Raw genomic sequence first — 54,992 nt, 5'->3', positions numbered from 1 at the left:
CGGCATACAAGCTCCTCGGCCCGAAGTTCGCATCCGACACGGGCAATACGCTCGACACCGCGCTGGGCCCGTCGATGGGCAAATCGCCTGAAGCGATCCCCAACCGGCTCGCGCGCGGCGAACCTGCGGACGCCGTCATCATGGTGGGTTATGCACTCGACGAACTGATCAAGGAAGGCAAGGTCATCCCCGGCTCGCGGGTCGAACTGGCCGATTCGCGCATCGGCATGGTGGTGCGTGAAGGCGCGACGAAACCCGATATCAGCTCGGCCGACGGCCTGCGGCAGACCCTGCTGCATGCGAAGTCGATCGCCTACTCGGACAGCGCGAGCGGTGTCTATATCGAGCGGGAGTTGTTCAAGAAACTGGGCATCGAGGATCAGGTCAAGTCGAAGGCGAAGATGGTCCCGCGCATTCCGGTGGCCTCGGTGGTCGCGAACGGCGACTACGAGATCGGCTTCCAGCAGGTGAGCGAGTTGTTGCCCGTCAAGGGGGCGAGCTTCGTCGGGAAAATCCCCGATTCTCTGCAGTCCGTCACCCGCTTCGCCGCCGGCATTCCCGTCAACGCCCAGCATCCGAAGGAAGCTAAAGCCCTACTCGACTATCTCGCTTCCCCTGACGTACAGGCAGAAGTGAAATCGACCGGGCTCGATTCCGTCCCGGCTCATTGACGCAAGCCCTGCGAGAGGTCCGCGCCAGTTAAAGATGCCCTCATTTCCCGGGCGTGTTTTCCAGCCGGTCCTCCACATTGTCCGCGCCGCCCGGCTCTTCTCGCCCGAGCATCCGGGCGAGGAGCGTACGATCGCAAGCGTTTTCCCACATCGACACCAGGATCACTGCGCAAGCGTTGCTGATCACGCTCGTCAAGGCGCGCGCCTCGGACATGAAGCGGTCGATGCCAACCAATAGCGCCACGCCAGCGACGGGCAGATCGGGAATCACCGTCAGCGTGGCGACCAGCGCCACCAATCCGCTACCTGACACCCCAGCCGCGCCCTTCGACGTGAGCAGCATGACCGCGAGCATTGTCGCGATCTGCGACGCGGAGAGCGGCACGTCGCACGCCTGAGCAATGAACATCGAGGCGAGCGTCAGATAGATCGCGGTGCCGTCGAGATTGAACGAATAGCCCGCAGGCAGCACGAGCCCCACTACGCCCTTGTCGCAGCCGAGCGCCTCCAGCTTCGCGATCAGGCGCGGCAGCACCGGCTCCGTCGACGAAGTCGCCAGAACGATGAGCAACTCTTCGCGCAAGTAGCGCAAGAGCCGCCAAAGCGCGAAGCCGTGCAGCCGCGCAAGCGCGGCCAGCACCAGCGCAACGAACAACAGGCATGCCACGTACAGGGACACCATCAACATGCCAAGCGAGCCAACCGAGCGCAGGCCGAAGCGACCCACCGTGAACGCCATCGCGCCGAATGCGCCGAGCGGCGCAAGACGCATGATCATCGCGAGAATGCGAAAGAGGATCTGGGCAACACCGTCGATGAGCGCGAGCACCGGCCTGCCCGCGCCTGGATACGCGTTGAGCGCGAAGCCGAAGAGCAGCGAGATCAGCAGCACCGGCAGCACGTCGCCCTTGTCGAACGCGCCGGCCAAGGTCTCGGGGATGATGCTCAGCGCGAAAGCGACCAGGCCGTGTGGATGCGCGTGCGTCGCATATTGCGCGAGGACGGTGGCATCCAGATGGCGCGCGTCGATGTGCATGCCCTCGCCCGGCCGCAGCACGAAGGCGGTGCCAAGTCCCAGCGCAAGCGCCACGGCAGTCAGCAAATAAAAGAGCGCCAACGCCCGCAGGATCGTGCGCCCGATCGCCTTCCCACTGGCAAGCGAAGTGATCCCTGAGACGATGGTGCAAAAGACGATCGGCGCAATCATCATCTTCACGAGGCCAACGAAGCCGTCGCTCAAGGGCTTGAGCAGCGTGCCTGCTTGCGGCCAGAAATGACCGGTTGCCATGCCCAGCACCATGCCCAGCAGGACCTGCACATACAGCGAATGAAGCGGTCTCGGTATCACAATGCGGCGTCCCTACCTGTCGACTTTCTCAGCGACGCCTTTGTCGGAGGTGTCGGCGCTTGCGACGCCGCCGCGCTTCATTTCGACAATCGTTCTGTGAAACTCCTGCGCGGCCGGCGTAAGCGGGCGTCCTCTGCGTCTTACGATTCCAACGCGCCGCTTTACCACGGGTTCGACGAGCGGCACGCTCGTGAGGATGGGGTGGTTGTGCCCGGGCATGGCCATCGACGGCACCGCCGCGACGCCGAGGCCCGCTTCGACCAAACCCAGCATGGTGGTGACATGGCGCGTCTCGCAGACACTCGGCAAGCGCGGCGCCACGGCCGAGAGCGCCTGATCGAGCAATAGCCGGTTGCCGGAAGTCTTGTCCACCGAGACATACTCATGCTCGTAAAGCTCGTTCCAGGTCACGCGCTTCTTGCTGGCGAGCGGGTGATCGCGACGGCAGGCGGCCACGAAGCGCTCCTGCAGCAGCACTTTGAACTCGATCTCGGACTCCTGGCTGCCCACAAAGCTCACCCCGAAATCAGCCTCTCCACTGATGACGGCGGACAGCACCTCGTTGGCGCTCACGTCCAGCAACTTGACCCGGATGCGCGGAAAGCGGCGATGATAGCTCGCGATAGCGCCCGGCAGGAAGTAGTAGGCCACCGAAGGCACGCAGGCGACGGTGACGTGCCCCAGTCGGCTCGAAGAAACATCGCGGATGCCGAGCAACGCGACATCCAGATCATCGAGCAGCTGTTCGGCGCTCCGCGCGAACACACGGCCGACCGTGGTGAGGGTGACGCTGCGCGTGGTGCGCTCGAACAGGCGCACGCCGAGCGCTTCCTCGAGCTTGTCGATCCGGCGGCTCAGGGCCGGCTGCGAGATGCTCACCGCCTCGGCGGCCTTGCGGAAGCTTCCGAGCTCAACCACGGCTCTAAACGCCTGCAAGTCATTCAAGTCGAAATTGACGCCCACCGGCCATTCTCCGCGTTCTGGATACGGATATTTTGCACGATGCCGCTCGCAGCGCCCATTGGGGATCGTGCGCGTTTGCGGGCGCACCCGGCCTAAGGCGCTCCAGGCTTCGTGTCTACAACTCCATGGCTGGCGGTCTCGTGCTGACCGGCGTGCTTGCTTACGGCGGCGAAGCAAGCGGAATCTATGAGTCGGCAGCGGCAACGCCCCTGTTTTGCTTTCGAATCATTGCCGCAGCCGGTGCGCATCGTCGAAAAACGTGTTGGTGCACCGTGATCGGTTACGAGCGAAAACGTTGCTCTTCGACTCTTTGCAGTTTGCTGACTTCGGCGATGCCGCTGAGCAATGAGGCGAGGTATTCCACGACATCGTCGAGTGCGACGATGCCGGTCAGGCGTCCCGAATCGTCGACGACCGGCAGGCGGCGCACACCCGAACGGCGCATTTCGTCGAGCGCCACGCTGATCTCGTCTGTCTCCGACACCACAATCAAGCCGCGCGACATGATCTGGCCTGCAGTGAACCGGTCGGCATCCTCGCCGCTGGCCATCACTGCGACCACGAGGTCGCGGTCTGTCACCAGCCCAACCGGCACCGCCTCGCCATTGCGATATTCAACCACCACGATGTCGCCCACGTGCGCGTGGCGCATGCGCTCGGCCAAAGTTAGTGCGCTGCAATCGCCCGTGCAGGTTTCGACGGGCTGGGTGCTGATTCTTCCGATATGCATGATTGTCCTCCTGTTCGTGGGGCGGGCTTGACGCGTTGCATCGGCCCCTTCGTTGAATGAGGTTAGGTTTGGCGGGCTCGCCCGGCTTGATACACGTCAATAGATCCAGCGGACCCTGCGCGCTGCGATGGCGTGTGAAGGTGACGCGTGCTCACGGACAGCCGTGCGTGCGGCCGCCCCGCTCGTGTGAAGAGGCTTCGGCACTGGCCGACGACGTATGGCGCAGGCACCGAACGAGCCCTTTTATCGCCAAGGCGCCAATCGCAACGATGCATAGCACGACGAACCACAGCACGAGGACGTATCCGAACAGTTGCCAGAACTCGCCCACGCGCTGTTGCAGGACCCAGGTCTGGTACGACGCCACATCGTCAGCCGCATTCGGATACGAGGTGCGGTACATGAAAAAAGCGAAGCAGTGGTCGCTGTCGGGCAGCGCCACGTCGAGACGCGAGCCAGCGGGCAGTGCGCGTACAGGTGCGCATTCGGGTGCGTTCATGCCCGACACAACGCCGGCATCCACCGGGAAGTCGTAAATCGCGCCGAGCCAGGTCGTGCCGACTGCAAGAATCAGACATATGCACGCGACTTGAATACACCGCCTTGGCCAGCGGCGCCGATGCGGGCGATCAGCTCTGTCCATCTGAAGTCTCCCAGGAGGTCCACAAAACGAGATGGAACAGATCAAATCCTCATCCGTCTGCAACCTGTCGAATTGACATCGATCAAGCGCCCCCAGCATCCGCGCCCGGTTGCATTTAGACGAGCGTTCCGGCTCGCGCGGTCAGCGACCGCCTGCAGCGTTTCAGGTGCAACCGGGCCAGCAGCAGATAGCAGTGCGTGCGCTCGATCCAGCGCGGCGAGCCGCGATATGCCTTCTCGCGCAGATGCAGCGCCGCAAGCCGCGCGCGCACAGCAGCACGAAGGCTTTGATAGAAATGCACGAGGGCTGCCTCCGGGCGATCGCCGCTTGCCCGACGCCACTCGCGCAAGAGAATGCGGCCTGCCTGTCCTGCACCGACCCGCTCGCATTCCAGCGCCAGAAAGGCGATTTCGTCCACGCAATCGACCGTGCGGAGGACCTTTGATTGCGTCAGACAATCGATGATTTGTATGGGTTTTACGAGGCACACATGTTCGGGCCGCAAATCGCCGTGGCCCTCCACGATGCGTCCGTCGCGCACGCGCCGTTCGAGGCACGGCTGCAATTGCGCCAGCGCGTCGCGCTGGCTGTCGCAAAGCGCCGCGACCGCGCGGGCATCCTGCTGCAGCGCCGGGTCGCACAGATCGCGTTCGTTAGCATCGATCAGGTCGCCGAGGTTGCGCCGATACTGCGCGGCGTCGATTGCCAGCCGGGGCCGCGCGTCATAGAACGCGGCAAGCGTGGCCGCTACAGCGTGCCAATCTTCCGGGCCCAGCGTATGCGCGGCCAGCGCGCAATCGAGCATGCGCGACGCCGGCAGACGGCGCATCTGCACGAGCCAGTCGACCACGCGGCCGCTGCCATTCACCGCGAGCGCGCCCGCCCGGTCGAGCGTGAGCGGCACCACCGCCAGATACACCCTGGGCGCGAGCCGGCGATTGAGCGCGAACTCTCTGCGGCAATCGCGCTCTCGCGCGCCGAGTGCGCGCAGATCCGAACCGGCATGCCGAACGGGTTTCTTCATTTTCCAGGCGAAGCGCGAGGTGAGAAAAACCCATGACAGGTGCGTCTCGATTACGCGCACGCTGCGCGTCTTGTCCGGCCAGATACCTGGCGAGCGCAGACGCTCGACCCTCTCGCAGGCCGTAAGCCGCGACATGCGGCGCGGGTGCGATATTCGCCGGCAGCGAAAGCGCCTGCGCACGGGCGTTTTCGCTGCGGTATGAGCAACAGGCATGAGCAGGCTCCTCCCGCCGGATAGCTGCCGCGCCGCGTTCCGCCGGCCACGGCTCGCCGACGGCGGGCTGACGATCACTGTCGGGCGCACCGCGTCCTGGCGGCTTGATTCAGATCAGTGGGCGTCTACAGCGTGTGCCGTGTCGTCTCGGTTGACTTGCATCAAGCGCGGCACCACTGATTCACCCACGATGAAAGTTCGGCGCAGGCAAGCGGCCCGGGGCCAGCCATGACGCCTGCGCACCAGGAGCCCTCATGATGAACATCGCGCCGATGCTCTTTTCCCCGCCGACTTCCCATGCGTTCGCGCAGCGCGTGGCCTCTGCGCTCGGCATCGCGCTGGGCGAACACGAATGGCGCCCCTTCGAGGACGGCGAGCACAAGATGCGCCCGCTCGAAAGCGTGCGAGGTCGCGACGTCTATGTGATCCATTCGCTGTACGCCGAACCGGGCCACTCCGTCAACGACAAGCTGTGCGAACTGCTCTTCTTCGTGGGAGCGCTGGCGGACGCCTCGGCCGCGCGCGTGAGTGTCGTCGCGCCCTACCTCTGCTATGCGCGCAAGGACCGGCGCTCACAGGCACGCGACCCGATAACCACGCGGTACGTGGCCCAACTGTTCGAGGCGGTCGGCACGGCGCGCTTCGCCACGCTCGACGTCCACAACGTAGCGGCTTACCAGAACGCGTTTCGTGTGACCACCGAGCATCTCGAAGCGAACGAATTGCTCGCGCAGTGGTTTGCGACTCATCTGCGCGATACGGCGCTCGTGGTTGTTTCGCCCGACGCCGGCGGCGTGCGGCGCTCGGAAGATTTTCGCAGTCGGCTCGCGAAGCTGATCGGCCATCCGGTTGAAGCGGCATTCGCCGGAAAGCTGCGCGCGGGTGGCATCGTCACGGGCAAGCCGATCGTCGGCGATCTGGAGGGGCGCTGCGCAATCATCGTCGATGACCTGATCGGCACAGGAACGACCCTCGCGCAAGTCGCGGGGCACTGTCGCGCACTCGGCGCCACCGAGGTGCACGCTGCCGCCACGCACGGTCTTTTCCTTGAGGACGCCTGCGTGAAACTCGGCGGCGGCGCCCTGGCGAGCATCGTCGTGACCGACAGCGTGGCGCCGTGGCGGGTGCCGGACGGACCGCTGCTCGATCGCCTCACCGTGCTCGACAGCGCGCCGCTATTTGCGGAGGCGATCGCGCGCATGCATGCGGACGCCTTGTAGCAGCGCTGGGTCGCGCGCTTCACTCGCGCAACGGCGTGCGCCAGTTTTTCATCGCGCTCCGATGAGAACCTGCCGCCATGGCGCCGAGCGGTTCGATGCGCTCGGCCTCGCATATATCCATATCATCGAAGATCGTTTTTTGGCCCCGAACCCACGCGCTCAAATAAGTCTGCTCGAAATGATGATCGACATAGGTCAGCCAGCACGGCGCGCCGTGATCCATTCTGTCTTCAGGCGCCACGTTTCTGCGCTTCAGGCGGTCGCGGCTGCAGTCATTTTTCTCCTCGCGGCTTGCGCCACCCGCACATCGGGCAATACCGCGGATGCAGTCCCGAGGGAAACGCCACCGCCCGCATTACAGTCCGTGCCGGTGGACCTGACGCGCTACATGGGCCGTTGGTACACGATCGCCACCGTGCCGTACCTGGGCGAACGTGAATACGTTGGCAGCTACGCGGACTGGGAACTACGCAAGGACGGCAGGATCAACGACAACTACTTCGGAAGACGCCACGGCTTCGATCAGCCGGTGACGGGAGGCACGCTGGTCGCGAGCGTGGTGCCTGGCAGCGGCGGCGGAAAGTGGCGGGTGACGATCTTGTGGCCGTTCGACATGGTGGTCCTCACGGTCTACGTGGACCCCGATTACCGCTACACCGTGCGCTGCGAGGAGAATGGCAGCCCCATCTGGATCTTGTCCCGCACACCGGACATGGATGAAGATGTGTACGCTGACCTGGTGCGCCGGCTCGCGGCAATGGGTATCCGCACCGACAGGCTGCGGCGAGTTCCGCAGCACCCCGAACAGATCGGCCAGCCGGGTTTCATGGCGCCCCGCTGAGGCAACGTTTCACTGCATCTCTGCATGCGCGAACCGTTTGCGCGACGAGCGCCCCGGGCGGCATGGGTGCGAAGTTCGTCAAGCGCGGGAAGCACGCCGCATTCGGCCGACTTCGCAAGTCATCGGCGAGTAACGGCAAGAGGCGTGACCGGAGCGGGTCGTGCCCCTGCGCCGGGTTTGTTTTCTCCTGCGGCCTCGCCACTGGCGTTACTGCGCCCTACTTCGGAGCGGCAAGGTCGCAGGAGCGTCGCGCGTTCGCGATCTCAGGCCAGGTCATATTCGCGCATCATTTCGGCAATCACGGCTTTCAGAGGCGCAACGCACTCCTGCGCCCCCCCTCGAAGCTCATCGATGACCCAATTGCAACCGCCGTTCTCCGCTGGATCGACCTTGCGCGGAACCGTGATGTCGCAATCCCGGCAGGTCTCGCCTAGATCGGCGTTTTCCTGGACTCTGCGAAGAATCTCCACGCGAATGTTTTCAGCAGTACCAACGTTCTTGATCATGTTCATCTCCATGACACCACCGGAATCGCTTCCTCGATCATTCACCGATGTAAGGACTGCGCCAATGCCGAGCCGTCCCTCTATCCGCCGCTCCATTCTTTCCTCGCGGCGTCCCGCAGCGTTGACGCACATCAATTGAGGCCGCCCTCGCCGGCGTAGTGTCGTTTCAGACACAAACTTCGGAGGTCAGCGCACATGAAATCGAAAGCTCAGCCATTCAAGGCCGGGAGTCACGAAAACGTGTTCCCGGATCTGGGTCATGACGCATACAGGCTGCAACACAAGCTGCACGAGCCTTCTGTATGTCCGACATGCGGCGCGGTATATCACGAGGGCCGCTGGCAATGGGTGACGCGCATGCCCGGCGCGGTCGAGGTCGTTTGCCCTGCCTGCCATCGCATTGCCGACAATGAGCCAGCAGGTTACCTCTACATCGAAGGCGACTTTGCGAAGCAGCATCGCGAAGAACTGATTCATCTTCTGCGCCATCACGAGGAGCAAGCGCGAGCCGAACACGCGCTGGAGCGGATCATCAGCATCGAGGATGATTCCGGCAAAACCGTCGTTACCACGACGGGCATTCACCTCGCCCGCAACCTGGCTTCGGCGCTCAGGGCGGCGTTCCACGGAACGCTGGAGCAGAAATACAGCAAGGATGAAAACTTGCTCCGAGCCTACTGGCGGCGCTAGACGACGTAACGCAGGCATCCTGCCTGCATCAGATGGAAATCGAGGTACCGATATGGAAGATGCCTTCGAACGACGCGCCCTGCTGCTTCACCTTGGGCGCACGCTGCAACTGCTGGCCCGCATTCTCGAAATGCGTCCGATAGCGGAGACCGTAGGGGAACTGATCTCGCTGCATCCGATACTGGAAAATGAAATCCTGCTCGGGCAGGTTTCCGCTTCCATGAGCGTGGAGGAATTCGTTGTACGCACGCAGCAGGCGTTCTGTGGCTGGCCGCAGGCGTTGCTTGATGAAAGGCTCGACCACGACGCATTCGCCGCATCGGTGCGCGACCGTCTGTTCGCATTGAATCTGCGCGGCTGGCATGCCTATGCCGCTCGCCTGCGCTCCGAGGTCGCGTGGTTCGGCCTGGAACCCGCCTTGGCCAACCGGCCACGCGTGCGTCATCGCAAGAATGACCGCGCAATTACGCGATCGCCAGTACGTGCGGATGTGGCTGACGCGGGGACTACGGCGCCAGTGTGGGACATCGAGCGCGACATCGAGCAGGTCAAAGATGATACGGGGCGGGTTGCGCAGGCGGTCGAAGGCATTGCGCCTCCGGACCGCACCGGGCGTGCAAACGAGCAATATCTCCCCGAGTTCGAGTGAGGAGCGGAGATATCGGGTGCTCTCGATCGGCGTGCATCTGCGCATCACCCGCTTTCGATGGCAGGCTTGGCGCTTTTCGTCGTGCTCGGAGCCGCTGTCTTTTCGAGCTTCACGCTCATGCCAGACGATTGAGCGAGGCCCGAGTTAGCTCGACTCATGCGGACATTTCGTATGCCTGACGAAATGCGGCAACGAACGCATCGAACGCCGCGCGTGGCAGATGGCCGATGCCTGCGGCGCCGGCCCGCCCCGCTCCGCCGAAAAGACGGCAAAAACGGTCCGCACCAAATGGCGCCGCGAGCGGTGCGCGTATGCTCGCGGTCCAGAAGCCCCCGGCAGTGGGCGTGAGCACCGCATGCGCGCGTTCGGGCGCCTCCCGTGAGAGCCGGTTCGCGAAGGCGCCGCGCACACGGCGCGCCCAGCGCTCGTCCGGCAGCATATAGACCTCGGTACTCGCCGATGTCGCCGCCGGGCGCTGCTCGCATGCGAGTTCGAGGTCCTCGCGCCGCACTCGCCCGAGCGTCGCGAGAAGCGGACAAGCCCCGACGAAATCGAGCGGGTCCGCATATGGCTCGAGCAGCGCGTAGAGCGCCGCAGGATCAATCAGCAGATCGTCCGTCGAGTCTCCATAGCCCGCATAGTTCACGTTCTCACCGAGTTCGCGCAGGCTCGCCTCGTCGCCGGAATCGATGCCCGCGAGCCGTGCGAGCCGGTGAGCCGCGTCCGGCAGATTGTCGCCGAACGCCGCCGCGACCGCCCATGCGCGATAGCGCCCTCCCAGCCGCCGGTCCACGAGCATGCTCGTGCAGACATCGGGCGCCGTATCGATATCCGCATGCAGCAGCGGGTGCCGCGGCAATCCGGTCGCGACGTGATGGTCGATATAGTCAATCGTGACGCCGCGCGCGAGCAGCGCGAGTACGGCGGCGCGGTTGACGTCGAACGAGAGGTCGAGGGCGGTCACATGGTCGCCGGGGCTCGCGATGACCCGCGCAAGCAGTGCGTTGTCCCGCTTCGGCCCCGTGATCAGCACCGCGTTGCGCGGCGTCGCGAGGCGCAGTTGATGCAGCGCGAACAGGCCGTCCGCGTCGCCGTTGCACACGTCGAAATATTGCATCGCGCTCCCCCATGCCTGTGCGTGCCGGCGTGCGCTATTTGCACACCTCGTCTTCGTAGTCCGAGGCCGCAAGACCCGCGCGCAATCTCACTTCGTCCAGGTCGAGCACCGCCAGCGCCGCTGCCCGGCCAAGCGCCTGCAGCGACGCGATCGACTCCGAGGAAAAATCGAAGTCGCGCGCAAACGACACGCCGTCCATGGACGTGCCATCGAGCGCAATACGGTGGATCTGCACCGGCACGTGGTTGCCCATCAACCGGATGTACTCGGGCGACTGCCGCACGCGCGCGGCGGCCGCTGCGTCGAGCTGGCCGGTGATGCGCTCGACAAGATCGCGGAAGTCGTTGGCGTTCTCCTCGAAGCGCAGATCGTTGCGCACGCGGTCCGCATAGACGATCTCGTCGCGGCGCAGCATCACCTCGAAGAGATTCGACGGCAACGGCCGCGCCCCGGAAAACAGATCGACGACGAATACGCGTCCCGCGACTTGCCCGCAGCGCTCGATCACGAGATCGAGCGGCGAGTTGCTGACAACGCCGCCATCCCAGTACGCGCGGCCCTCCACCGTCGTCCATGGCATCGCAGGCGGCAGGCTGCCGCTCGCGAGCAGATGCTCGGGTGTCAGCCGGTCGACGTAGCTGTCGAAAATGCGCCGCTCGCCGCTAGCGACATCCACGGCACCGAGCAGCAGGCGCGTGGGACTTGCCGCCAGCGCGTCGAAGTCGACGTAGCGGCGCAGGAGCGCGAGCATGGGTTCGGTATCGTAGTAGCTCGTCCACCACGGCGCAAAGCTGCCGGTTCCCGGTGCACCCATCCACCAGCGCGGGCGCATGAAGTTCGGCACGCCGAAGAGCGCGAGATGCCAGGCCAGCTCTGTCTGCCGCAGTTGCGCACAGGTCCGCGGCGCGGAGAGCCCCTCGATCGAAAGGTCGCGCCAGAAGGCGTTGAGCGCCGCGACCGCCTGGCCGGGATGGCTCGCGACAATCGCGCCGTTGAACGCGCCGATCGACACGGCCGAAACGATGTCGGGGCAAACGCCGTGCGACTCCAGCGCCTCGATCGCTCCGCTCTCGAATGCGCCGAGCGCGCCGCCGCCCTGCAGGATGAGCACGGTCTGCGAAGGCAGTGCGCCGAGGCGCGAGCCCGGTTGCGCGAGCGCGGCACTGCCGCTCGCGAGATTGCGCCGGTGCCGGATCATCTCTTCCGCGGCGACCGTTTCATCGGCTGGCACGCCGAATGAGAACATCGCCCGCAGCACGTTGTGCCTCATGAACAGCAGCGAGTAAGGCGGCTGCGCAAACTCGCCGCGCTCGACAACCTCCAGCGCATCGGACGGATCGCCCAGAAAGTTGTAGGGCGCGTCGAAGACATCGCCATAAAAGATCGAGACGTCGCGGTACGGCATGCGCGCGCCGCGCATGTTGCGGGCGGCGAGGCGTCCCTGGCGCACGGCGTTGTCCCAGTGCTCGACGCGGCGGCGCGCGCCCAGCACAGGGTCATGGAAGTTCGCGGCATCGCCTGCGGCGTAGATGTCCGGGTCTGACGTTTGCAGACACTCGTCGACGAGCACGCCATCGGCCAGCCCGATGCCGCTGCCCGCAAGCCATGCGCAGTTCGGCTCCACGCCCGTCGCGACGACGGCGAGTTCGCATGCGAGCGAGCGGCCATCGCTGAGCACCGCGCCCGTCAGCGTGCCATGCCCCGTGAAACGCTCGACCGTGAGCCCGGTCAGCACCTCGACGCCGTGCTCCGCGCAGAGCGTCCTGAAATGCGCCGAGAGCAAGGCGGAATGCAACTGCGGCAGCACCTGCTCACCGCGCTCGACAAGCGTCACTTCGAGACCCAGCTCGCGCAACGCCGCGGCGGCCTCGACACCCACGAAGCCCGCGCCGATCACGAGCGCCCGGCGCGCGGCCGCCGTATCGGTTCGCAACGCAACGGCGTCGCCGATATCGTGCAGGCAGTGGACGCCCGCAAGCGCGGCGCCGGGAACGCTCAGCATGTGCGGGCGGGCGCCCGTGGCGATCAGCAGCTTGCCGTAGCCCACCGCGCTGCCGTCTTCGAGCTGCACGCGGTGCGCGGCACAATCGAGCGCCGCAGCCCGGGTGTGCAGCAGCAGCGCGATGTTCTGCTTCTCGTAGAAGTCTGCCGGGTGGATCGTGACGCGCGCGGCGCCGACCTTTCCTGTGAGGAAACCTTTCGTGAGCGGCGGCCGCCGGTACGGTAGAACAGGCTCCGCGCACAGGATCGCGATGCTCGCGCCCGGCTCTTCGTGGCGCAGCGAGCGCGCAGCGGTCACGCTCGCAATGCCGCCGCCTACCAGCACGTAATCGAAACGCTGCTCGCGCATACCTTGCTCCTACGAACGGTTCAACTGACCGCCGCCTGTTCGCGCGCGGCATGTGCATCCTTGATCGCCAGCACGAAGGCGTCGACAGGGAGAAGATCGAGGCGACCTGCCAGACGACGGGACCTTGTTTCTGCACCTCCTGAACGTCCGCCGTGATCGGATCGACCCGTTGCTGACACGCTGCGTCATCTGGAATGCGCGGACGGCGCCGGCGAGTGCCTCTTCAACGTCGAAGCGGATGCTCGTGCTGCGCGCCGCTGCGGCGCAAATCCATACTGAATTGCGCCTTCGCCGTGTCCTTGATTCAGGTCAAGCGCGAACGGGGCAGACCCGTTCGAATAGACAAGGAAATACACGTCGACCGCATGGAGGGCATGGAGGGCATTGACGGCCTGGATGGTCACATACTCCGGGTCGCCAGCATTAAAAGAAGGAACGACCGCGTAACGATCAGCCCGGCGCGTACAACGATGAATCGGCAAATCCTTCGGCGGCCAGCACACGCCCGACCAGAATCAGGGCAGTACGCGCGATGTCGGTCTGCTGCACCTTGCCGACGATATCGGCCAGGGTTCCCGTCACCCGTTCCTCGTCCGGCCAACTCGCGCGGTAAACAACTGCAATCGGGCAATCACTGCCATAGTGCGGCAGCAATTCCGTGACAATCTTCGCGATGTGCCGGACACCCAGATGGATCGCCATGGTCGACCCATGCCGGGCCAGATCGGCCAGACCCTCGCCCTCGGGCATCGCGGTCTTCGTCGCGTAGCGGGTCAGAATCAGCGTCTGCGATACGCCCGGCAGCGTCAGTTCGCAGCCAAGCGTCGCCGCGCAGGCCGCCGTTGCAGTGACCCCCGGAACGATCTCATACGGGATGCCCAGCGCCCGGATACGGCGCATCTGCTCGCCGATAGCGCCATAAAGCGATGGGTCGCCGGAATGCACGCGCGCGACGTCTTGCCCTTTCGCGTGCGCGTCGGCGAGCAACTGAACGATCGCATCGAGATCGAGATCGGCGGTGTTTACGACCAGCCCGGCTCGATGGCCGTCCAGCACCGCGTCCGGAACCAGCGAGCCCGCATAGAGGATCACCGGACAGCTACGGATCAGGCGCTGGCCCTTGACCGTGACAAGTTCAGGATCGCCGGGTCCTGCGCCGATAAAGTAAACCGTCATGCCTCACTCCGTCATAAGCCGGGGCGGATGGTACGGACAGTTGCGACGGTCCGCAACGTCTCTATTTCGGCAAGCAGGACTTCGATCGTGTCGAACGCGCGATCGACCTCGGGCAAAAGCGGGCGCGCCAGCATCACGACCGGCAGTCCGCGCTCGCGTGCCACCTCCAGTTTCGCCTCGGTCGCTGCACCGCCGCTGTTTTTGCTGACCACGACATCGAATCCGCTGGCATCGAACAGCGCCCGCTCGCCCTCATGCGTGAACGGACCGCGCACGCCGATCACCCGCGCCCGAGCGTTACCAGGGTGATCGTCGAGGCAGCGAATCGTCCAGTGTTGATGCGCGGGGATCTCGTCGAGATGCAACAGCGGCTCCCGTCCCAGCGTGAACAGCGGGCGCGAAAATCCGGCAAGCGCTCTGCACAGCTCGCCCCATCCGTTCACGAAACGCCAGTCATCGCCGGATTGCGGCTGCCAGGCCGGACGACGCAGTGCCCAGCACGGCACACCCGCAAGCCGGCCCGCACTCGCCCCATTCGCGCTGATACGCGCCGCGTACGGATGCGTGGCATCGACGATCAGGCCGATACGCTGATCGTCGACATACCGGGCCAGCCCTTCGACTCCGCCAAAGCCGCCGACGCGAACCTCGCACGCGAGATCCTGCGGCACCCGGCCTAATCCGGCCAGGCTGTAGACGTCGCCTGGCCCGAGGCGCCGTGCGATCTTCAGCGCATCACCGGTGCCGCCCAGCAGCAGAACCCGGGTCATTGCGCGACTCCGACGAAATTCCCCACGCGGTCGATAGCAAACACTTCGACGCTAACGTCGGGCGGCACGACCCCCTGTGCGACGCGCAGAGCATGCCGGCACACGACATCGCCGAGCGCAATGCCGCGCCGGGTTGCCATCACAAGTGCCTGCTGGCTCGTGTTGGCCGCGCGGATGTCGTTCTGCAAGGTCTCATCGGCGCCCGATTCCGCCGCCCATTGCGCGAGCAGCGGCAAGTCGATGCTCGAGCTGCGGCTATGCAGGTCGAGATGACCCGCCGCCAGCTTGCTCAGCTTGCCGAAACCGCCGCACAGGCTCAGCTTCTCGACCGGCGCGCGGCGCAGGTGCTTGAGCACGGCACCGACGAAATCCCCCATCTCGATCAGCGCGATGTCGGGCAGGCCATAGTGCGCGCGCATGGCGTCCTCGCTCGCGTTGCCGGTGCAGGCGGCAATATGCTGGTAGCCATTGGCCCTTGCAACGTCGATGCCCTGATGGATCGACGCGATATAGGCCGAGCACGAAAACGGCCGCACGATGCCGGTCGTACCGAGGATCGACAACCCGCCGATGATGCCGAGCCGCGGATTCATCGTCTTGAGCGCCAGCGCCTCACCGCCCTCGACGCCAATCGTGACCTCGAAGCCGCCCGCGTATCCATACTCCGCCGCGAGTTCTGCAAGGTGCTCGCACATCATCCGGCGCGGCACCGGATTGATGGCCGGCTCACCGACCGGCAAGGTCAAACCGGCGCGCGTGACGGTGCCCACGCCGGGGCCGGCATGAAACCGCACCCCCGGCTCCGTGCTCAATTGCACTCGGGCGAACACGACCGCGCCATGCGTGACATCGGGATCGTCGCCGGCATCCTTGACCGTTCCGGCTTCCGCCCCATCCGCCGCATCGCGCCCATTGATGAAGCGGCAGAACGCGAGCGGCATCGGCACATGCTGGCCTTTCGGCAGGACGATTCGGGCGACATCGGTGCAAAGGCCGCCCAGCAACAGACGCGCAGCCGCCAGCGACGTAGCCGTCGCGCAACTGCCCGTCGTATAGCCGCTGCGCAGCGGACGCGGCGCTTCCGTCGTTTCGTCGCGCATCGTCACGGCTGTGCCTCCGCCCCGGCCCGGGTCGTGGCGGATTTCGTCACGTCCAGCAACGTAATCGGCAAGGTGGCACGCCACGTATCGAAACCGCCGAGCGGCTGGGCCTCGCTCAACGCAATGCGCGTCAGGGTGCCGCCATGGCGGTTACGCCAGTCGATCAGCACCGCCTCGCCCTGGAACGTGACCGCATTGGCCACCAGCCGGCCGCCATCGCGCAGCGCCGCCCAGCACGCATCGATCACTCCCGGCACGGTCACGCCACCGCCGATGAACACCGCATCTGGAGCAGGCAGTCCTGCCAGCGCATCGGGCGCCCGGCCCGCCACCAGTTGCAGATCCGGCACACCGAGCGCGTCGCGGTTGTGCGAAATGAAAGCCTGCCTGCGCGCATCCGACTCGATCGCGACGGCACGGCACGCCGGATGCGCGCGCATCCATTCGATGCCGATCGAGCCGCACCCTGCCCCAACATCCCACAGCAACGCACCGGGAAGCGGAGCAAGCCGCGCAAGCGTGATCGCGCGCACATCGCGCTTGGTCAACTGGCCGTCGTGCCGGAAAGCATCGTCCGGCAGGCCATGCGTCAGCGGCAACGACCGGCCCCCGTGCCCAACGTGCCCCCCTGGCGTATGGCAAGCGTGACAGGTCAGCGCCACGATGTTCAGCGCACCGATCGACGTGTCCTGCCAGGCGTCGGCGCGCAGATGCAGGCGCTTCTCACGCGGTCCACCGAGATTTTCGAAGACCGCCATCTCGGTCGCGCCGAATCCGCGTTCGTTCAGCAGTCCGGCGATCGCAGACGGCGTTGCGCCGTCCCGGCTCAGCACCAGCACGCGTGCGCCCTCACGCAAATGCGCGTTCAGCACAGCGATGGGCCGGTTCACAAGAGACACCGTCTCGACATCCTGCAACGGCCAGCCAAGGCGCGCCGCCGCGAGCGATAACGAAGACGGGCCGGAAATCACGCGCATCTGATCAGGCGGGACCACACGCGCGAGCGTGGCCCCCACGCCGAACATCATCGGATCGCCGCTTGCCAGCACGCAGACCGGCGTACCGCGATGCGACTCGATGCTGCCGATATCGAACGGTTTCGGCCACGCCTGCCGACGCGCGCGAATCCGCGCGGGCAGCATGGCCAGATGCCGTTCACCGCCGATGACAACGCCAGCATCCAGCAACGCTCGCCGGGCCGCACGCCCCAACCCCGCGAAACCGTCCTCGCCGATACCCACAATCGTCAGCCAGCAACCCATCACACTCCCGTTCGTCATCCGCTACCCGTGACTGGCCAACCGCCTGTACGCTTCGAGGCCTTCCTGAAAAAAGGCATAATACCCGCTTTGCCGGTGCCCTTCGGGGCTTCAAGGGAACACAGTTGAAGCTGTGGCTGCCCCCGCAACTGTAAGCAGCGAGTCCACACCCCCAGGGTGCCACTGGAGAACCGGGAAGGCCGGTGTGGACAACGACCTGCGAGCCAGGAGACCTGCCGGCCCATCGATCGTGCAAGCCATCACCGGGCGGGGTGTACCGGTGCGCGTTCTCTCCCTGTCGAGACAACGTGGCAGTCGTACGACGCCAACTTCGTTGAACCTTGAGCCACGTTTCACAGCCTTCGTTACGGCCATCGGCCTGCCCTGCGTTGTCGCGCATCGTCGCTGCGCGCGACGGCGGGCTGTGTCGCGTCAAGCTGCCCGGCGGCGTGCTGCACGCGGCGCAGGCGCTCGCCATCGCCGATGCAGCCGGGGCGCATGCATCGGGAATCGTCGAGCTGACGAATCGCGCCAATCTGCAATTGCGCGGCGTGAAATCGGGTCACGAAGCCGAACTTAGCCGGCGACTGCGCGATGCGGGCCTCGGGCCGCATGTTCCGTCCGCGCTGACCTTGCCCCCATTGCAGGCCGCATCGCAGGCAACGGCAGCCGACGACGTGCGCAATCTGCTGCTGAGCCCAAGCGCCGGCATCGACGAATACGCCTTGTGCGACACGCAACCGCTCGCCCGGGAGATCCTTCTCCTGCTGCAAAGCGAGCCACGTCTTGCTGCGCTGTCCCCCAAATTTTGCGTGCTGCTCGACGGCGGCGAGCGTCTCGCCGCGCTCGATCATCCCCATGATCTCTGGTTCGCTGCAATGGAAGCGAAAGCCGATGACGACCCGTGGTTCGCCATCGGTCTTGCGGGGCAGCCGCCTGCGTGGCAAGACAGTGCGGCAAACCCCGCACTGGCCGCGGTTCGCGCGCGCGATCTCCCCACCATGATCATGGCGCTGCTGCACACGTTTCTCGACGTCGCCGCGCCCGACGAGAACCGCATGCGCGACCTTCTCCGCCGACTGTCTGGCGCAGATATCGTGACACGCGCCGCCGCCCGCGCCGCCATCGAACTGCGATGCGATTCCACGGTTTGCGCATGGCGTCGCGCCCCCGCCGATCCTGGCCGCCGATTCGGCGCCTGGCGGCAACGCGATGCCCGCCTGTCGCATGTCGGCGGCCAGCCGCCGCTGGGCCGTATCGATACGCAGGGTCTGCGCGCACTCTCGCGGCTTGCCCAGGACCACGGCAACGGCACGTTCAGGTTGACGCCATGGCAAAGCGTGCTGATACCCGATGTGCCAGCCCCGGCGATCGAGGATGCCAAACAGCGCCTCGCGTCGCCCGGATTCCTGCTCGATGCTCGGGCGCCGCTCGCGCGGCTCATCGCATGCGCCGGCTCGACAGGCTGCGCGAAAGGGCTCGCCGATACCAAGCGCGACGCGCTCGATCTCGCGCAACGGCTACCCGATGGCGTCGCAGCCCATCTGAGCGGCTGCCCGCGTTCGTGTGCGGCGGCGCACTGTGCGCCGTACACGCTGCTGGCCGTCGAACCGGGTCGTTACGACCTCTATCGCCAGGAGCCGTCGCCGGCCTGCGTGCCCCTGGCCACGTCCGATGCCGCCGGACGCTTTGGCGTGCGCATCGGCACAAATCTGACCATCGAAGCGGCAGCCCGACTGCTAGGCGCTGCCGCCCGGAGCACACTTGATGACTGACTACGTTCGCGACGGACAAGCCATCTACCGCCAGTCGTTCGCCACGATACGCGCCGAAGCCGACCTGTCCCGCATCCCGCCCGACCTCGAAAAACTCGCCGTTCGCGTGATTCACGCGTGCGGGATGGTCGATATCGTCGATGCATTGCGTTTCTCCGATGGCGCGGGCGCAGCCGGCCGCGACGCGCTTGCCGGCGGCGCGCCGATCCTCTGCGATGCACGCATGGTTGCGCAAGGCGTCACGCGCGCGCGTCTGCCCGCTTCCAATGAGGTGTTGTGCACGCTCGGCGACCCGGCCGTGCCGGAACTCGCGCGCACGATCGGCAACACGCGCTCGGCGGCGGCGCTCGAGCTCTGGAGCTCAAAGCTCGAAGGCAGCGTCGTCGCAATCGGCAACGCACCCACCGCGCTGTTCCACCTGCTCGACATGCTCGACGCCGGCGCACCGCGCCCTGCACTGATCCTCGGCTTTCCGGTGGGATTCGTCGGTGCGGCGGAATCGAAGGCCGCGCTCGCCGCCGACAGCCGCGGCGTCCCTTACGTGATCGTCGAAGGCCGGCGCGGCGGCAGCGCCATGGCCGCCGCCGCCGTCAACGCACTGGCATCGGAAATCGAATGATGAATCACCGTGGGCAACTCTTTGGCATCGGCGTCGGGCCCGGCGATCCGGAACTGCTGACGCTCAAGGCACTCCGTCTGCTCAAGGCGGCGCCGGTCGTCGCCTACTTCGTGGCCAAGGGCAAGAAAGGCAACGCGTTCAGCATCGTCGAATCGCACCTCGACGGCGTGCAAATCCGGCTGCCGCTCGTCTACCCGGTCACAACCGAGGCACTCGAGCCGCCGTTGTCGTACGAGACGATCATCGCCGACTTCTACGATACGGCGGCAGCCGTGATCGGCGAGCACCTGGATGCGGGCCGCGACGTAGCCGTCGTATGCGAAGGCGATCCGTTCTTCTACGGCTCTTATATGTACCTGCACGACCGGCTGGCCGGCCAGTTTCGCGTCGAAGTCGTGCCGGGCGTCTGCTCGATGCTGGGCGGAACCGCGGTGCTCGGCACGCCGCTCGTCTATCGCAACCAGAGCCTCGCCATCCTCTCAGGCGTCATGTCCGAGGACGAACTGCGCAGCAAGCTCGCGCAAACCGACGCCGCCGTGATCATGAAGCTCGGCCGCAACTTCGCCAAAGTCCGCGGCGTGCTCGATGAGCTGGGGCTCGCGAACCGCGCGCTGTACGTCGAACGCGCCACGATGCCGAACCAGCGTATCGTGCCGCTGGCACTTGTCGACCCGATGGCTTCGCCGTACTTCTCGCTACTCGTTGTGCCGGGGCAGAAATGGCAGGGATGAACACCACGCCGCCCGTGCTCGTCGTGCTCGGGCACAGCGCATTGCCTGTGGCACGACGCATCAAGGAGGCGTGCCCCGGCGCATCGATCCACGGGCTGCTGGCGCGAGTCGAAGGCGAAGCCGATGTCGCCTTCCCCCAACTCGGCGCACATCTACAGACGCTCTACGCACAAGGCGTGCCGATCATCGCGCTCTGTGCGGCCGGCATCGTCATCCGCTGCCTCGCGCCGATGCTCGACAACAAGGGCACCGAGCCGCCCGTGCTGGCCGTGGCCGAGGACGGCAGTGCGGTCGTACCCCTGCTCGGCGGACTGGCGGGTGTCAACACGCTGGCCCGCAAGATCGCGCAGGCGCTGGACGTCGCACCTGCCATCACGACGAGCGGCGAATTGCGATTCGGCACCTGTCTGCTCAATCCGCCGGATGGCTATGTGCTCGCCGATCTCGATCAGGGCAAGCATTTCGTGTCCGATCTGCTTGCTGGCGAATGCGTGCGTATCGAGGGGGTTGCGCCGTGGCTGGACGACGCGCCGATTCCCAAGGACGAGCGCGCCCCGCTCACCATCCGGGTCACGCCACGCGCGACAGAAAGCAGGCGCGGCGAACTCGTCATCCATCCGCGCAGCGTGGCGGCTTGCGTGCCGGAAACGGAAGCGGCCGCAGACGCGGAAGCGGGCAGCGCGGCAGCCATTGCCGCAGCCATGTCGGCGCACGGGCTTGCGCCGGATGCGCTCGCGGTCCTGCTGGCGCCTGCTTCACGGATGGGAGACCCGTCGCTGGAAGCGGCAGCATCATCGCTCTGCATTCCTCTGCGATTCGCCGATGGCGGTCCGAACGTTGCACAAATGCTGGCGGACTCGACGAGCCCGCGATACGAGATCCGTGCTCATGCCAGCGGCGTGACGCTCGCAGTCGCGCCAATGCCTGTCACTCCTTCGCAGATCGGTCGTCGCCGGGGGCGTCTGAGCGTCGTCGGGCTTGGGCCCGGCAGCGCAGGGCTCATGGCCCCCGACGCGCGCGCGGCGCTGGATGCTGCGACCGACATCCTCGGCTATGAAACCTACGTGAAGATGGCCGGCCCGTTTCGCGACGCGCAACACCTGCACTGCACCGACAACCGCGAAGAACTGCTGCGCGCCCGCCACGCGTTCGAACTGGCCTGCGAAGGCCGGCAGGTTGTCGTGGTGTCGTCGGGGGACCCGGGCGTGTTCGCGATGGCCGCAGCCGTCTTCGAAGCACTCGACACGAGCAGCGATGCGCGCTGGAAAACCGTCGATCTGCGCATCGTGCCGGGCATCTCCGCCGCGATGGCCACGGCGGCAAAGGCAGGCGCGCCGCTTGGACACGACTTTTGCGTGCTGTCGCTGTCCGACAATTTGAAGCCGTGGAGCATCATCGAAAGCCGCCTGCGCCACGCGGCCGAAGCGGATCTCGTGATGGCGCTCTACAACCCGATATCGCGAGCCAGACCGTGGCAGCTCGACCGGGCCCTCGAGATCGTGCGGGAACAACGCTCGCCCGCCACCCGCGTCGTGCTCGGCCGGGACATTGGCCGTCCCGGCGAAGCGCTGACCACGACGACGCTTGGCGCGCTGCAATCCGCACAGGTGGACATGCGGACGATGGTCATCGTCGGTTCGTCCACGACACGCGGCGTTGCGGGCGGAGCAAACGGGGAATGGATTTACACGCCGCGATGGTATGAAGCGTGAGGATTCACTGGCGCACACTCATGAAATGACCACCAGTTCCTCCGGCAGCAGGTAGTCCGCACCCCATGCGCGGGCGAGTTGCTCACCTCGCCCCGCCGCTTCCCGGGCGCAGTCGATCACTACCACCCGATCCGCAGCCAGCGGTCTGGCGGGCTGTTCCCGGCTGCGTCCGTCGCTTACTACCCACAACACCCGTTGCTGGGATGGCTTGCGCCGCTTCGCACGCGCCAGCAGACCCGCGGCCGTCGCAACGCCGAGCGCAAACGGTGTGCCGCCGCCGCCGCCCAGCGGCTGTATCCAGCGCTCGTTCCACCAGCGCGGGACGGCTGGCCCGAACCGCACATCGGCGCGCCCTCCACCGAATGAAATCAGCGAGACCTCTTCGCGCTCGGCCGCAGCATGATCGAAGCACGCCACGAGCAGACCTTTGGCGCGTGCGAGACGCCCGCCACCGAGCATCGACGCCGAGCAGTCGAGCAGGAAGCAATGCAGCGTGCCATCCGCCGACTCGTGGCGCACGAAGCGCAGATGATCCGCACGCAGCGGCGAGCGCCCCTTGCGGGCGAGCGTCGCTGGCCATGCAATGCGCTGTCCGCGCGCGCCTGGCTCACCTTGCGTTGCGCGGGGCGCGGCCTTGTGCGTGCCGGGTTGGCCTGGTATCCATCGGAACCCGCTGGAATCAGCGGCGGCGCCCTTCCGATGGATCAGCGTTTTTTTGTTGAAAGCGGGATGACGCCCTTGACGCGCGTGATGCCCGCCGGTTCGGGTGGCAGATAGCCCCAGTCCGCGTCGCCATCGCGGCGGGGTTCCGTCGCAGATGCGGCGTCCGTTCCGGCAGACTGCCCGCCTTCGCGGCCATCCCCACGCCGATCATCGGACTGACCATCGGACCGACCACCGGAATCCGCCGAACGCGCATCAGGCGACGGTTCGCGCCGGCGGTGACACAGCACCAGTTCTGCAACGCGCTCGACATGGGCGCCGGTCACGACGGGCGCAGCCTCCAGCGCCGCCAGCGCCCGCGCGGCGCGCAGCATCACCAGATCGGCCCGCAGTCCATCAACGCGGGCTTCGATGCAGCGTGCGCTAACCGTCTCGTGCACTTCGTCGGCAAACGTCAGCCCCGACAACGCCGAGCGCGCCGCGCGAATCTGCTGCGCCAGCTGCTGCTGTGCCGTTGCCCAGGTTTGGCGAAACGCCTCGGGATCGAGATCGAACGCCATGCGCGTGCGGACGATCTGCTGCCTGAGCGGTGCATCGAAGCAGTTTTCGAGCTGCACCATCAAGCCGAAGCGATCCAGCAACTGCGGACGCAACTCGCCTTCTTCCGGATTCATCGTTCCGATCAGCACGAACCGCGCCGCATGACTGTGCGAGACCCCATCGCGCTCGACCACGTTGATGCCGCTCGCGGCCGCATCGAGCACGACATCGACGAGCCCATCGGCCAGCAGATTCACCTCATCGACGTAAAGCACGCCGTCATGGGCGCGCGCGAGCAGCCCTGGCAAAAACTTCAGCGCACCGCCTCGCAGCACCAGGTCGAGGTCGAGCGTGCCAACCAGGCGGTCTTCGCTCGCCCCCAACGGCAGCGTCACGAAGTGGCCGTCGGGAAGCAACTCCGCCAGCGAGCGTGCCGCGGTCGATTTCGCCGTGCCTCGCGGCCCGCTGATCAGTACACCACCGATCGACGGATCCACCGCGACCAGCAGCAGTGCTTCGCGCAACGCGTCCTGCCCAATCAGGGCAGTAAGCGGAAACGGCTGCGGCATCACCGCGGATATCGACTGCGTCTGACTCACTGTAGCTTCTCCTCGATCTGCTGTTCGGCGGCCAGCAGGTGTGCTTCGATCTTTGCGCGGTAGTCGCCCGGCTCCTGCCACAGGCCGCGCCCGATGGCTTCGAGCAGCCGCTCGCACACCGAGCGCAGCGCGTGAGGATTGTGCCGCTGCATGAATGCCCGCGTGTCGTCATCGTTGACGCAGGCATCGGTCACGAGCGCGTACTGGTGATCGGAAATCACGCGCGCCGTCGCGTCGTAACCGAACAGATAATCGACCGTCGCGGCAATTTCGGCAGCACCCTTGTAGCCGTGCCGTTTGATGCCGTCGAGCCATTTCGGATTGACTACGCGCGATCGGATCACGCGAGCGATCTCTTCGCTCAAGGGCCGCACACGGGGTGCATCCGGGTTGCTGTGATCGGCGTGGTAGATCTGGGGCTGCTGTCCGGAGAAATGCCGCACGGCCGCGGCCATGCCCCCCTGGAACTGGTAATAATCGTTCGAATCGAGAACGTCGTGCTCGCGGTTGTCCTGATTCTGCAGCACGACATCGACGCTTGCGAGCCGCGTCGCGAACGCCGCCGGCGCGTGCTCTCCCGCGCTGGTCTGCGCATACGCATAGCTGCCCCACTCGCGGTACGCGCGCGCCAGATCCGCGTCGGTCTGCCAGTGACCCTCGTCGATCATCTGTTGCAGCCCGGCGCCGTAAGCCCCCGGCTTCGAGCTGAACACCCGCCAACCCGCCCGGCGGCGCGCTTCCTGCTCGTCCAGCCCGCGAGCGACCCAGGCATCCCGCTCGCGCAACACGCGCGCACGGATCGGATTGACATCCTCCGGTTCGTCGTCGAGTTCGGCCACCGCCTGCACTGCGGCGTCGAACATGTGCATCACGTTTGCGAATGCATCGCGGAAGAATCCCGACACGCGCAGCATCACGTCGATACGCGGTCGGCCGAGCGCGCTCGACGGCATGATCTCGAAGTCCGTCACGCGGTGGCTGCCCGGCGCCCACTTCGGACGCACGCCGAGCAGCGCGAACGCCTGCGCGATGTCGTCGCCGCCGGTTCGCATCGTCGCCGTGCCCCACACCGACAAGCCGATCGCGCGCGGATAATCGCCGTGCTCCTGCAAATGGCGTTCGATCAGGTGTCCGGCCGATTTCACGCCGAGTGCCCATGCCGCCTGAGTCGGAATCGCGCGTGTATCGACCGAATAGAAATTGCGTCCGGTGGGCAGCACGTCTGGCCGGCCGCGCGAGGGCGACCCGCTCGGCCCCGGCGGAACGAAGCGGCCTTCGAGGCCGCGTGTGAGGTGACGAAGCTCCTCATGGCCGCAGGCATCGAGGCGCGGCAGGACATCCGCAAATGCGCGCTCCAGCACCGCCGACGCATGCGTGAACGCGTGTTGATTCAGCGCGGGATCAGACGCATCGCCGCCCATATCGTCAAGCAGCTTCGCCGCCAGCAATTCCAGGCGCTCGTGCGTATCGCCGTTATGCCGCCACGGCGCATCGCTGACCTGCGCCAGCAGCGCGGGGCGCGGCCCGGTCCACGGCGAGGACCCTTCGGCCGTCAGCGGATCGAATCGCTGAGCGATGCCCAGGTCTTTCGCAAGTGCATCGATCAGCCCGGCATTGCGGCCTTTTCCATCACCGATCGGCAAACGCATCAGCGCGAGCAGCGTGTCGAGTCGCTCGCGCCCGGCAGGCGAACGGCCGAACACGTGCAGGCCATCGCGAATCTGCGCTTCCTTCAATTCGCATAACCAGGCATCGACGCGCGTGAGCAACTCGTCTTCCTCGTCCTGTCCGCGCGGCTTCGAAAGACTCAGCTCTTCGTGCAGACGGTGCTTGACGATCGTATCGAGGATCGTGCCTCGAAGCAGCTTCGCACGACGCGCATCGACCATCAGCGCCTCGTAATATTCATCGACCTGCCGCTCCAGGTCCTGCAGCGGGCCATAGGACTCGGCGCGCGTCAGTGGCGGCATCAGGTGATCGATGATGACGGCCTGCGCCCGCCGTTTCGCCTGGCTCCCCTCGCCCGGATCGTTGACGATGAACGGATAGAGGTGCGGCATCGGCCCGAGTGTCAGGTCGGGCCAGCAACTGTCGCTGAGTGCGACGCTCTTGCCAGGCAGCCATTCGAGGCTGCCGTGCTTGCCGACGTGCACGAGCGCATCGACACCGAAAACCTCGCGCAACCAGAAGTAGAACGCCAGGTAGGCATGCGGCGGAACGAGATCGGCGTCGTGGTAGCTCGCGTAGTCGCCCGCCACCCGCGAACGCGACGGCTGGATGCCGATGAACACGCGAGCGCAGCGCCAGCCGGCGATCATGAAGCGCCCCTGGCGAACCGTCGGGTCGTTTTCCGGCGGACCCCAGCGCGCGTTCAATGCGTCGCGTATTTCGACGGGCAGTGCCGCGAACGACCTCAGGTAATCGTCGAGCGGCAGGCTCTGCAATGCCGGACGCAGATCGCGCACCTCCGGATCGTTGGTCACGCCCTGCGTGAGGCGGGTCATCAGCGCCTCGCCGTCTTCGGGCAAGGCATCGACGCGATAACCCTGCTCACGCAGCGATCTCAAGATCCCGACGACCGAGGCAGGGGTGTCGAGCCCAACACCATTGCCGATGCGCCCCTCGCTGGCCGGGTAATTGGCCAGCACGAGGGCCAGTCGCTTTTCGTCGTTGCGCAGGCTGCGCAACCGGCACCAGCGCCGGCTCAGCTCCGCAACGAACGCGACACGCTCCATGTCCGGCTGGTAGCGCACCACGTCGACTTCGGTATGGGGGCAACGATACGCGAGCCCCTTGAAACTGATTGCCCGCGTAATGATGCGGCCGTCCACTTCGGGCAGCGCCACATGCATAGCGATATCGCGCGAATTGAGGCCTTGATTGTCCTTGACCCAATGGTCGCGATTCCCGCCGCTCAGGATGACCTGCAAAACCGGCGCGTCCACACCGAATACGGGCAACTGCTCCGGATCGTCTGGCGTCGATGCCGCGAAGGCCGTCGTGTTGAGCACCAGCCCGACGTCATGCTCGTCGCACAGCCGCGCAACGACATCGCGGCTCACGGCGTCCTTGAGCGACGTGATCGCAATCGGCAGCGGATTCAGCCCGCGTGCTTCCAGCGCATCGATGAGCGCGTCGAACACGGCCGTGTTCGCGGCCTGCAGATGCGCGCGATAAAAGAGGATCGCCACGACAGGCGCCGTGGCCTGCCAGCGGGCCTGCCAGTCGGCGGCCGTTGGCGTATCGCGTTCTGGATGGTAGAGCAGGGCATTGGGCACCGGCATCGGCAAGGCCGGTTCGTCGCCCCAGTCGAGCGCATGCCAGGCAATCGCGCGCATGAAGGCTTCGGCGTTGGCCGGTCCGCCCTCGCGCAGGTATCGCCACAGGCGTGTGCAGAACTCGGGACTGGCCGTGCTCTGCGCGATCAGGTTCGGATCTTCCTGGAGGTCGCCCGAGAACATCACGAGCATCTGTCCGCGTTTTTCCGCGAGATCGACGACCCGCTCGATGCCGTAGGGCCAGTAAGCCTCTCCGCCGAGGTGATCGACGACCACGACGCGTGCATGCTGCAGCACGTCGTCGACGTAAAAATCGACCGAAGCAGGCTGGCGCAGCCAGGTGACGTTCGCTAGCCTCAGGCTCGGAAACTCCGGCCCGAGCCGCTCGACGACGCTCGCCAGCAGCGACAGCGTCGTATCGGCCGAGCTGAGCACGACGATGTCGGCCGGACGTTGATCGATGCGGATAACGCCCGCCGTGTCGTCGACGAAGCCGCCCGGGACCGTTCGCAACAGGTGCATGCGATGCCTGCCGTGAATGCGCTCAGGCCGGCGCGGTGACAGACTGCGCGCCGGGAGCGGCATCAAGCGCGGCATCGAGCGCGGCGTCGAACGCGCGCTGAAGCACCGCTTGATCCAGATCCTCGCCGATCAGGACGAAGCGGCTCGTACGCGCTTCGTCATCGCGCCAGCGGCGATCGAAATAGCTGTCGAAGCGCGCGCCCACACCCTGGATCACGAGACGCATCGGTGCGCCCGGCAGCGCCGCGAAACCCTTCGCGCGATAGATCGTGTGGTGCTCGACCAACTGCCGCAACGCGGCGATTGCGGCATCGCGCGATGCAGGCGCGCCCGACACGACGACCGAGTCGAAATCGTCGTGATGGTGATCGGCATCGTGCGCCGAACCGTGATGATCGTGACGCTGATCGATCGTCTCCTCGGACGCCGAGTTCAGGCCGAGCAGCACCGGAAGATCGAGCCGGCCATTGTGGGCAGGGACGATCTTCACATGCGCGGGAATGTCTTCGCGGATCAACGCGGCCACGGCCGCCTGTTGCGCGCCATCGAGGAGATCGGTCTTGTTGAGCACGACGAGATCCGCCGCGCTCAACTGGTCCTCGAACAGCTCGTGCAGCGGCGATTCATGATCGAGATTCGGATCGGCCTTGCGCTGTTCGTCCACGGCCTCGGGATCTTCGGCGAACTGCCCGCTCGCGGCGGCCGGGCCGTCCACGACCGTGACCACCGCATCGACCGTGAAGCTGCCGCGGATCGACGGCCAGTTGAAAGCCTGCACGAGCGGTTTGGGCAATGCGAGCCCCGACGTCTCGATCAGCACATGGTCGATCTGGTCGCGTCGCTCGACGAGTGCTTCCATGACCGGGAAAAACTCTTCTTGCACGGTGCAGCACAGGCAGCCGTTCGCCAGCTCGTACAGTTGGCCTTCGGTTTGCTCGCCGGATTCATCGCAGCCGATCCCGCAGCCCTTGAGGATTTCGCCGTCGATCCCGAGCTCGCCGAATTCGTTGACGATCACGGCAACGCGCAGGCCGTTCGCGTTGGACAGGATGTGGCGCAGCAGCGTGGTCTTGCCGCTGCCGAGAAAGCCCGTGATGACGGTCACAGGAATCTTGCGCATGGAGGTGGACATGAAAGGTCTCGATGGCGGTGGTCGCGTGCAACATCACTCCCGTGCCGTTGCTGGCATGAGGCTTGAGGCGTGACGAAAACGCGTGATGAATGCGACGGTCGGCAGCGCGCCGCCTACCCGCAGCGCGTGTCGTCTTCTCCGGCCGGTCTCCGGGCTGGCGAAAAGCCGCTTCACCTTCCCGCGCGACCTGTGGATGCACAGGCGTTGTGCGCAGTGGTTTCGCACATACGTGGCACGTATGTGTAGAAGTCGGCCGTGTATCGCTCTCGAGCGACACGTTCGCTTACCGTTGCGGGGGCAGCACAGGTGGGGTCGCCGCAGCGCATCGCTGCATCGAACCGCTGTTTCCCGTTTAACTGCGCACGTCGGAACGCGTGCGCGAGCACCAGATTAGCCGGGAGTGTAGGTGCCGCGTGCGCGCCAGTCAAGAAACAGGCGAGCCTCGGGCCTTGCCGCGGGCGTGTGGTATCGTGAAAAAAGAGATCTTCGGCTATTTGCCTGTTGTTCACGGACAGGCAAGGTTTCATCCCCTTTCGTTTCATCCCCTTTCGACGCGCCTTCGAAATATGCATGCTCCTTCCGCCAGCCTCGGCTCGCCGGCGATTCTGGTGATCGGCAAAGTGGCGCCGCTGGCCCGCACCGATGCCCTGCCCCCTGCGGGGCGGCGACCGGGTCTGTTGACCATCGGCCTGGGCTTCCGGCGCGATGTCACTCCCGGCCAGATCGAGGCCGCCGTCCGGATGGCGCTCGGGATGCTGGAATCAGGCGACATGGCCGAAGTCATGTGCGTGGCTACACTGCAAGACAAAGCGCACGAGCCGGCCCTGCTGGCGTTCTGCGAGCAGCATCGGATGCCGCTGGTCGGCGTCCCGGCGGAGGAAATCCGTGTCTGTCTCGGCGAAAATCCGTCGCTCACGCGTTCGCCGGTTGCACGCGAGAAGCTCGGCGTCGCGGGTGTATGCGAGCCTTGTGCGCTGCTCGCTGCCCCCGGTGCCCGGCTGCTGCGCGGCAAGCTCGCGCTCGATGGCGTCACGGTTGCCATTGGCACGGTCAGCCCGATGCAGCCGGATCACACAGACAACAAACAAGGACATCATGAAGACCGATAGCGAATCCCATCTGCGCATGACCCAACGCCGTCGCGAAGGACACGAAAAGAAGCAGGCTGCCGCCACGCATGAAAAAGGCCTGCTGATCGTGCATACCGGCAATGGCAAAGGCAAGAGTACGGCGGCTTTCGGCATGGCCGTGCGAATGCTGGGCCACAACGAGCGTCTCGGTGTCGTGCAGTTCATCAAGGGCGCGTTGCATACGTCCGAGCGTGATTTTCTCGGCGCACATCCGATGTGCGATTTCGTCACGATGGGTGATGGCTATACATGGAACACGCAGAACCGCGAGGCCGACATCGCCACGGCCCGCAAAGGCTGGGATCAGGCCGTCGCAATGATCCAGAGCGGCAACTACCGGATGGTGATCCTCGACGAACTCAACACTGTCCTCAAGTACGAATACCTGCCGCTCGATGAAGTGCTCGCTGTGCTGAGCGCGCGTGGCCCGGCGCAGCATGTCGTAGTCACCGGCCGCCACGCGCCCGATGCGCTCATCGAGGCAGCCGATCTCGTCACGGAAATGCGCCTCGTGAAGCATCCTTATAAGGAACAGGGCGTAAAGGCGCAGAAAGGTGTGGAGTTCTAACCATGCCGTCCTGTCCAGCGCTGTTCGTCAGCGCGCCCGCATCGGGCCAGGGAAAGACCACGATCACGGCAGGCCTTGCGCTGCTGCACCGCCAGCTCGGCCGGCGCGTGCGCGTCTTCAAGACGGGACCGGACTTCCTCGACCCGATGATACTGGAGCGTGCAAGCGGCGCCCCGGTCCAGTCGCTCGACCTCTGGATGGCAGGCGAAGACGGGTGCCGCCGGCTGCTGGCCGAGGCCGCTGCGCAGGCGGATCTCATCCTGATCGAAGGCGTGATGGGACTCTTCGACGGCACACCCAGCAGCGCCGATCTCGCAGCTAAATTCGGCGTGCCCGTCGTCGCCGTGATTTCGGCGAAGTCGATGGCACAGACGTTCGGCGCCATCGCATTCGGTCTTGCGCATTACCGCACGGATGTGGCAATACATGGCGTGCTGGCCAATCATGTCAGTTCGGTGCGTCACGCGCAGATGATCCAGGCGGGCATGCCCGACGGGCTGCGCTGGCTCGGGCATCTCGCCCCATCCGCGCAGATGGCGCTGCCGGAACGGCATCTGGGGCTTCATCAGGCTGGCGAAATCGACCAGCTCGAATCGCGTATTGCCTTCACGGCCCAGGCACTCGCCGATACGGCGCTGGCCGAATTGCCCGCGGCTGTTTCGTTCGATGCAGCGCCGCACGATAGGCACCACGCGCAGCCGAGGCTGCTCGAAGGCACGCAGATCGCCATCGCTCGCGACGCAGCCTTCTCGTTCATCTATCCAGCGAACGTGAGCCTGCTGGAAAGCCTGGGCGCGCGCGTCGCGTTTTTCTCGCCGCTGGCAAACGAACCCGTCCCCAGTCATGCCGATGCGCTGTATCTGCCCGGCGGCTACCCCGAGCTTCATGCTGCCACGCTGGCCGGCAATGCAATAACCGCCACCAGCATCCGTGACCATGCAGCTGCCGGCAAGCCCGTGGTTGCCGAATGCGGCGGCATGCTGTATCTGCTCGAAGAGCTGACCGATACCGAAAATCGCTCCACTCCGATGCTCGGGCTGTTGCAGGGACGCGCGGCAATGCAGAAACGGCTGGTCTCGCTCGGTATGATGGCGCTCGAAACGAAATTTGGCGTGCTAACGGGCCACACGTTCCACTATTCCAGCATGACGACTCCCCTGCAACCCGACCGCCACGCCACCCGCGCGCAGACCGGCGCGCCCGGCGAGCCGGTGTTCCGCTCGGGCACGATCGTCGCAAGCTACATGCATGGATACTGGCCGTCCAACCCCGCCCTCGCCGCAGCGCTTTTTTGCGGCAAATCCTTTTAAGGAAACCGAACGGATGGCGGTGCACCGTGGCCGGTGGCCTGCGCGATCCGGAATACGTGGGCTAGCCACCCTCGCGGCAGGACTGCGCCTCGGCTGGGGCTCGATCTTCTATCCGGAAGTGATTCGCCAGCTGTCACGGATTCTCGTTGCAAGCTCATCGAGCAGCGCGAGCCGGTCCGGATCGCCCATCGTTTTCCATGCCCGGATTTCGGCCCTGTTGCGCAGACAGCCTTCGCAATAACCGCCCTGCTGGTTCAACCGGCAAACGTCGATGCACGGGGAGCCGACCGGACGCTGCGTTTTCGCCTGTTCGATCTTCTGCGCGAGACTCACGCGCGGTGTTTGTTCGACGTTATCCATCACACCCCACCCGCATTCACTTCGCGGCTTACCGCGCGCAGCGCAGCATCGAGCCGCGCCCATCCTGATTCGTCCGCGGGCAGGCCGAAGCGCAGCCCCCGGACGACGTCGAACCGCCGTGTCCAGACGGCATGACGGGCCAATCCATCCTGCCACTGTGGCGCACGCTCATGGCGCACCCACGCGAAGAGCGGTGTGTGCTGCACCACGGGGAAAAATTCCCCGAGCAAGTCCGCCAGCCGCTCTCCCGCAGCCGCGAGACTGGCCCGCGTTTGCGTCTGCCAGTCCGTATCCAGCAACGCGGCGCGCGTCACGATACGCGCAGGCCCAGCTAGGCTCCACGGACCACGCAGGCTGCGCATAGCCCGAATGACGTCCTTATCCGCCAGCACGAAACCCACCCGCGCACCAGCCAGCCCGAAAAACTTGCCAATCGAGCGCAGCACGATCAGCCCGCCACGACCAGCGAACTTCGCCACGCTCAGTTGCGGCATCGACTCGACAAAAGCCTCGTCGATCACCAGCGTACCGTCACGCATCGCGAGATCCTCATGCCAGGCCATGATGACGTCCGGCGTAAACCGCTCGGCTCCCGGGTTGTTGGGATTGACGATAACCAGATGCTTCAGATCCGCTGGCAGCGGCTTCCCCGGTTCCAGTACGAATGACGCTACGTCGCCGAGATCGGCAACTTCCCGCGTGACGAAGCGATCGACGGGAAACCCCGCGCGCTCGCAGGCAGGCGCGTATTCCCCATACGTGAGCAGCCCGATGCCGATCCGCCCTTTGGGAAGCACCGCCGGCAGCATCCGGATCGCTGACTGGGTGCCTGCCACGGCGAGCGCCTCCAGCGCACCATAATGCGCGGCAGCGATGACCTCCAGATCGTCATCGTCGTCGGGCAACCTGAGCCATGCCTGCGGATCGACGGGCGGCACGGGATAGCCGCAGGGATTGATGCCCGTCGAAAGGTCGAGCCAGTTTTCCCGGGCGATGCCATATCGGCGAGCAGCCTCGCCGAGATTGCCGCCGTGCGGCACTGGTGTTGCGTGATCGAGATTGAGCATTGGTCTTCAGAAAATTGCGGCGGCACCCGTCAGCACGGCCATGACCGCAAGCCACACCGCGATGGAGCGTTTGACGAGCGACAGCGCACGGCCGACATCGGCGGCGCCCGGTGCATGGCCGCATCCGAGTGCTGGCCGCGCTTCAAGCACGCCATGGTACCAGGCCGCCCCGCCGCACGCGACGTTGAGACTGCCCGCTCCGCTGGCCATCACTGGCCCGGCGTTGGGGCTGTCCCACGCTGATGCCTGAGTCCGCCAGCATGCGATGGCCGACCTGGGATTGCCGCACAGCGCATACGTCAACGCCGTTAGACGGGCCGGCAGATAATTCGCAACGTCGTCGAGGCGTGCGGCAGCCCAACCGAAGTACCTGAAACGCGGCGTGCGGTATCCCCACATCGCATCGAGCGTGTTGATGAGGCGAAATGCGAGCGCCCCGGGACCACCGGCTACCGCGAACCAGAACAGCGCACCAAAGATCGCATCGTTGCCGTTCTCCAGCGCGGATTCAATTGCAGCTCGTGCAACAGCCTGCTCGTCCGCAGCGGATAGATCGCGCGTCACGACCCGGGAGGTCAATGCGCGAGCATTCGCGAGATCGCCAGCACGCAGTGCCTGCCCGACCGGCGCAATGTGATCGATCAGGCTACGCGCGCCGAGCGCGAACCACAGTGCAGCGACGTGCAACGTCCATGAAAGCATCAAGGGCAACCGATGCGTCAGCACGACGAGGAGCGCGACCGGCGGAATCACCGCGAGCGTCCAGGCCCCCACTCCCGTCGTACGGGCGAGCAGCGGGCGCACGGGCACGGGCGTTGCATGTGCATGCGCGTCGGACTTGTGCGCGGCCGCGCTGTGCGGATTGCAGGCATGGGCGATGCACGCAACCCACCGGCCAAAACCAACTAGTGGATGAAACCGGGAAGGCTCGCCGAATATTGCATCGAGAACGACCCCAGCGAAGCACAGCATAAAGACGACCGATGCGCTGAGCCCGACGATCATCTGGCGCTCCTGCACACCTTCCAGCGACTTCGCTTCGATATGTTCACTTGCATTCCTGTTTTCCCGATTTCTCAGATATTCCACTGCGGGTGACATAATACGGCCCCGCCCCTGCGCCGTAATAGACTCAGCAATCCCGGCGCGGCGATTCCACACTGTTCAGGTAAGCGGCATGGCCAAAACGTTGATGATCCAGGGAACGAGTTCCGACTCCGGAAAGAGCACCCTCGTCGGGGCGCTCTGCAGGATTGCCACGCGTGAAGGCAAACGGGTCGCGCCGTTCAAGCCGCAGAACATGTCGCTCAACAGCGCAGTGACCATCGACGGCGGAGAAATCGGCCGCGCGCAGGCCTGGCAGGCGCTTGCCGCCGGCATCGCCCCCGAAGTCGACATGAACCCGGTCCTGCTCAAGCCGAACAGCGATACCGGTTCGCAAGTCATCGTGCAAGGTCATTCGCGCGGCAATCTCGATGCGCGAGCCTATCACCACTACAAGCCCATCGCCATGCAGGCAGTGCTCGAATCGTACGATCGCCTGAGCGCGAAAAGCGATCTCGTGCTGGTCGAAGGGGCCGGCAGCCCGGCCGAAGTCAACCTGCGTCAGGGCGATATCGCCAACATGGGGTTCGCCACCGCCGTCGGCTGTCCCGTCGTGCTGGTCGCGGACATCGATCGCGGCGGCGTGTTCGCGCAGATTCTCGGCACGCTGGCCTGCCTGCCCGAAAACGAACGCGCGCTTGTGAAAGGCATCGTCATCAACAAGTTTCGGGGCGATGTAGCACTGCTGAAACCCGGTATCGACTGGATCGAAGCACAAATGAACAAGCCCGTGTTCGGTGTGGTGCCGTTCGTCCCGGGTTTGTGGCTCGACGCCGAAGACATGCTGCCGAAACAGAGCCATAAAGATGGGGTGTCCGGCGAGGTGCTGCGCGTCGTCGTGCCGGCACTGCCGCGCATCAGCAATCACACTGACTTCGATCCACTGCGTGCGCATCCGCAAGTCGATTTCCGCTTTGTTCGTGCGGGCGAGCCGCTCCCGGCGGCGGATCTCGTGATTTTGCCGGGCAGCAAGAGCGTCCAGCGCGATCTCGCCTGGCTGCGCGAATACGGTTGGGACACGCATCTGCGTCGTCACCTGCGCTACGGTGGCAAGCTGATCGGGGTCTGCGGCGGACTGCAGATGCTCGGGCGCGAATTGCACGATCCGCTCGGCATCGAAAGCCCGTTGACACGCACGGCGGGTCTTGGGCTGCTCGATTACGTCACGACGCTCGAACCGCACAAGCAGCTCATCAACACTGCCGGCACACTCCTCGTGGACGGATCAGCACCAGTACGCGGCTATGAGATTCATATGGGTGTCACCGAAGGCCCCGCCCTGTCCCGCCCCGGACTACGCCTTTCCAACGGCGACGCAACGCGCGACGACGGCGCGCTCTCAGAAGACGGCCAGATTCTGGCAACCTACCTGCACGGCTTGTTCGATTCGCCTGACGCCTGCACGGCGCTGCTTCGCTGGGCGGGGCTTGGCCATGTGGAGCGCATCGATCATGACGCGCGCAGGCTCACATCCATTGACCGGCTCGCCGATGCGGTCGCTGCAAGCGTCGATCTCGATGCCCTGTGGGGATGCCTCGTCTGAACGGAGCACCATGGCCACATTGCGCGCGATGCTTGAATTGCCCTTTCCAAGCAAGCACCTGCCCCCGTTACGCGCATGATGGCGGTGCCGCGCAGTTGACCCGGACGCCATAGGCGTCCTCTTTATCGTCCCGGCAGGATTCCACATAGGCACTCAGTTTCGCTTCCGCGACGCGAGCGATGACCTTCATCGCGCACCTCGTCACAGCTTTTTTCAGTCCCGGTCGTATCCGGCCAACACGAAACGTCGGCAGCGATACGCCGCCAATGCGTAGCGCCATCGAAATGAATAACCGCCCACCGTTCGCCGCCGCAAGCGCAATGCTGCCAATACAATCCGCGATTGAGGAAGGACGCCAGTGGCTTTCATGGCGCAGCCCAACCACGCGCGCCGTTGCGCATGCCCAGCCAGGTTGACAGTGCCCCGCGTTTCGCTTCAACGCTCCAGCGTTACCTGCGGTTACAGATTTGACAAAACATGGGAGCACTCTCGGAAGGCCCACGATTAGAATCCGCCGTTAATAGAGTGACTAAAGGAGTGACAGATGGAGCGCAAAATTGCAGGCCTCGTCGGTACATTGGCCGGCCTTGCCAGCCTTGGCAGCACCGGCGCACACGCAGCGGCCGATGCCAACGCAATGCCGCAGGAGCCTTTGTCGGTAACGTCCTATTCCGATCTGCTTCAACCGATTCCCAACGCCACCGAGGTGCTGCATGCCCATAATGCGGAGCTGATGGAGCAGGCCCGCAATGCGCCAGCCAGAATGGAGCGTGTGCAGTGGTACCGGGACGAACGACGCTACCACCACCATCATCATCACCACCATCACCACCACCATCACCATCGCGGGTATTACGGGCCGGCCCCGGAGTATTACCCTCCGCCCGTCTACTATGCGCCGCCCTCGCCGCCTGCGGTCATCATGCAGCCGGGAATCGGCGTGCAACTGTACGGCGATTAATCGTCTTCCGCGCGGTCCCTCGCGCGGGCGGCGCCAAGGATGCGGCGGTAAGTCCCGTCAAAGACCGTGTTGGTGGATGACGTCCACCTCGTGTCCTGTCCCAGCGTGTCGCGGCTGGCGTGAATCCGCCTCGATTGCATTTCCCGCTCTGCCGCTTCTTCCTCGCTCATGGCTTCGAGCGAGAGATCAGGCTCGGCCGGCACCACGCAGAGCTGCATGAAAGGCTCGCCGGGACGGAATACATGCACGCCCCCTTGTGGCGGCGTCTTGAACACCACGAAGTTGATCATCGGCCACCAGGAAGTGCGCAGCAGCGCCGGCACGGCGAGCGGCACATCGTCCGCCTCGCTCAGGTAGAAGCGCGGATGCGTCTCGGTGCGCACCGCATAACCCTCGGGCACTTTCAGGTCGAGCAGAAGCTGGTAGGTGTAGTAGCCTTCGCCGAAAGCGCGGAACGGTGGCCAGTTCTCGCCAGTATTCGGGTTCGGGCCAATATCACCCTCGAAAGCAGCTTTGCCATCCTGGCGGCTGACCCGAACCTCGTTATCGTGGGGGTAGAACAGTTCGATGCCGTACTGCGCCCCCTCCACGAACGGCAGGCAGTGCCAACCCTGTTCGCGGGAGCCATCCCGCCGTGGCTCCTTGCTGCCGCCCCAGCCGGGTACCTCCACACGGGTACGGCGGAGCGCAAGACGCGGTTGGTAGTAGCGGTATTTGACGTTGACCATGATGATGCTCAGGCAATTGGAAACAGAATATGAGGCAACGCAGCCTCGCACGTCGGAGTAATTTATCCGAACACCTCGCGCCAGTACCAGTATTTCATTCGCACTGGCTGCCGAAAACGTTCCGGCACCGGTGCGCCATCAGGCTCCGACCAGACCCCAATGGGAATTGGCGCATCGAGTTGCGAGTACGTAAATAGCCGCGTGAGTCTGCGATAATGGAGATTGCCCATTACCGCTCTGCAGACCTGCAAGGGGAAGATGCATCATGACGAGAGAACCTATCACTCGCTATGGTTCGATGGCCCAATTACTTCACTGGTGCACGGCAATCCTTGTCCTCGTGGCGTTCTTCTATGGCCCCGGCGGCCCTGAACAGCGCGTCTACTCATCGGTGCACGAGTTCGACCGAAAACTTCACGAGACTTTGGGATTGGGCGTCTTCGCACTGACACTCATCCGCTTGCTATGGAAGACGATCGACACGCGTCCCGAGACGCCCCCCATTTCCCGCTGGATGGTTGTAATAGCAACTATCGTTCAAGGGGTACTATATCTGCTTCTCCTGGCGCTTCCCTTAACCGCCATCACCGGCGCGTGGCTGGAGGGGCATCCACTGACGCTCGTCGCCGGGGCCCAGATTCAACCATTGCTCGGCGCATCACATGAAGCGGGGGCGGTCTTCGCGTCGATCCACAAGTGGCTCGGCGACGCGATCATGTGGCTCGCGGGACTTCACGCTTGCGCGGCGCTTCTCCACCATCTCGTCCTTAAGGACAACGTCCTGACCACGATGCTTCCACGCTGGCTTCCGGTCGGACGAGCGAGAACTGGCCGATAAGTTTCGACTGCTTTAGGGAAGGCCTATCTGGATCGCTATGTGGAGATGGGCAAGCCGAGCGGCAAACCAGCACTGTAGCGTCGGCGTGAAATCATTGAGGAGGTGTTGGAAGAAGCCCGTGATCCGACGGTATCGCGGAGGCATCGATCATGATTCAATACGCGATGGACCTGAGTTAACCTGAATGGCGCTAGCGATTGCTTTGCGCAAACGCGACAGCTTCCGCGAGCGCATCCATGAACTGGTCGATCTTGATCGGCTTGGTCAGATAGCGGAAAAAGCCGGCTTTCAGGCCCTTTTCGATATCGCGCGGCATGGCGTTCGAACTCAGCGCCACCACCGGGATTGCCGTTGTCATGGGGTTTCTGCGCAAGATACTCAGCGCTTCGATGCCGCTGATATCGGGCAGATTGATATCCATCACGATCACCTGCGGCTACGCCGTGCACGCCAATTCCACGCCGCGCTGCCCCGTCACCGCACTGAGCATGCGCATGTCCGCGCATCGCGCAACCAGTTGCTCGACGAGTTTCAGATTGGCCGGATTGTCCTCGATATACGGTACGGTATGCGCTGGCGCCTCGGCTGCACCGTTGCCGGCCGCCGGCGCGCCTGCCGTGACGGATCGGGCGGCGGCAAGCGTGGCGATTTCCGGTGCGCTAGCCGTATTGAGTTCGATCCAGAAGGCACACCCGCGCCCGACGGTACTTTCAACGCCGATGGCGCCCCCCATCAGCTCCGTTAGCCGCCGAGCCACCACAAGGCCTATGCCCGTGCCTTCCTCGGTGCCCGCCTCCTGTCCCAGACGATTGAATGGCTGGAAAAGCTGAGACAACTGTTGAGGCGACAAACTGGCGCCCGTGTCGCTGACACTCACGCGAACGCGCTCTGCGGCAGGCATGCTGCAACTCACCTCGACGGTGCCCTGCGGGCGGTTGTATTTGATGGCGTTCGAAAGCAGATTGATCACGATCTGCTTGAAGCGGGTGCGGTCGGCATGAACATGGCAGCCCGCATCCACATGCGGAAAGCTCACACGAATGCCCGTTGTCGCGCCTGCGGCTCGATCATGGACGCGCATTCCTGCAAAGCCTCGCTCAACGATACGGGTTCGGGCGAAATGAACACCTGCCCCGATTCGATCTTCGCCAGATCGAGCACTTCGTTGATCAGCTCGAGCAGGTGCCATCCTGCGCGCAGAATCTGGTCGATGCTCGACCGCTGGGACGGCGTAAGCGGCGGCGACTCGGAGGCCATGAGCTGCGCGAAGCCCAGTATCGCGTTGAGCGGGCTGCGCAGCTCATGGCTCATGCTGGAGAGGAAGTCCGATTTTGCGCGGTTGGCGCGGTCGGCCGCGGCCAGCGCCTGCTTCTGGTCTTCGATATCCGTGACGGTCCCCACCCACTTGACGACCCGCCCCTGCGCATCTTTCACCGGCGATATGCGATCGAGATGCCATCGCCAGGCGCCATCGGCGGAGCTTTTTATGCGCACCTCCATTTGATATTCGACGCCCCTCGACAGCGGCTGCTTCCAGTTCTCAACCGCGGATTGCATATCGTCCGGGTGCAGGATCTCGGTCCAGCTCCGTCCCTCCAGTTGCGAAGCCGCCAAACCTGAATACGTTTCGAGCCGCTGGCTGATGAAATCGACCGAGCCGTCCGGGTCGGCGGTCCATACGACGTGAGGAATGGCGTCCGCGAGCGACCTGAAACTTCGCTCGGCTTCGTCGATCTCGGCTTGCGAACCGGAGCGTTTGGCGGATAAAGGCCGGTTGTGCATGATCCCCCCAAAAACACGCCGGTGCGTCCGCGTGAGCAGCGTGACCGGATCGCGGCCTTTATGGTGCTGCTGGTGTATCAAGCCGTCAATCGGGAGGAATTGTTCCGACGACTCGCTGCTCGTATCGCCTTGGGCAACGGCGTTCAGCCGTGCTTCGCCGCTCAGCCCCGCATGAAGAAAGGGCCAGTGAATGCGCTCGACAATGCAGGACGTGGAAAACTCCAGTGTGGCGCTCGCGCGCGAAACCGAGGGCGTGCAGAGCCTGCCGCATTCGGCCGATGCGTATGGCGAGGCGCTGTCAATGGCGAAGTCGCTCTATCGGACCGGATCGGCGGGATTTCTCGAGGTGCTCGTCGCCGACCGCGCGCAGTTCGCGGCGCAGGACCCGCTGAAGTTGATGCACATGATTCGCAAAGGGCAGATGTACGACGAGCGCGACATCAAAACTGCGGCAGAGCCGAATTAAGCCCCTCAACCCGCCTCTGGCATCGAATCCCGCTCGGGGTTGGCCCGTTGGACCTGACGGCATCGCCGTATGCGTTCTCGGCCATGGTCCAGATGGCTCCCGATCAGGCTTTCAGTCAGAACCGAGTCACCGGCGGCAATGGCCTCGATGATGGCTTCGTGCTCGTCGACAGACTGATCGATCGCTTCTGTCTCAAGCGTCAGGGCTGTTTGCCGGAACAGGCTGAGTTCCCGGACAAGGCGCCGGTACGTTTCAAGCAATTTTTCGTTGCCGACCGCAGCGGCCATCGTGTCATGAAACTGCAGGTTCATGTGACCGTAGGTCTTGCAGCGGCGGCGCCAAAAGATTCTGGAAGAAGCGCCCTCGCATTGTCGAAGTGCCTGTGCTCTACGGCGATCCCTGGACGCACGAGACGCTCATGCGCTTTCGCGAGCGACACCAGGATCCATCTTCGACGGACCTGGAATACGCGGCGCGCATCAACGGCAAGCGTGACGTCGACGCATTCATTGCGGCGCATGCCGGCTCGCCGTGGTTCGTTTCGATGGTCGGCTTTGTTGCGGGACTACCGTTCATGTACCAGATGGTCGAGCGAGAGCGTCAGCTTCAGGTGCCCAAATACCTGCGGCCGCGCACCGACACGCCGAAGTTGACGGTCGGCCACGGCGGGTGCTTCGGCTGTATCTATTCGGTGCCTGGCGCAGGCGGTTACCAGATGTTCGGCGTGACGCCCGCGCCGATTTTCGACCCCGCGCAGCGGCTCGATTATTTGCGCGACTTCATGGTGTTTTTCCAGCCCGGCGACATCGTGAAGTTCAAACCGATCGACCGTGCGGCCTACGACGAGGCCGTGGCCGCCGTCGAGGCAGGCACGTTCTCGCTACGCGTTCGGCCGGTGAAGTTCTCGCTCGAAGAATTCCTCCGCAATCCTGACGAATACAACCGCTCTATCGTCGAGGTGCTGTATACCAACTGATACGCTCAATGTTATCGAGGTCCTGAAGCCGGGACTGGCCACTTCGGTGCAGGACACGGGACGGCAGGGGTACTACCACGTCGGCATACCGCCTTCCGGATCGCTCGATCAATATTCGTCGCGTGCGGCGAACCTGCTCGTGGGTAATGCGGAAGACGCGGCCGTGCTCGAATTCACGCTGCTGGGCCCCGAACTGTTGTTCCATTCGGACGCACTCGTTGCACTAACGGGTGCGGAAATGACGCCGAAGATCGACGGCGTCGGATACGCAGGCAATTCGGTGCTGCGTATTCGCGCCGGGAGCAAGCCGACGTTCGACTATGTCAAGCGTGGCGCGCGTGCGTATCTCGCGATCGCCGGTGGGATCGACGTACCGGCGGTGCTGGGCAGCCGGTCGACCTACACGCTCGGCGCAATTGGTAGTCTCGAGGGTCGTCGGCTGCAAAAGGGAGATCGCATCACGGCTGCCCGATCGGCGTCACGGCAGCCCCGCGGGTTGAATCGCACCCCGGATAATTTTGGCATGCCGTTCTATCTCGTCACCTTCCTTGTAAGCGGCGCGGCGGGCATTTACCTCGTCAGCACGATTCCTGGCCTTGGTACGCTTTCCGAAGTTTCGGTCGTGCTCGCATTGCTCAAGTTGATGGGCATCTGGGGATTGCTGTTCGTCTGGGTCACACAATCACGAATCAACACTGCTAACTACTATCTCGCGACCGAGTAGCGGGGACTCATGTCGAATCAGCATGCCGCGATGGCCTGTCAAGAATCGCGGCGCCCGGCTAACCCCGGGCGGAAGAATTACGTCTGATTTTAGGGCGCGCCATACTCCACTCGGGTCTCGCGCGGCGCTTGAGAAAGTCGACCAGCGCGCGCGTCTTGGCAGGCAGCCACGTTCGATTGGAATAGAGCAGCCATGCTACGCCGTCGAAATCGCCAGGCGTCGCGTCGTAATCGGGCAGTACGTCGAAGAGCCGGCCCGCGGCCAGATCGTCTGCGGCCAGCCACGCCGGCAGGATGGCGGGGCCCGCGCCCGCGAGCACGAGCTCGCGCTGTGCAAGCCCATTGGTCACGCAGATGCGCGGTCGCGCACTCACGTGCGGGACGCGGTTGGCGCGGTCGCGCAGCAGCCAGTCGGCTGGGGATTGGGGCCACACGCGAAATGGACGACGGGTCCACGTTGTGCTGTTTCGCAACGCCCGAAAAATTCCCGCGCCGGCTTGCAGCGACTGAGCATCCGTATCAAGATCAAGTCGCCTCATGAGGAACAGGCGACTTGCCATGACTGACCATCCCGAACCCGATCTCGATCCTGATGCCGATCCCGACAAGCTGAAAGGCCCCGGCGGCATGACGTTAAGGCAGATCCACGATCAGGTGCAGAAGAGCGTTGAGCGGGACCGCGAGGCCCTCGCCGCGCACCACGCATTCGTTCCCCCGCAGAGCAGGTGGCAACGGTGGGTCCGGTATGTTTGGGGGCGCAGCGGACGACGCTAGCAGCCGCTTGACAATGCATGCGCCGGACGCCCCCGCATCGGAGTGGCACTCCTGGCGCGCACGGCTCAATGCGGTAGTGGGGCCAGAACTGCCGGCTACCTTCGAACCGCAGGTCCGTGCGCTGCTGGCCCGGCTGGACGCACTCCGTAGCGCGCCGCGTACCCGTGCGTAGGCAAACACTGCGCGCCATGCTTCTCAAGCTGTACGAGAACGCAGACGCGCTCGACGAGCTGCCATCGCTTCGTACTGCTTTTTGAAAGAGGGGCGTTCACATGGCTGAAGATACGCCCCCCAACACGGTCAGGCTCGCACCTCGAGCCGGTTGACCACGCCAGAAATTGTGTCCAGGCACCACGCATCCATCTCTGCCTGCCGCCTCTCAGCTTCAGTTGCCACGCATCCCGCGAGCGTAATCCGCTTGTCCTCCACATTGATGGTGATTTGCCCAGCGTGCACGCGCGGATCGGTTTCGAGCACAAGCGTGAGTGCCTCGCAAATCTCTTCGTCGCCATCCGCTTCAGCGGGCACCAACTCCAGCAAGTTCACCACGTCCCGGCACCCGCCGACCCACCACGCGATCGCACTCGCGAGTCGTCGATGCGACAGGCTGATCACCTGGCCCGTCAAGGTCACGACGCCATCTTCAACCGTCACCTCCACAACGCCGCTGCCCTCCTCGCCGGCCTGGTCCATGGTGCCACGCAGCATTTCGAGCTGGCCTTTCACGCGCATACAGATCACGCAGTTGCGGTATTCGATCGTCTGCAAAATGCGTTCGCAGATCCGCGTGCGCAACTCGCCATCCCCGATCGGCGGCTCAGCGCTAACGCGCAACTGGTCGATGAGCGGTTCGCCGGCGCTGTAAGCCCGGGTCAACTGAATCAGCCGTTTCTTCGACGCAACGTCCGGCACCTCGCCGGCAACAGTCAAGGCACCGCTCTCGAAGCGGATATGAATGGGGGAATTGTGGAGCTTCAGGTGCGATTCGCGTTCGAACGCTGCCATCACCTGCCTGAGGATCGCTTCGGTGCGTTGCATGATCTGCCTCGCGCAAAGGGGGACGAAGCAGCGCCCCACCGCGCCGCAGCCCAAAACCAGTCGGGCGAGGTGGGCGCTACCCAGTTCATTATAGATGTGGCGTCCGTCCAATCATCGATGCTGCTTTGCGGCATCTGGCCGGTCGCGGACGATTGTGACGGAGCACGGTGCGTAGGCGGCCACTTGCCTCGCGCTCAGTCCAACTCACAATCGGTCGCCGCACCGGTCCTTACGGCGCCCGACGAAATCAGCATCGCAGCCGGCGAGCAGCGCGGTTTCGCTACGCCGGAGGTTTGTAACCAGCCTGCTCCAGTTGAGCCAGTCCGTCCGGCAACGACTAGAATTCAAGGATGATCGCATTCCCATTCGAGAAGGAGGCTGCCATGACTCAGTCAATGATCAGCTTTTGGGTTGGCCTTGTGGTGCTCGTTGTCGTTGCAGCGGCCTTGTCCCGTCGCTACAGGCGAGATCACCCGGGTGAGAGCCTGAGCCAGTGGCTCGACACGCACCATATGGGCTGGATGCATCGCAAGCACTAGCCGGCAGCGCGAAAAGACGCCGAGGAGTACACGATGGCCTTCACCCTCAGCTCGCAGGCTTTCCAGGACGGGGGCGAGATTCCTCGGCGCTATACCTGCAAGGGCGCGGACGTTTCGCCGCCGCTCGCGTGGTCCGGGGTACCCGCCAATGCGAAAAGCCTCGTGCTGATCGTGGACGACCCCGACGCGCCCGACCCGGCCGCACCAAGGATGACATGGGTCCACTGGCTGCTTTACAACATCCCGGCGACGGCGCCCGGTTTTCAGGAGGGTGTCGCGGCGGGCGCGCTCCCTGCCGGCACACTCGAAGGGACCAACGACTTCCATCGCACCACATATGGCAGCCCATGCCCGCCGGTTGGCCGTCATCGGTATTTTCACAAGCTCTACGCGCTCGACACCGTGCTGCCCGATCTTCACAAGCCGACCAAGGCGGCATTGGAGACGGCGATGAAAGGTCATGTAGTGGCGCACACCGAACTGCTCGGCACATTCCAGAAGTAACACGCAGACGCTGTACGCGAATGAACTGCACCCCAAAAGTTGGACACCGATCCAACCTTTGGGGTGTTTTCATGGCGAATTATGATGAGCGGTTCAAGCAGCAAACCGGGCGACGCCGATCAAGGTCCGGCAGAACAAGTATCTGAACAACGTCATCGAACAGGACCATCGTGCCGTCAAACGCATTGTCAAGCCGATGACGGGTTTCAAGAGTTTCCGGTGCGATCGCGCGAGCGTTACGCCGCTTGCCGATAGCCCATCGCCGGCCGGTCGCCGCGCGGCGGGAAGACCTGCCAGAAGCCGTCGTCGTGCCGGAAGAAGAAGAGCGCTCGAGGACACGTCGGATGCGAGACCTCTACGCAGACGAACCGTCTGTGGCCCGCCGCAGTGCGGCCGAACTGCGTCACATGGGCGGGCACGGCCGGGGTCGGCGCCAGCCACTTCTCCACCAGCCCGTGCAGGCTTCGTTTCCGCGCACTCATCTCTTGTTTCCTCGTTTCATTCCACCTCTCGAATGTCCCGCCCGCTCGGCATTGCGTTGCTCATGCGGCCGCCCTGACGAGTTCATCGGACAGCCCGAACTGGCGCGCGATCGTCAGAAGTCGCTCACGCCACTCCCATCTGCCGAATACGTCGTGTACGTTTTGCAGACAACTGAGAAGCTCGATCGTGACCGGGTCGTAGACGTTGATCCGCGAGCGAAGCAGCGCCCTGCGCAGCGCGGCGACGCCAACATCCATGTACGCCGGGATTGTGTGCAATGACTGTGTGCCGATATAGCGGACCGGAACGCCTTCGATCGCGGTTGTGTAATCGGAGGGCTTGATAAGGCAGCCGACAGGACATCCTCCACAGTAGCCGCGATATGCGCCGCCACCGTGTGGAAGCAGCGCCGCGCGGCCCTGGCAGAAGAGGTGCTCCACTGCCTGGTCGAAGATCTGCTGATAGGTCAGAAAATCACGGCTTTTCATGTTGCGGCTCCGCCAAATCTGTCAATGATTCGTGTCTCCAGTATGGCTGGTCGACGGTGCCTTGAAATCTGCCATAGGGAGTTCCCCCTTTGGGGGTATTGGCACCAATCAACCGCGAAAGCCACGACGGATTTGTCGCCTAAAAGTAGATTTGCTCGCGCGAGTGCTCAGTGCAACTAGACAACTGGTTGCGGGTTTTCGACGGTCGGGGAATTTGTCTGCAAGCCGCACCAGGACTGGATCTCAGGTCAGAGTGGCCAGATCGGCTAAAGTCCAGATTTCTGGACGCAGCGAATGACCCGAATCCCATGCTGGCAAGAGATTCCAACAAGATTGAGCCTGGAGCAGTTCGAGCAATTTGTCTGGCCGCATCTGAGCCTGGGCCGGCGCGGACCTTCCCCCACGCTGGCCTTGCACAAAATCTTCAACTACATCCTGCAGGTACTGTACATGGGTTGTCAATGGAAGATGCTGCCGATCGAGAGGAATGCAGAAGGTCACCCTGAAATCCACTATACACGTATCTACCGGATGTTTCGTCGCTGGCAGGCCGACGGTTGCATCGATGCCATCTTTTCAGGCTCGGTGCAGCAACTTCATCAGGACCAGCGGCTTGATCTTTCGATCATCCACGGTGACGGTACCACGACGGCGGCGAAGAAAGGTGGCGACAATCTCGGATACAGTGGGCACAAGCATATGAAGGGCGACAAAGTGGTGGCCTTGTGTGATCGCAACTGCAACGTCATTGCTCCATTTATCAGTGCTCCCGGCAACCGCAACGAATCACCGCTGTTGCGCGACGCGCTGCCCAGTCTTACCGCCATGGCACGCGCCATTGGCGCGGACCTGCGCTGTTCAATCTTCAGCCTGGATGGCGTCTACGACTGCAGGGTCAACCGCAAGGCGATTTTCAACCGCGGCATGATCCCAAACATCCCCGAGAATCCACGCGGGCGCAAAACACCGAAGCGCGGCCGCAAGCAGCGCTATGATCCGGCCATCTTCGAGGAGCGCTTCAGGACCATTGAGCGGGTCTTTGCCTGGGAGGACAAATTCCGCCGTCTGCTGCTACGCTTTGAACGCATCAGTGTAATCGGTAATTCACCGACGTTCTTGCGATCTCAGGCGCTCTGATGCAAGGGCGAGCGCAGGGGATTGCCGGCGAAGAGTGATTTCCACATCCTCGGCGTGAGTTCATGCACGCGCGATGCCGGATGCTGGCCCACGCGCTGCAACACGTCGACCAGATAGTCGTAGGGATCGATGTCGTGCAGCTTGCACGTCACCAGCAGGCTTTGCGCGATACCGATCTGCCTGGCGCCGAGTTCGGTCCAGCAGAACATCCAGTTCTTCTTGCCCATTGGGATGGCGCGCAGCGCCCGCTCCAATGAATTCGTATCGATCTCGACATCCGCATCATCCAGATACAGCAACAGGCCATCGCGGCGCTCACGGACATAGGCCAGCGCCTTCGTGAGCGGACTGCTCGGCAGCAAGCCTTGCGCTTCGAACTGCCTGTCCACCCAGACGAAGAACTGCTGCGCCACCGGCTTCGCATGCTGCTGCCTCCATGCGCGCTTGCCGGAGCCTGTCAGGCCCTTCTGCCGGATGTCTTCCTCGACGCGATACAGCGCGCCGATATGCTCCAGCGCTTCGGCCACGCGTGCCGGCTCGATCTCTTCGGCCTTCACGAAGGCACGCCTGCTGTGCGCCCAGCACTGCGCGTGGGCCAGACCCGTCTTCTTCGCATACCAGGCGTACGCCTTGTAGCCGTCCGTGTGCAGGACGCTGCCAGCCGCCGCGGTTTGCCCGAGCAACTGCTCGACGTGCTCCTGCCGCCGGCTCGGCTGGTAGTGGAAGCAGATCTCCTCGAGCTCGCCCATCACCGGCCAGAAGTACGCCGACTTCATCTTGCCCGGGCCGTCCCGTCCGGCCTTGATCGGCGTCTCGTCCATGCGCTTGACACGCGAGCTCAGGATCGACTGCCACTGCGCGTCGTGGACGGGCTCGATCAGCGCAATGGCCGCTTGCGCGATCTGCGTGAGCCACTGCCGCGACACGCGGATGCCGCACTGGGCAAGCCGCTGATGTTGGCGGTACAGCGGCAGGTGGTACACCAGCTTGTCGATGAGCAGCCCGGCGATGAACGACACATCGGCGCGGCTGCCTTCGATCACACCAACCGGCGCCGCAGGACACGACAGTGCCTGCGTATCGCGCCGCTTGATCACCGGGCGCACGTACTTGAGCACGACATAGCTGCCGGGACGTTGGGCCAGCCGGTGGCTCACACGCTCGCCGATTACTTCGTAATCCTCGGGATCGAGACCTGCGCTCTCGGGGTTCGCGATCTCGATGACTTCGACCGGCACCTTGCCCTCGTCGAAGAACAGCGTTGATTCGTCGACACCCGGGCGACTGGGCGTGGTGCTGCGCTCGTGGCCTGCTATGCGCGTCTTCCTGCCCGGCGCCGGTGCATCGGGCACAGCATCGAAGGCTTCGCCCAGCGTGCCTTGTGCCGCATCGGGCTGTACGATGCGACGCTCGCTCTTGCGGCCGAACAGCTGGCGCTGGAACCACGCGACTTGCGCGCGCAATTGTGCGTTCTCGCTCAGTACCGCTTCGCATCGCGCTGACAACGCCGCCACGTGCGCAGTGAGCGCTACGAGCGTTTCGTCGGTGGCGGCAGTCGATGGCATGGCCACCATCATAGGGCAACGCATGCCTCATGGCGAGGGCCTCACCGGCGACTGTGGCTGCGTGTGCCGGTAACGATGCCGCTGCCGGACGACCTCGATTCCCTCGAGCAACAGCTTCAGTTGGGTGACATCGATCTCACGCGTGTCCGCCCGGTTCCAGTTGGCCAGAAATCGGCCTTGCTCGAGCCGCTTGGCCCAAACGCACCAGCCGCTGCGATCGAAATAAAGCACCTTGATTTGCGTGGCACGACGATTGATGAACGCGAACAGATGGCCCCCAAGTGGATCGACCGGCATGCTGTGGCGTGCGATCGCGTGCAAGCCATCGAACGAGCGCCGCATGTCCACGGGTGCGCCGTACAGGAACACACGTACCTGCTGCTCAGGGAAGAACATCAGCTTCTCGCGATTGTCAGAACGATGCCGCCGGGCAGATCGAGGCGGATCGTCAGATTCGCCTGTCCAGCCTGCGTGCCCGGGTTGATGTGCGTGTCAGTTGCCGCAATGGTCCCCAGATCGACAAAGGCCGAGTCCCCGGCGGATGCATCCACGCCACACGGAGATGCCAGGCCCTGCAAGCGCCGCCGCCAATGATAGAAGCGAAACTCCGACACCGACTCCTCACGGCAGAACGCTCTGACCGTCAGTCCGCGCTCTGCGAAGCGTGCCAGCCTCTGGCGCCACGCTAATTCCACTTCCTCTCGCTTCGCTGCTGCCTTCATCGTCTGCTCCTGATCGCATTGAACGAGGAGCATTCTGCAACGACATCTACGCGAACTCTATAACGCTCATGGCTTACCGCTTACGCATCAGTGACGTGCACTACGCGTTCAAGACGCTTGCCTATACGATGATCAACCTGCGTCACTACTGCTGAATCGTCGACGAATCGTATTTCGCTGAGGGCGCTACGCGTCATGAATACTCACGCCTATTGCATTCGCATTCCTGATCATAATGCAGGCTTCGATACCGAATAGCTGTCGTTTTCTGCAACGATGCGCCTGACTTCGCGCGATCACCAGCGTCCATCGTGGTTCTTCCGTTCGCAGTGAACCGAAACCCGCAACCAGTTGGATACGTGTGGTGTGCGATCGTTATGCTGTCGTTCACCTTGCCGACATGCTCGTGCATTTTTTGTCGACGTCCGCCCAATTATCCCAATATGCGGGACGCCCCTGGTTGCCTCGCTGCGGCGCCCTGCCTACTATCAACGGCTCTGGTGCAAATAGGGTCGGGGAAATCGGTTAGAGTTGTCGGAGCAAAATGAACTGATGAACCGCGATGAGCAAGCTGAAGAGTCTGGAGGAGTTGTTCGGTGGACGTCACTTTGATCGGGAGATCATCATTCTGTGCGTTCGCTGGTATCTGCGCTACAAGCTCAGCCTGCGCGATCTGGTCGAGATGATGGCCGAACGGGGATTATCGCTGGCTCACACGACGATCCTGCGCTGGGTGAGACGCTATACGTCCGAGTTCGTCAAACGCTGGAACCGCTTTGCTACGCCAGCTGGTCGCTCGTGGCGCGTCGACGAGACCGCGGGAATGAAGCTGCGTCTCGCCTTCGCGTTTCGATCCCTTTGACAGGCGTTGCCATGTTGCAGGAACGTTTTATCTACTTTCCTGAGCGGGCTGCAATCGAGGACGTCGCTTCCGATCGACTTGTGGCCTGGCCGACCATGGAGGCATTCCGAGGCCTCGTCGCAGAACCGCCTGGAACCGTGCGCGGCACGGCGATTGTCTTTCATGGCAATGCGGGGCACGTAGGGCACCGTTCCGTCTACGCTGCGGTGCTTAACCGGCTGGGCCTGCGCGTGATCCTCGCCGAATATCCGGGCTATGGGCCACGTGGGGGCTCTCGAGATGAAGAACGTCTTGTCGCCGATGCGCAGGAGACCATCGAGCTTGCGCATCGTCTCTACGGCGCCCCGGTGCTGCTCATCGGGGAATCGCTCGGGGCCGGCGTGGTTGCCGCGGCCGGCTCGCACGAACGCGACAGGATCGCCGGCTTGATGCTCATCACGCCATGGGACAGGCTCGAGCACGTCGCCGCCTTCCATTACCCATGGGTGCCCTTCAAGTGGCTGGTGCATGACCGATACGACAGCGCGACCCACCTGGCAGCGTTCGGTCGCCCGGTTTTCGTTGTGGTTGCCGAACGCGACAGCATCGTTCCGGCACGCTTCGGCGAGGCACTCCATGACGCGCTGTGCTGTCCTAAGCAACTGAAGATCGTGGAGGCGGCGGAGCATAACGACTGGATTGGCCACGTCGACGACAGCTGGTGGCGGGAGGCGATCGGCTTCCTGCTCGCGCCTGCTCAACCATGAAATCCCGTTCCGTCCCGCCCCAGTGTGAACGCTTCTACGTCCTCGATGCGAGGAACAGGCCTGTCGAGGTGTTCGACCGTAGCGAGTGGTCGCGCTGGATGGCCGAGAACGAATTGATCTTTCGCCGCACGCTGCTCGAAGAGTTCGGCGTGACGGTCACGACGCGCTTTCGTGGACGCGATTACAGCTTAAATCAAGCAGAAAAGTGTCTTGACTGACGGGTCCACTTTACCCCCATAGGCTTGGTGCGCCGCATTGTAGCCGTTCTGAGTGCTGTGAGTGCCTGTTAGAAAGGCATGTGCAGCGGTCCGACCAGGCGCCATGAATACGCGCACCTTCATCTTCCGTATACCAAACTATCAGTTTCTCTAATGATGCCTCAAGTCTGATTCGATTTCTTGAATGTGTCACTACACTCGTCTCCGGAGATACGCCATTCTGGATGGCTATCCAGCGTTTCACTCTTCTCATCTGGAGACCTATTGTGAGAGACAACCACGCTCATCTGAGCAGCTACTTGCACCGATTTTTAGCCAGCATTGCGCTTTGCCTGGTGTCAGTGGCCCCGGCCATGGCGCAATCCACATCCACCGGAGAACTGCCCCACGTCGCAGTGCTGGCAACCGGCGGCACGATCGCCGGTACCGCAGCGAGTGAGACGCAAACGACGGGCTACAAGCCAGGCGTATTAACGGCTGACGCGCTTCTCAAATCAGTGCCGTCATTAGGCAAGATTGCACAGGTGTCCGGTGAACAAATTTCGAACGTCGGAAGCGAGAACATCACCAACGATATCCTCCTGAAACTGGCCAGGCGCGTGAATCGGCTTCTGGCTCAACCGGATATCGCGGGTGTCGTGGTTACTCACGGCACCGATACCCTCGAGGAAACCGCATATTTCCTTGATCTTGTCGTCAAGAGCGACAAGCCCGTGGTAGTCACGGGTTCGATGCGACCGTCAACGGCGATCAGTGCTGATGGCCCGAGCAACCTCCTGCAGGCAGTCACGGTTGCCGCCTCGCCGGAGGCACGTAGCCGCGGCGTGATGATCGTGCTGAACGACCGGATCGGTTCGGCGCGCTACACCACGAAGACAAACGGCACCACGCTGGATACGTTCAAGGGAAACGACGCTGGTTACCTGGGCACGCTGGTAGACGAGGTTCCTCACTTCGAGACGTCCGTGCTGAAGCGCCACACCACATCGACGCCATTTGACGTGTCGAAGCTGGATTCGCTGCCGGAAGTCGATATTGTCTACGGCTACCAGAACGACGGCGGCTTCATGTACGACGCCGCAGTTTCGCACGGCGCAAAGGGCATAGTCGTTGCGGGAGTTGGCGCAGGCAGCGAATCGCTTCTTACCCTTCCCTCGATCAAGAAGGCGATTGCCAAGGGGGTGATTGTGGTCCGCTCCTCCCGTACGGGGGGCGGATTCATACCCGAAGATCCAGCCTACGTGGGTCTTCTCGGTGACGACCTGAACCCCCAAAAGGCACGCATTCTCCTGATGCTCGCGCTTACGGTAACCAAAGATCCGTCACGTATCCAGGCAATGCTTCACGAGTTTTAAATCATTATCGCCGGTTGTTGAGGTGCAGCGGGACGACGATTCGTGCGGGCGCGACGGTGCTGTGAAAGCGCCGTCGCGCCGCGTGTCGTTCCGGGAGACGCCAGAGCCGTCCCCTGTTCGAGCCCCAGCACGTCTGGTGTTTGTTGCGGTGTTCGACTTCAATCACTGCGTCACATACTATTAGAGTTATTGATACTGCCACCGGACATGCTGTTTTTTTGATTCTGACTCCCTACACTGGTTTTTGAAGGCGCACGCAGGCGCCTCGCTGATAACCAGAGTTCAGGAGACGAAAGTGAGCAAGCAGATATTGATGGAGGATGTTCCGCTGCGCGGTTTCCACGTGCGCGTGGCGTTCAGCGGTACAGGCGGGCAGTTCAGCGACGGTTTTGTGCTGGGCATTATTGGAATCGCCGTGAGCATGGCTGCCGGCGCACTTCACCTGAACGCAGTCTGGATGGGGGCGCTCGGTGCGGCGTCACTTGCCGGCCTCTTCTTCGGAAGCATGTTTGCGGGTCCTGTGGCGGATCGTTATGGCCGACGCACCATCTTCGCCTTCGACATGCTGCTCTTTGCCGTGATATCCGCAGCGCAATATTTTGTGACGGCGCCGACCCAACTGCTGGTGTTGCGCGTACTGCTTGGGCTCATTCTCGGCGCCGACTACGTCGTGAGCAAGTCGCTCGTCACGGAGTTTGCTCCACGCCGCTATCGTGGCCGTCTCCTGAGTGTGCTCGCCGCGGCCTGGGCGGCAGGTTACGTTTGTGCGTATCTCGCAGGCTTCGCCATTCGCGATATCGGCCCGGACGCATGGCGGATCATGCTGGCCGCCAGTGGACTGCCGGCACTGCTGATCCTGCCGTTCCGTCTCGGCGTACCCGAGTCGCCCATGTGGCTGATGAAACGCGGCCGCCAGGACGAGGCACTGGAAATCATCCGTGCAAAGTTCGGACCGGAGACCATGCTGCCTGCACCGACGGCCGTGCCCCAGCAACGTCGTGGTGCGTGGTCAGAACTGTTCTCGGCCCGTTGGAGAAAGAACACCCTGGTCGGCTGTGTGTTCTACACGTGCCAGGTCATTCCTTACTTTGCGCTCGGCACGTTTTCTCCAAAGGTACTGCAAGCCTTGCAGGTCAAGGACGGCTTTGTCGGCGCCCTCGTTTATAACGTACTGCTCTTTGCCGGAGCAATCTTTGGACTGCTGATCGCCGACAGGCTCTCGCGTCGCGCATTTCTCGTTGGCAGCTTCTATCTGGCCGCAATCGGGCTGGCGGTGCTCGCCTACGCCGGATTCGGGCCGCTCGGCACAATACTCGCATTTGGCATTTTCGCCTGCATCCTTTCTGCTGCTGCGAACCTCGAGTTCATCTATCCGCCGGAGCTTTTCCCGACCCACCTGCGCGCGTCCGGTGTAGGGCTGGCCGTCGCCTCCAGCCGCTTCGGTTCTGCGATCAGCACGTTTCTTCTGCCTGTGGCTGTGCAACAGGTCGGCATTCACGCTGCGCTCGGTGTGTGCGTGGCCGTCCTGGTGTTCGGTGGCGTGTTCTGTCACTGGTTCGCACCGGAAACCGGCAAGGAGAGTCTCTCGGATATGAGCTCGGGTCACGGCAGCAATGAACCAGCGGTGGACGACGGCCAGAACGTGAGCCTGCGCACATCGGCGCATCGCAACAGAAACCCGGGCGTCTGACGCTCCGACGCGCGTTGGCGCACACCTGGCAACGTCTGCTGACCGAAACTAAGGGAGAGCCGATCGTGTCGTCCAACAAGCCAATTGATATATATGCGGTACAGGTCTTCGTCGCAGTGGCGGAAGAGGGCAGCATGTCTGGGGCAGCCGCACGCATGGGCATTTCCCAATCCGGTGTCTCGCAGATCATCCGCCAACTCGAAGACGAACTGGGGGTTGTGCTGGTCAATCGCACGACCCGTCCCCTCGCGTTGACGCCGTACGGCATCGCATTGAGGAACCGCGGCACGGTACTCAGTGAGGAGATCGCCAACCTGAAGGCTCAGGTTGTCGAAGCGGGTCGAGGCATCAAGCCTGATCTTCGCATTGGACTTGTCGACTCGTTCGCTTCCACCTGCGGCTCGGCTTTTACGAAGCGGTTGTTGGGAAAGGTGTCGCAACTGTCCATCCGGACGGGATTGAGCCCGCAGCAAG

General features: G+C 63.9%; 57 protein-coding genes, 6 pseudogenes and 2 riboswitches (2 of these 65 only partly in view). Of the genes and pseudogenes, 30 read left to right on the top strand and 33 right to left on the bottom strand.

Annotation, left to right across the window (positions count from 1 at the left end; genetic code table 11):
- Positions 1–671: the 3' portion of a substrate-binding domain-containing protein gene (locus tag PWP93_RS20555; RefSeq protein ID WP_421045733.1), read on the top strand. It extends 112 nt beyond the left edge of the window; 671 of the gene's 783 nt are visible here — the last part of the coding sequence; its start codon lies beyond the left edge, outside the window; the stop codon is at positions 669–671.
- A gap of 40 nt (positions 672–711) precedes the next feature.
- On the opposite strand, the gene dctA is transcribed toward PWP93_RS20555, so the two are convergent.
- From dctA to PWP93_RS20530, 5 genes are all read right to left on the bottom strand, one after another.
- Positions 712–2,022, bottom strand: a complete 1,311-nt coding sequence (dctA, locus tag PWP93_RS20550; RefSeq protein ID WP_421046142.1) for a C4-dicarboxylate transporter DctA — start codon at positions 2,020–2,022, stop codon at positions 712–714.
- A 9-nt stretch (positions 2,023–2,031) separates the two neighbouring features.
- Positions 2,032–2,982 (bottom strand): LysR family transcriptional regulator, encoded by a 951-nt coding sequence (locus PWP93_RS20545; protein ID WP_421026706.1) that lies wholly within the window; start codon positions 2,980–2,982, stop codon positions 2,032–2,034.
- Positions 2,983–3,262: 280 nt separating this feature from the next.
- A complete protein-coding gene (locus PWP93_RS20540; protein WP_421045732.1) occupies positions 3,263–3,712 on the bottom strand; it encodes a CBS domain-containing protein in 450 nt (149 codons plus the stop codon).
- A 151-nt stretch (positions 3,713–3,863) separates the two neighbouring features.
- The gene (locus PWP93_RS20535; protein WP_421045731.1) at positions 3,864–4,211 is read right to left on the bottom strand and encodes a hypothetical protein; all 348 of its coding nucleotides are present in this window, start codon (positions 4,209–4,211) and stop codon (positions 3,864–3,866) included.
- Positions 4,212–4,470: 259 nt separating this feature from the next.
- Positions 4,471–5,592 carry a hypothetical protein gene (locus PWP93_RS20530; RefSeq protein ID WP_421045730.1) on the bottom strand — a complete coding sequence of 374 codons (1,122 nt, stop codon included), beginning with the start codon at positions 5,590–5,592 and terminating at the stop codon, positions 4,471–4,473.
- A gap of 254 nt (positions 5,593–5,846) precedes the next feature.
- On the opposite strand from PWP93_RS20530, the gene PWP93_RS20525 reads away from it, so the two are divergent.
- Positions 5,847–6,812, top strand: a complete 966-nt coding sequence (locus tag PWP93_RS20525; RefSeq protein WP_421045729.1) for a ribose-phosphate diphosphokinase — start codon at positions 5,847–5,849, stop codon at positions 6,810–6,812.
- A 19-nt stretch (positions 6,813–6,831) separates the two neighbouring features.
- Here the strand turns inward: PWP93_RS20525 and PWP93_RS20520 are convergent, their stop codons facing one another.
- A complete protein-coding gene (locus tag PWP93_RS20520; RefSeq protein ID WP_421045728.1) occupies positions 6,832–7,035 on the bottom strand; it encodes a hypothetical protein in 204 nt (67 codons plus the stop codon).
- Here PWP93_RS20520 and PWP93_RS20515 point away from each other — a divergent pair.
- Complete coding sequence (locus PWP93_RS20515; protein WP_421045727.1) at positions 7,027–7,653, top strand: lipocalin family protein; 627 nt, start codon at positions 7,027–7,029, stop codon at positions 7,651–7,653. The genes PWP93_RS20520 and PWP93_RS20515 overlap by 9 nt on opposite strands.
- A gap of 263 nt (positions 7,654–7,916) precedes the next feature.
- On the opposite strand, the gene PWP93_RS20510 is transcribed toward PWP93_RS20515, so the two are convergent.
- Positions 7,917–8,159 (bottom strand): hypothetical protein, encoded by a 243-nt coding sequence (locus tag PWP93_RS20510; RefSeq protein WP_421045726.1) that lies wholly within the window; start codon positions 8,157–8,159, stop codon positions 7,917–7,919.
- 195 nt (positions 8,160–8,354) lie between these two features.
- Between PWP93_RS20510 and PWP93_RS20505 the strand changes: the two genes are divergently transcribed.
- Both PWP93_RS20505 and PWP93_RS20500 read left to right on the top strand, forming a co-directional pair.
- Positions 8,355–8,849: a BCAM0308 family protein gene (locus tag PWP93_RS20505; protein WP_421026699.1), complete on the top strand. Its 495-nt coding sequence runs from the start codon at positions 8,355–8,357 to the stop codon at positions 8,847–8,849.
- A gap of 52 nt (positions 8,850–8,901) precedes the next feature.
- Positions 8,902–9,498: a hypothetical protein gene (locus PWP93_RS20500; protein WP_421045725.1), complete on the top strand. Its 597-nt coding sequence runs from the start codon at positions 8,902–8,904 to the stop codon at positions 9,496–9,498.
- A 154-nt stretch (positions 9,499–9,652) separates the two neighbouring features.
- Here the strand turns inward: PWP93_RS20500 and PWP93_RS20495 are convergent, their stop codons facing one another.
- From PWP93_RS20495 to cbiE, 6 genes are all read right to left on the bottom strand, one after another.
- Complete coding sequence (locus tag PWP93_RS20495) at positions 9,653–10,615, bottom strand: acetyltransferase (protein ID WP_421045724.1); 963 nt, start codon at positions 10,613–10,615, stop codon at positions 9,653–9,655.
- 34 nt (positions 10,616–10,649) lie between these two features.
- A complete protein-coding gene (locus PWP93_RS20490; RefSeq protein ID WP_421045723.1) occupies positions 10,650–12,965 on the bottom strand; it encodes an FAD-dependent oxidoreductase in 2,316 nt (771 codons plus the stop codon).
- A 450-nt stretch (positions 12,966–13,415) separates the two neighbouring features.
- Entirely contained in the window at positions 13,416–14,141 is a 726-nt protein-coding gene (gene cobM, locus PWP93_RS20485) for a precorrin-4 C(11)-methyltransferase (RefSeq protein WP_421045722.1), read from the bottom strand.
- Between the two features lie 11 nt (positions 14,142–14,152).
- Positions 14,153–14,911 carry a cobalt-precorrin-6A reductase gene (locus tag PWP93_RS20480; RefSeq protein WP_421045721.1) on the bottom strand — a complete coding sequence of 253 codons (759 nt, stop codon included), beginning with the start codon at positions 14,909–14,911 and terminating at the stop codon, positions 14,153–14,155.
- Entirely contained in the window at positions 14,908–16,011 is a 1,104-nt protein-coding gene (locus tag PWP93_RS20475) for a cobalt-precorrin-5B (C(1))-methyltransferase (protein ID WP_421046141.1), read from the bottom strand. Before PWP93_RS20475 ends, PWP93_RS20480 begins: the two co-directional genes overlap by 4 nt.
- Positions 16,012–16,013: 2 nt before the next feature.
- On the bottom strand, positions 16,014–17,273 hold the full coding sequence (gene cbiE / locus PWP93_RS20470; protein ID WP_421046140.1) for a precorrin-6y C5,15-methyltransferase (decarboxylating) subunit CbiE: 1,260 nt from the start codon (positions 17,271–17,273) through the stop codon (positions 16,014–16,016).
- 74 nt (positions 17,274–17,347) lie between these two features.
- A riboswitch (cobalamin riboswitch) is annotated at positions 17,348–17,526 on the top strand.
- A gap of 133 nt (positions 17,527–17,659) precedes the next feature.
- Between cbiE and cobG the strand changes: the two genes are divergently transcribed.
- From cobG to cobJ, 4 genes are read left to right on the top strand one after another with little or no spacing between them, the layout of a single operon-like run.
- A complete protein-coding gene (cobG, locus tag PWP93_RS20465; RefSeq protein ID WP_421045720.1) occupies positions 17,660–19,045 on the top strand; it encodes a precorrin-3B synthase in 1,386 nt (461 codons plus the stop codon).
- On the top strand, positions 19,038–19,664 hold the full coding sequence (locus PWP93_RS20460) for a precorrin-8X methylmutase (RefSeq protein ID WP_421045719.1): 627 nt from the start codon (positions 19,038–19,040) through the stop codon (positions 19,662–19,664). The genes cobG and PWP93_RS20460 overlap by 8 nt, the downstream gene beginning before the upstream one ends.
- On the top strand, positions 19,661–20,395 hold the full coding sequence (locus PWP93_RS20455; RefSeq protein WP_421045718.1) for a precorrin-2 C(20)-methyltransferase: 735 nt from the start codon (positions 19,661–19,663) through the stop codon (positions 20,393–20,395). The genes PWP93_RS20460 and PWP93_RS20455 overlap by 4 nt, the downstream gene beginning before the upstream one ends.
- On the top strand, positions 20,383–22,107 hold the full coding sequence (gene cobJ, locus PWP93_RS20450; protein ID WP_421045717.1) for a precorrin-3B C(17)-methyltransferase: 1,725 nt from the start codon (positions 20,383–20,385) through the stop codon (positions 22,105–22,107). Before PWP93_RS20455 ends, cobJ begins: the two co-directional genes overlap by 13 nt.
- Positions 22,108–22,125: 18 nt before the next feature.
- On the opposite strand, the gene PWP93_RS20445 is transcribed toward cobJ, so the two are convergent.
- From PWP93_RS20445 to cobW, 4 genes are read right to left on the bottom strand one after another with little or no spacing between them, the layout of a single operon-like run.
- The gene (locus PWP93_RS20445) at positions 22,126–22,767 is read right to left on the bottom strand and encodes a vWA domain-containing protein (RefSeq protein WP_421046139.1); all 642 of its coding nucleotides are present in this window, start codon (positions 22,765–22,767) and stop codon (positions 22,126–22,128) included.
- Positions 22,768–22,811: 44 nt separating this feature from the next.
- A complete protein-coding gene (locus PWP93_RS20440) occupies positions 22,812–23,879 on the bottom strand; it encodes an ATP-binding protein (RefSeq protein WP_421046138.1) in 1,068 nt (355 codons plus the stop codon).
- A 26-nt stretch (positions 23,880–23,905) separates the two neighbouring features.
- Positions 23,906–27,709 carry a cobaltochelatase subunit CobN gene (cobN, locus tag PWP93_RS20435; protein ID WP_421045716.1) on the bottom strand — a complete coding sequence of 1,268 codons (3,804 nt, stop codon included), beginning with the start codon at positions 27,707–27,709 and terminating at the stop codon, positions 23,906–23,908.
- 22 nt (positions 27,710–27,731) lie between these two features.
- Positions 27,732–28,841: a cobalamin biosynthesis protein CobW gene (gene cobW, locus PWP93_RS20430; protein ID WP_421045715.1), complete on the bottom strand. Its 1,110-nt coding sequence runs from the start codon at positions 28,839–28,841 to the stop codon at positions 27,732–27,734.
- 122 nt (positions 28,842–28,963) lie between these two features.
- Positions 28,964–29,246, bottom strand: a riboswitch (cobalamin riboswitch).
- Between the two features lie 65 nt (positions 29,247–29,311).
- On the opposite strand from cobW, the gene PWP93_RS20425 reads away from it, so the two are divergent.
- Genes PWP93_RS20425 through PWP93_RS20415 form a run of 3 tightly spaced genes read left to right on the top strand, consistent with a single transcriptional unit; the run spans position 29,312 to position 31,849 of the window.
- Complete coding sequence (locus PWP93_RS20425) at positions 29,312–29,950, top strand: cobalamin biosynthesis protein (protein WP_421045714.1); 639 nt, start codon at positions 29,312–29,314, stop codon at positions 29,948–29,950.
- The gene (gene cobO, locus PWP93_RS20420) at positions 29,937–30,539 is read left to right on the top strand and encodes a cob(I)yrinic acid a,c-diamide adenosyltransferase (protein ID WP_421045713.1); all 603 of its coding nucleotides are present in this window, start codon (positions 29,937–29,939) and stop codon (positions 30,537–30,539) included. The genes PWP93_RS20425 and cobO overlap by 14 nt, the downstream gene beginning before the upstream one ends.
- 2 nt (positions 30,540–30,541) lie before the next feature.
- A complete protein-coding gene (locus PWP93_RS20415; protein ID WP_421045712.1) occupies positions 30,542–31,849 on the top strand; it encodes a cobyrinate a,c-diamide synthase in 1,308 nt (435 codons plus the stop codon).
- 108 nt (positions 31,850–31,957) lie between these two features.
- Here PWP93_RS20415 and PWP93_RS20410 read toward each other — a convergent pair whose 3' ends face one another.
- The 3 genes from PWP93_RS20410 to cbiB are packed head-to-tail and all read right to left on the bottom strand — an operon-like array spanning position 31,958 to position 34,278.
- Positions 31,958–32,209 (bottom strand): DUF1289 domain-containing protein, encoded by a 252-nt coding sequence (locus PWP93_RS20410; protein ID WP_421046137.1) that lies wholly within the window; start codon positions 32,207–32,209, stop codon positions 31,958–31,960.
- Positions 32,209–33,276 (bottom strand): threonine-phosphate decarboxylase CobD, encoded by a 1,068-nt coding sequence (cobD, locus tag PWP93_RS20405; protein WP_421045711.1) that lies wholly within the window; start codon positions 33,274–33,276, stop codon positions 32,209–32,211. Before cobD ends, PWP93_RS20410 begins: the two co-directional genes overlap by 1 nt.
- Positions 33,277–33,282: 6 nt before the next feature.
- Positions 33,283–34,278: an adenosylcobinamide-phosphate synthase CbiB gene (gene cbiB, locus PWP93_RS20400; RefSeq protein WP_421046136.1), complete on the bottom strand. Its 996-nt coding sequence runs from the start codon at positions 34,276–34,278 to the stop codon at positions 33,283–33,285.
- Positions 34,279–34,453: 175 nt separating this feature from the next.
- On the opposite strand from cbiB, the gene PWP93_RS20395 reads away from it, so the two are divergent.
- Positions 34,454–35,923, top strand: coding sequence for a cobyric acid synthase (locus tag PWP93_RS20395; RefSeq protein WP_421045710.1), 1,470 nt, complete (start codon positions 34,454–34,456; stop codon positions 35,921–35,923).
- Between the two features lie 67 nt (positions 35,924–35,990).
- On the opposite strand, the gene PWP93_RS20390 is transcribed toward PWP93_RS20395, so the two are convergent.
- Entirely contained in the window at positions 35,991–36,113 is a 123-nt protein-coding gene (locus PWP93_RS20390; protein ID WP_421045709.1) for a hypothetical protein, read from the bottom strand.
- Between the two features lie 354 nt (positions 36,114–36,467).
- Here PWP93_RS20390 and PWP93_RS20385 point away from each other — a divergent pair, with 354 nt between their 5' ends.
- Positions 36,468–36,884 (top strand): hypothetical protein, encoded by a 417-nt coding sequence (locus PWP93_RS20385; RefSeq protein ID WP_421045708.1) that lies wholly within the window; start codon positions 36,468–36,470, stop codon positions 36,882–36,884.
- Here the strand turns inward: PWP93_RS20385 and PWP93_RS20380 are convergent.
- A complete protein-coding gene (locus PWP93_RS20380; protein WP_421045707.1) occupies positions 36,881–37,612 on the bottom strand; it encodes a hypothetical protein in 732 nt (243 codons plus the stop codon). The genes PWP93_RS20385 and PWP93_RS20380 overlap by 4 nt on opposite strands.
- A 265-nt stretch (positions 37,613–37,877) precedes the next feature.
- Between PWP93_RS20380 and PWP93_RS20375 the strand changes: the two genes are divergently transcribed.
- Positions 37,878–38,450 (top strand): cytochrome b, encoded by a 573-nt coding sequence (locus tag PWP93_RS20375; protein ID WP_421045706.1) that lies wholly within the window; start codon positions 37,878–37,880, stop codon positions 38,448–38,450.
- 190 nt (positions 38,451–38,640) lie between these two features.
- On the opposite strand, the gene PWP93_RS20370 is transcribed toward PWP93_RS20375, so the two are convergent.
- The 3 genes from PWP93_RS20370 to PWP93_RS20360 are packed head-to-tail and all read right to left on the bottom strand — an operon-like array spanning position 38,641 to position 40,232.
- Positions 38,641–38,871, bottom strand: a complete 231-nt coding sequence (locus PWP93_RS20370) for a response regulator (RefSeq protein WP_421045705.1) — start codon at positions 38,869–38,871, stop codon at positions 38,641–38,643.
- Between the two features lie 15 nt (positions 38,872–38,886).
- Entirely contained in the window at positions 38,887–39,486 is a 600-nt protein-coding gene (locus PWP93_RS20365) for an ATP-binding protein (protein ID WP_421045704.1), read from the bottom strand.
- Positions 39,483–40,232: a histidine kinase dimerization/phospho-acceptor domain-containing protein gene (locus PWP93_RS20360; RefSeq protein ID WP_421045703.1), complete on the bottom strand. Its 750-nt coding sequence runs from the start codon at positions 40,230–40,232 to the stop codon at positions 39,483–39,485. Before PWP93_RS20360 ends, PWP93_RS20365 begins: the two co-directional genes overlap by 4 nt.
- Positions 40,233–40,422: 190 nt before the next feature.
- Here PWP93_RS20360 and PWP93_RS20355 point away from each other — a divergent pair, with 190 nt between their 5' ends.
- Positions 40,423–40,698 (top strand): hypothetical protein, encoded by a 276-nt coding sequence (locus PWP93_RS20355; RefSeq protein WP_421045702.1) that lies wholly within the window; start codon positions 40,423–40,425, stop codon positions 40,696–40,698.
- 5 nt (positions 40,699–40,703) lie between these two features.
- Here PWP93_RS20355 and PWP93_RS20350 read toward each other — a convergent pair whose 3' ends face one another.
- Positions 40,704–41,045: an FCD domain-containing protein gene (locus PWP93_RS20350; protein WP_421046135.1), complete on the bottom strand. Its 342-nt coding sequence runs from the start codon at positions 41,043–41,045 to the stop codon at positions 40,704–40,706.
- A 5-nt stretch (positions 41,046–41,050) separates the two neighbouring features.
- On the opposite strand from PWP93_RS20350, the pseudogene PWP93_RS20345 reads away from it, so the two are divergent.
- The 3 pseudogenes from PWP93_RS20345 to PWP93_RS20335 form a co-directional block, all read left to right on the top strand.
- Positions 41,051–41,674 (top strand): annotated as a pseudogene (locus tag PWP93_RS20345) (5-oxoprolinase subunit B family protein); the annotation flags it as partial.
- Positions 41,664–42,182 (top strand): annotated as a pseudogene (locus tag PWP93_RS20340) (biotin-dependent carboxyltransferase family protein); the annotation flags it as partial. The pseudogenes PWP93_RS20345 and PWP93_RS20340, both read left to right, overlap by 11 nt.
- A gap of 6 nt (positions 42,183–42,188) precedes the next feature.
- Positions 42,189–42,392: pseudogene (locus tag PWP93_RS20335) on the top strand (allantoin permease); the annotation flags it as partial.
- 64 nt (positions 42,393–42,456) lie between these two features.
- Here the strand turns inward: PWP93_RS20335 and PWP93_RS20330 are convergent.
- Positions 42,457–42,936, bottom strand: coding sequence for a LysR substrate-binding domain-containing protein (locus PWP93_RS20330; protein ID WP_421046134.1), 480 nt, complete (start codon positions 42,934–42,936; stop codon positions 42,457–42,459).
- A 19-nt stretch (positions 42,937–42,955) separates the two neighbouring features.
- Between PWP93_RS20330 and PWP93_RS20325 the strand changes: the two genes are divergently transcribed.
- The gene (locus PWP93_RS20325) at positions 42,956–43,171 is read left to right on the top strand and encodes a hypothetical protein (RefSeq protein ID WP_421045701.1); all 216 of its coding nucleotides are present in this window, start codon (positions 42,956–42,958) and stop codon (positions 43,169–43,171) included.
- Positions 43,172–43,471: 300 nt separating this feature from the next.
- On the opposite strand, the gene PWP93_RS20320 is transcribed toward PWP93_RS20325, so the two are convergent.
- Positions 43,472–44,209 (bottom strand): BON domain-containing protein, encoded by a 738-nt coding sequence (locus tag PWP93_RS20320; RefSeq protein WP_421045700.1) that lies wholly within the window; start codon positions 44,207–44,209, stop codon positions 43,472–43,474.
- A gap of 383 nt (positions 44,210–44,592) precedes the next feature.
- Between PWP93_RS20320 and PWP93_RS20315 the strand changes: the two genes are divergently transcribed.
- The 3 genes and pseudogenes from PWP93_RS20315 to PWP93_RS20305 all read left to right on the top strand — a co-directional run.
- A complete protein-coding gene (locus PWP93_RS20315) occupies positions 44,593–44,748 on the top strand; it encodes a hypothetical protein (RefSeq protein ID WP_421045699.1) in 156 nt (51 codons plus the stop codon).
- A gap of 33 nt (positions 44,749–44,781) precedes the next feature.
- Positions 44,782–45,252, top strand: a complete 471-nt coding sequence (locus PWP93_RS20310) for a YbhB/YbcL family Raf kinase inhibitor-like protein (protein ID WP_421045698.1) — start codon at positions 44,782–44,784, stop codon at positions 45,250–45,252.
- Between the two features lie 100 nt (positions 45,253–45,352).
- Positions 45,353–45,481, top strand: a pseudogene (locus PWP93_RS20305) (DDE-type integrase/transposase/recombinase); the annotation flags it as partial.
- Positions 45,482–45,488: 7 nt separating this feature from the next.
- On the opposite strand, the gene PWP93_RS20300 reads toward PWP93_RS20305, so the two are convergent.
- Together PWP93_RS20300 and PWP93_RS20295 are read right to left on the bottom strand one after the other, a co-directional pair.
- A complete protein-coding gene (locus PWP93_RS20300; RefSeq protein WP_421045697.1) occupies positions 45,489–45,734 on the bottom strand; it encodes a hypothetical protein in 246 nt (81 codons plus the stop codon).
- A 60-nt stretch (positions 45,735–45,794) separates the two neighbouring features.
- Complete coding sequence (locus tag PWP93_RS20295; RefSeq protein WP_421045696.1) at positions 45,795–46,223, bottom strand: hypothetical protein; 429 nt, start codon at positions 46,221–46,223, stop codon at positions 45,795–45,797.
- 294 nt (positions 46,224–46,517) lie between these two features.
- Here PWP93_RS20295 and PWP93_RS20290 point away from each other — a divergent pair, with 294 nt between their 5' ends.
- On the top strand, positions 46,518–47,360 hold the full coding sequence (locus PWP93_RS20290) for a transposase (RefSeq protein ID WP_421045695.1): 843 nt from the start codon (positions 46,518–46,520) through the stop codon (positions 47,358–47,360).
- Here PWP93_RS20290 and tnpC read toward each other — a convergent pair.
- From tnpC to tnpA, 3 genes are read right to left on the bottom strand one after another with little or no spacing between them, the layout of a single operon-like run.
- Positions 47,348–48,934 carry an IS66 family transposase gene (gene tnpC / locus PWP93_RS20285; protein WP_421044971.1) on the bottom strand — a complete coding sequence of 529 codons (1,587 nt, stop codon included), beginning with the start codon at positions 48,932–48,934 and terminating at the stop codon, positions 47,348–47,350. The genes PWP93_RS20290 and tnpC overlap by 13 nt on opposite strands.
- A gap of 18 nt (positions 48,935–48,952) precedes the next feature.
- Positions 48,953–49,321, bottom strand: coding sequence for an IS66 family insertion sequence element accessory protein TnpB (gene tnpB / locus PWP93_RS20280; RefSeq protein WP_421043126.1), 369 nt, complete (start codon positions 49,319–49,321; stop codon positions 48,953–48,955).
- Positions 49,321–49,647, bottom strand: coding sequence for an IS66 family insertion sequence element accessory protein TnpA (gene tnpA / locus PWP93_RS20275; protein WP_342964817.1), 327 nt, complete (start codon positions 49,645–49,647; stop codon positions 49,321–49,323). The genes tnpB and tnpA overlap by 1 nt, the downstream gene beginning before the upstream one ends.
- Positions 49,648–50,209: 562 nt before the next feature.
- Between tnpA and PWP93_RS20270 the strand changes: the two are divergent.
- From PWP93_RS20270 to PWP93_RS20245, 6 genes and pseudogenes are all read left to right on the top strand, one after another.
- Positions 50,210–50,464, top strand: a pseudogene (locus PWP93_RS20270) (IS6 family transposase); the annotation flags it as partial.
- 56 nt (positions 50,465–50,520) lie between these two features.
- Positions 50,521–51,255 carry an alpha/beta hydrolase gene (locus PWP93_RS20265; protein ID WP_421045694.1) on the top strand — a complete coding sequence of 245 codons (735 nt, stop codon included), beginning with the start codon at positions 50,521–50,523 and terminating at the stop codon, positions 51,253–51,255.
- A pseudogene (locus PWP93_RS20260) lies at positions 51,252–51,431 on the top strand (hypothetical protein); the annotation flags it as partial. The gene PWP93_RS20265 and the pseudogene PWP93_RS20260, both read left to right, overlap by 4 nt.
- Before the next feature lie 308 nt (positions 51,432–51,739).
- On the top strand, positions 51,740–52,828 hold the full coding sequence (locus PWP93_RS20255; protein ID WP_421045693.1) for a type II asparaginase: 1,089 nt from the start codon (positions 51,740–51,742) through the stop codon (positions 52,826–52,828).
- A gap of 295 nt (positions 52,829–53,123) precedes the next feature.
- Positions 53,124–54,518 carry an MFS transporter gene (locus PWP93_RS20250; RefSeq protein ID WP_421045692.1) on the top strand — a complete coding sequence of 465 codons (1,395 nt, stop codon included), beginning with the start codon at positions 53,124–53,126 and terminating at the stop codon, positions 54,516–54,518.
- A gap of 65 nt (positions 54,519–54,583) precedes the next feature.
- Positions 54,584–54,992: the 5' end (the start) of a LysR family transcriptional regulator gene (locus PWP93_RS20245; protein WP_421045691.1), read on the top strand. The gene runs 578 nt beyond the window's last position; the window shows 409 of its 987 coding nt (coding positions 1–409); its start codon is at positions 54,584–54,586; the stop codon falls past the right edge of the window.

The sequence above is a fragment of the Paraburkholderia sp. A1RI-2L genome (genome assembly GCF_048957375.1).
Classification (GTDB): domain Bacteria; phylum Pseudomonadota; class Gammaproteobacteria; order Burkholderiales; family Burkholderiaceae; genus Paraburkholderia.
Note: the sequence above shows the minus strand (reverse complement) of the source record. Positions and strands in the feature narration are given on the sequence as shown.

Excerpts from the sequence above, each read along its gene's own strand:
- PWP93_RS20540 (WP_421045732.1), bottom strand. The coding sequence starts at position 3,712 with ATGCATATCGGAAGAATCAGCACCCAGCCCGTCGAAACCTGCACGGGC.
- PWP93_RS20535 (WP_421045731.1), bottom strand. The coding sequence starts at position 4,211 with ATGAACGCACCCGAATGCGCACCTGTACGCGCACTGCCCGCTGGCTCG.
- PWP93_RS20530 (WP_421045730.1), bottom strand. The coding sequence starts at position 5,592 with ATGCCTGTTGCTCATACCGCAGCGAAAACGCCCGTGCGCAGGCGCTTT.
- PWP93_RS20525 (WP_421045729.1), top strand. The coding sequence starts at position 5,847 with ATGATGAACATCGCGCCGATGCTCTTTTCCCCGCCGACTTCCCATGCG.
- PWP93_RS20520 (WP_421045728.1), bottom strand. The coding sequence starts at position 7,035 with ATGGATCACGGCGCGCCGTGCTGGCTGACCTATGTCGATCATCATTTC.
- PWP93_RS20510 (WP_421045726.1), bottom strand. The coding sequence starts at position 8,159 with ATGATCAAGAACGTTGGTACTGCTGAAAACATTCGCGTGGAGATTCTT.
- PWP93_RS20505 (WP_421026699.1), top strand. The coding sequence starts at position 8,355 with ATGAAATCGAAAGCTCAGCCATTCAAGGCCGGGAGTCACGAAAACGTG.
- PWP93_RS20500 (WP_421045725.1), top strand. The coding sequence starts at position 8,902 with ATGGAAGATGCCTTCGAACGACGCGCCCTGCTGCTTCACCTTGGGCGC.
- PWP93_RS20495 (WP_421045724.1), bottom strand. The coding sequence starts at position 10,615 with ATGCAATATTTCGACGTGTGCAACGGCGACGCGGACGGCCTGTTCGCG.
- PWP93_RS20490 (WP_421045723.1), bottom strand. The coding sequence starts at position 12,965 with ATGCGCGAGCAGCGTTTCGATTACGTGCTGGTAGGCGGCGGCATTGCG.
- cobM (WP_421045722.1), bottom strand. The coding sequence starts at position 14,141 with ATGACGGTTTACTTTATCGGCGCAGGACCCGGCGATCCTGAACTTGTC.
- PWP93_RS20480 (WP_421045721.1), bottom strand. The coding sequence starts at position 14,911 with ATGACCCGGGTTCTGCTGCTGGGCGGCACCGGTGATGCGCTGAAGATC.
- PWP93_RS20475 (WP_421046141.1), bottom strand. The coding sequence starts at position 16,011 with ATGCGCGACGAAACGACGGAAGCGCCGCGTCCGCTGCGCAGCGGCTAT.
- cbiE (WP_421046140.1), bottom strand. The coding sequence starts at position 17,273 with ATGGGTTGCTGGCTGACGATTGTGGGTATCGGCGAGGACGGTTTCGCG.
- PWP93_RS20460 (WP_421045719.1), top strand. The coding sequence starts at position 19,038 with ATGACTGACTACGTTCGCGACGGACAAGCCATCTACCGCCAGTCGTTC.
- PWP93_RS20455 (WP_421045718.1), top strand. The coding sequence starts at position 19,661 with ATGATGAATCACCGTGGGCAACTCTTTGGCATCGGCGTCGGGCCCGGC.
- cobJ (WP_421045717.1), top strand. The coding sequence starts at position 20,383 with ATGGCAGGGATGAACACCACGCCGCCCGTGCTCGTCGTGCTCGGGCAC.
- PWP93_RS20440 (WP_421046138.1), bottom strand. The coding sequence starts at position 23,879 with ATGCCGCAGCCGTTTCCGCTTACTGCCCTGATTGGGCAGGACGCGTTG.
- cobN (WP_421045716.1), bottom strand. The coding sequence starts at position 27,709 with ATGCACCTGTTGCGAACGGTCCCGGGCGGCTTCGTCGACGACACGGCG.
- cobW (WP_421045715.1), bottom strand. The coding sequence starts at position 28,841 with ATGTCCACCTCCATGCGCAAGATTCCTGTGACCGTCATCACGGGCTTT.
- cobO (WP_421045713.1), top strand. The coding sequence starts at position 29,937 with ATGAAGACCGATAGCGAATCCCATCTGCGCATGACCCAACGCCGTCGC.
- PWP93_RS20415 (WP_421045712.1), top strand. The coding sequence starts at position 30,542 with ATGCCGTCCTGTCCAGCGCTGTTCGTCAGCGCGCCCGCATCGGGCCAG.
- PWP93_RS20410 (WP_421046137.1), bottom strand. The coding sequence starts at position 32,209 with ATGGATAACGTCGAACAAACACCGCGCGTGAGTCTCGCGCAGAAGATC.
- cobD (WP_421045711.1), bottom strand. The coding sequence starts at position 33,276 with ATGCTCAATCTCGATCACGCAACACCAGTGCCGCACGGCGGCAATCTC.
- PWP93_RS20395 (WP_421045710.1), top strand. The coding sequence starts at position 34,454 with ATGGCCAAAACGTTGATGATCCAGGGAACGAGTTCCGACTCCGGAAAG.
- PWP93_RS20390 (WP_421045709.1), bottom strand. The coding sequence starts at position 36,113 with ATGAAGGTCATCGCTCGCGTCGCGGAAGCGAAACTGAGTGCCTATGTG.
- PWP93_RS20385 (WP_421045708.1), top strand. The coding sequence starts at position 36,468 with ATGGAGCGCAAAATTGCAGGCCTCGTCGGTACATTGGCCGGCCTTGCC.
- PWP93_RS20380 (WP_421045707.1), bottom strand. The coding sequence starts at position 37,612 with ATGGTCAACGTCAAATACCGCTACTACCAACCGCGTCTTGCGCTCCGC.
- PWP93_RS20375 (WP_421045706.1), top strand. The coding sequence starts at position 37,878 with ATGACGAGAGAACCTATCACTCGCTATGGTTCGATGGCCCAATTACTT.
- PWP93_RS20370 (WP_421045705.1), bottom strand. The coding sequence starts at position 38,871 with ATGGATATCAATCTGCCCGATATCAGCGGCATCGAAGCGCTGAGTATC.
- PWP93_RS20360 (WP_421045703.1), bottom strand. The coding sequence starts at position 40,232 with ATGCACAACCGGCCTTTATCCGCCAAACGCTCCGGTTCGCAAGCCGAG.
- PWP93_RS20355 (WP_421045702.1), top strand. The coding sequence starts at position 40,423 with ATGCGCTCGACAATGCAGGACGTGGAAAACTCCAGTGTGGCGCTCGCG.
- PWP93_RS20330 (WP_421046134.1), bottom strand. The coding sequence starts at position 42,936 with ATGAGGCGACTTGATCTTGATACGGATGCTCAGTCGCTGCAAGCCGGC.
- PWP93_RS20325 (WP_421045701.1), top strand. The coding sequence starts at position 42,956 with ATGACTGACCATCCCGAACCCGATCTCGATCCTGATGCCGATCCCGAC.
- PWP93_RS20320 (WP_421045700.1), bottom strand. The coding sequence starts at position 44,209 with ATGCAACGCACCGAAGCGATCCTCAGGCAGGTGATGGCAGCGTTCGAA.
- PWP93_RS20315 (WP_421045699.1), top strand. The coding sequence starts at position 44,593 with ATGACTCAGTCAATGATCAGCTTTTGGGTTGGCCTTGTGGTGCTCGTT.
- PWP93_RS20310 (WP_421045698.1), top strand. The coding sequence starts at position 44,782 with ATGGCCTTCACCCTCAGCTCGCAGGCTTTCCAGGACGGGGGCGAGATT.
- PWP93_RS20300 (WP_421045697.1), bottom strand. The coding sequence starts at position 45,734 with ATGAGTGCGCGGAAACGAAGCCTGCACGGGCTGGTGGAGAAGTGGCTG.
- PWP93_RS20295 (WP_421045696.1), bottom strand. The coding sequence starts at position 46,223 with ATGAAAAGCCGTGATTTTCTGACCTATCAGCAGATCTTCGACCAGGCA.
- PWP93_RS20290 (WP_421045695.1), top strand. The coding sequence starts at position 46,518 with ATGACCCGAATCCCATGCTGGCAAGAGATTCCAACAAGATTGAGCCTG.
- tnpC (WP_421044971.1), bottom strand. The coding sequence starts at position 48,934 with ATGGTGGCCATGCCATCGACTGCCGCCACCGACGAAACGCTCGTAGCG.
- tnpB (WP_421043126.1), bottom strand. The coding sequence starts at position 49,321 with ATGTTCTTCCCTGAGCAGCAGGTACGTGTGTTCCTGTACGGCGCACCC.
- tnpA (WP_342964817.1), bottom strand. The coding sequence starts at position 49,647 with ATGAAGGCAGCAGCGAAGCGAGAGGAAGTGGAATTAGCGTGGCGCCAG.
- PWP93_RS20265 (WP_421045694.1), top strand. The coding sequence starts at position 50,521 with ATGTTGCAGGAACGTTTTATCTACTTTCCTGAGCGGGCTGCAATCGAG.